General features: G+C 40.8%; 48 protein-coding genes, 1 other RNA gene and 1 other annotated feature (1 of these 50 running past the window's edge). Of the genes, 41 read left to right on the top strand and 8 right to left on the bottom strand.

The features are described 5' to 3' along the window. Positions 1-827: the 3' portion of a S8 family peptidase gene (locus DXA60_RS08935; RefSeq protein WP_117920923.1), read on the top strand. Its footprint begins 94 nt before the window's first position; the window shows 827 of its 921 coding nt (coding positions 95-921); the start codon falls outside the window, past its left edge; it ends in the stop codon at positions 825-827. A 91-nt stretch (positions 828-918) separates the two neighbouring features. Continuing rightward, positions 919-2,454 (top strand): cardiolipin synthase, encoded by a 1,536-nt coding sequence (gene cls / locus DXA60_RS08930; protein ID WP_117920922.1) that lies wholly within the window; start codon positions 919-921, stop codon positions 2,452-2,454. 52 nt (positions 2,455-2,506) lie between these two features. Here cls and DXA60_RS08925 read toward each other — a convergent pair whose 3' ends face one another. Beyond that, positions 2,507-3,724 (bottom strand): D-alanyl-D-alanine carboxypeptidase family protein, encoded by a 1,218-nt coding sequence (locus DXA60_RS08925; protein ID WP_117920921.1) that lies wholly within the window; start codon positions 3,722-3,724, stop codon positions 2,507-2,509. A gap of 132 nt (positions 3,725-3,856) precedes the next feature. Here DXA60_RS08925 and DXA60_RS08920 point away from each other — a divergent pair, with 132 nt between their 5' ends. From DXA60_RS08920 to DXA60_RS08850, 15 genes are all read left to right on the top strand, one after another. Continuing rightward, the gene (locus DXA60_RS08920; RefSeq protein ID WP_117920920.1) at positions 3,857-4,606 is read left to right on the top strand and encodes a segregation and condensation protein A; all 750 of its coding nucleotides are present in this window, start codon (positions 3,857-3,859) and stop codon (positions 4,604-4,606) included. 24 nt (positions 4,607-4,630) lie between these two features. Beyond that, positions 4,631-5,200, top strand: coding sequence for an SMC-Scp complex subunit ScpB (gene scpB, locus DXA60_RS08915; protein WP_117920961.1), 570 nt, complete (start codon positions 4,631-4,633; stop codon positions 5,198-5,200). A gap of 94 nt (positions 5,201-5,294) precedes the next feature. Beyond that, positions 5,295-6,539: a D-alanyl-D-alanine carboxypeptidase family protein gene (locus DXA60_RS08910; protein ID WP_117920919.1), complete on the top strand. Its 1,245-nt coding sequence runs from the start codon at positions 5,295-5,297 to the stop codon at positions 6,537-6,539. A gap of 177 nt (positions 6,540-6,716) precedes the next feature. Then, positions 6,717-8,150: an acyl-CoA carboxylase subunit beta gene (locus DXA60_RS08905; RefSeq protein WP_117920918.1), complete on the top strand. Its 1,434-nt coding sequence runs from the start codon at positions 6,717-6,719 to the stop codon at positions 8,148-8,150. A gap of 12 nt (positions 8,151-8,162) precedes the next feature. Beyond that, positions 8,163-8,903 (top strand): OadG family transporter subunit, encoded by a 741-nt coding sequence (locus DXA60_RS08900; RefSeq protein WP_117920917.1) that lies wholly within the window; start codon positions 8,163-8,165, stop codon positions 8,901-8,903. Between the two features lie 66 nt (positions 8,904-8,969). Continuing rightward, positions 8,970-9,341: a biotin/lipoyl-containing protein gene (locus DXA60_RS08895; RefSeq protein WP_055193116.1), complete on the top strand. Its 372-nt coding sequence runs from the start codon at positions 8,970-8,972 to the stop codon at positions 9,339-9,341. Between the two features lie 16 nt (positions 9,342-9,357). Then, the gene (locus DXA60_RS08890) at positions 9,358-10,506 is read left to right on the top strand and encodes a sodium ion-translocating decarboxylase subunit beta (protein WP_055193117.1); all 1,149 of its coding nucleotides are present in this window, start codon (positions 9,358-9,360) and stop codon (positions 10,504-10,506) included. 45 nt (positions 10,507-10,551) lie between these two features. Then, the gene (locus DXA60_RS08885) at positions 10,552-11,970 is read left to right on the top strand and encodes an oxaloacetate decarboxylase subunit alpha (RefSeq protein ID WP_117920916.1); all 1,419 of its coding nucleotides are present in this window, start codon (positions 10,552-10,554) and stop codon (positions 11,968-11,970) included. A 150-nt stretch (positions 11,971-12,120) separates the two neighbouring features. Continuing rightward, positions 12,121-13,926 carry an ABC transporter ATP-binding protein gene (locus DXA60_RS08880; RefSeq protein WP_117920915.1) on the top strand — a complete coding sequence of 602 codons (1,806 nt, stop codon included), beginning with the start codon at positions 12,121-12,123 and terminating at the stop codon, positions 13,924-13,926. A 96-nt stretch (positions 13,927-14,022) separates the two neighbouring features. Then, positions 14,023-14,955, top strand: a complete 933-nt coding sequence (locus DXA60_RS08875) for a MurR/RpiR family transcriptional regulator (RefSeq protein ID WP_117920914.1) — start codon at positions 14,023-14,025, stop codon at positions 14,953-14,955. Beyond that, a complete protein-coding gene (locus DXA60_RS08870; RefSeq protein WP_117920913.1) occupies positions 14,948-16,210 on the top strand; it encodes an NAD(P)/FAD-dependent oxidoreductase in 1,263 nt (420 codons plus the stop codon). The genes DXA60_RS08875 and DXA60_RS08870 overlap by 8 nt, the downstream gene beginning before the upstream one ends. A gap of 70 nt (positions 16,211-16,280) precedes the next feature. Beyond that, entirely contained in the window at positions 16,281-16,955 is a 675-nt protein-coding gene (cmk, locus tag DXA60_RS08865; RefSeq protein ID WP_117920912.1) for a (d)CMP kinase, read from the top strand. A gap of 17 nt (positions 16,956-16,972) precedes the next feature. Next, complete coding sequence (gene ispH / locus DXA60_RS08860; RefSeq protein WP_117920911.1) at positions 16,973-17,842, top strand: 4-hydroxy-3-methylbut-2-enyl diphosphate reductase; 870 nt, start codon at positions 16,973-16,975, stop codon at positions 17,840-17,842. Continuing rightward, on the top strand, positions 17,823-18,947 hold the full coding sequence (gene rpsA / locus DXA60_RS08855; protein ID WP_117920910.1) for a 30S ribosomal protein S1: 1,125 nt from the start codon (positions 17,823-17,825) through the stop codon (positions 18,945-18,947). Before ispH ends, rpsA begins: the two co-directional genes overlap by 20 nt. 131 nt (positions 18,948-19,078) lie before the next feature. Continuing rightward, positions 19,079-19,861: a CheR family methyltransferase gene (locus DXA60_RS08850; protein WP_117920909.1), complete on the top strand. Its 783-nt coding sequence runs from the start codon at positions 19,079-19,081 to the stop codon at positions 19,859-19,861. A gap of 109 nt (positions 19,862-19,970) precedes the next feature. Here the strand turns inward: DXA60_RS08850 and DXA60_RS08845 are convergent, their stop codons facing one another. Then, the gene (locus DXA60_RS08845; RefSeq protein ID WP_117920960.1) at positions 19,971-21,074 is read right to left on the bottom strand and encodes a ribonuclease H-like domain-containing protein; all 1,104 of its coding nucleotides are present in this window, start codon (positions 21,072-21,074) and stop codon (positions 19,971-19,973) included. Between the two features lie 294 nt (positions 21,075-21,368). Here DXA60_RS08845 and rsxC point away from each other — a divergent pair, with 294 nt between their 5' ends. The 7 genes from rsxC (at position 21,369) to DXA60_RS08810 (ending at position 28,591) form a co-directional block, all read left to right on the top strand. Next, positions 21,369-22,697: an electron transport complex subunit RsxC gene (gene rsxC / locus DXA60_RS08840; protein WP_117920908.1), complete on the top strand. Its 1,329-nt coding sequence runs from the start codon at positions 21,369-21,371 to the stop codon at positions 22,695-22,697. An 87-nt stretch (positions 22,698-22,784) separates the two neighbouring features. Beyond that, on the top strand, positions 22,785-23,735 hold the full coding sequence (locus tag DXA60_RS08835) for an RnfABCDGE type electron transport complex subunit D (protein ID WP_117920907.1): 951 nt from the start codon (positions 22,785-22,787) through the stop codon (positions 23,733-23,735). A 1-nt stretch (position 23,736) separates the two neighbouring features. After that, positions 23,737-24,348 carry an RnfABCDGE type electron transport complex subunit G gene (locus DXA60_RS08830; RefSeq protein ID WP_006858036.1) on the top strand — a complete coding sequence of 204 codons (612 nt, stop codon included), beginning with the start codon at positions 23,737-23,739 and terminating at the stop codon, positions 24,346-24,348. Then, positions 24,348-25,070 carry an electron transport complex subunit RsxE gene (gene rsxE / locus DXA60_RS08825; protein WP_117920906.1) on the top strand — a complete coding sequence of 241 codons (723 nt, stop codon included), beginning with the start codon at positions 24,348-24,350 and terminating at the stop codon, positions 25,068-25,070. The genes DXA60_RS08830 and rsxE overlap by 1 nt, the downstream gene beginning before the upstream one ends. 14 nt (positions 25,071-25,084) lie before the next feature. Then, entirely contained in the window at positions 25,085-25,681 is a 597-nt protein-coding gene (locus tag DXA60_RS08820) for an electron transport complex protein RnfA (protein ID WP_006858034.1), read from the top strand. A 13-nt stretch (positions 25,682-25,694) separates the two neighbouring features. Further along, complete coding sequence (locus tag DXA60_RS08815) at positions 25,695-26,486, top strand: RnfABCDGE type electron transport complex subunit B (RefSeq protein ID WP_117920905.1); 792 nt, start codon at positions 25,695-25,697, stop codon at positions 26,484-26,486. A gap of 179 nt (positions 26,487-26,665) precedes the next feature. After that, positions 26,666-28,591 (top strand): [Fe-Fe] hydrogenase large subunit C-terminal domain-containing protein, encoded by a 1,926-nt coding sequence (locus DXA60_RS08810; RefSeq protein ID WP_117920904.1) that lies wholly within the window; start codon positions 26,666-26,668, stop codon positions 28,589-28,591. A 102-nt stretch (positions 28,592-28,693) separates the two neighbouring features. Here DXA60_RS08810 and DXA60_RS08805 read toward each other — a convergent pair whose 3' ends face one another. Together DXA60_RS08805 and DXA60_RS08800 are read right to left on the bottom strand one after the other, a co-directional pair. Then, complete coding sequence (locus tag DXA60_RS08805; protein WP_117920903.1) at positions 28,694-30,163, bottom strand: methyl-accepting chemotaxis protein; 1,470 nt, start codon at positions 30,161-30,163, stop codon at positions 28,694-28,696. Positions 30,164-30,320: 157 nt separating this feature from the next. After that, a complete protein-coding gene (locus DXA60_RS08800) occupies positions 30,321-31,124 on the bottom strand; it encodes a hypothetical protein (RefSeq protein WP_117920902.1) in 804 nt (267 codons plus the stop codon). Between the two features lie 242 nt (positions 31,125-31,366). Between DXA60_RS08800 and thrC the strand changes: the two genes are divergently transcribed. After that, positions 31,367-32,857 (top strand): threonine synthase, encoded by a 1,491-nt coding sequence (thrC, locus tag DXA60_RS08795; protein WP_117920901.1) that lies wholly within the window; start codon positions 31,367-31,369, stop codon positions 32,855-32,857. 105 nt (positions 32,858-32,962) lie between these two features. Here the strand turns inward: thrC and DXA60_RS08790 are convergent, their stop codons facing one another. Both DXA60_RS08790 and DXA60_RS08785 read right to left on the bottom strand, forming a co-directional pair. Further along, positions 32,963-33,856: a chemotaxis protein CheX gene (locus DXA60_RS08790; protein ID WP_117920900.1), complete on the bottom strand. Its 894-nt coding sequence runs from the start codon at positions 33,854-33,856 to the stop codon at positions 32,963-32,965. 2 nt (positions 33,857-33,858) lie between these two features. Next, entirely contained in the window at positions 33,859-34,236 is a 378-nt protein-coding gene (locus DXA60_RS08785) for a response regulator (protein WP_006858027.1), read from the bottom strand. Between the two features lie 203 nt (positions 34,237-34,439). Between DXA60_RS08785 and DXA60_RS08780 the strand changes: the two genes are divergently transcribed. From DXA60_RS08780 to DXA60_RS08770, 3 genes are all read left to right on the top strand, one after another. After that, complete coding sequence (locus tag DXA60_RS08780; RefSeq protein WP_117920899.1) at positions 34,440-34,781, top strand: hypothetical protein; 342 nt, start codon at positions 34,440-34,442, stop codon at positions 34,779-34,781. Between the two features lie 117 nt (positions 34,782-34,898). Next, positions 34,899-35,573 (top strand): response regulator transcription factor, encoded by a 675-nt coding sequence (locus DXA60_RS08775; protein ID WP_117920898.1) that lies wholly within the window; start codon positions 34,899-34,901, stop codon positions 35,571-35,573. Continuing rightward, complete coding sequence (locus DXA60_RS08770; RefSeq protein WP_117920897.1) at positions 35,563-37,119, top strand: sensor histidine kinase; 1,557 nt, start codon at positions 35,563-35,565, stop codon at positions 37,117-37,119. The genes DXA60_RS08775 and DXA60_RS08770 overlap by 11 nt, the downstream gene beginning before the upstream one ends. Positions 37,120-37,148: 29 nt before the next feature. On the opposite strand, the gene DXA60_RS08765 is transcribed toward DXA60_RS08770, so the two are convergent. Further along, on the bottom strand, positions 37,149-38,513 hold the full coding sequence (locus DXA60_RS08765) for a citrate/2-methylcitrate synthase (RefSeq protein WP_117920896.1): 1,365 nt from the start codon (positions 38,511-38,513) through the stop codon (positions 37,149-37,151). Positions 38,514-38,686: 173 nt separating this feature from the next. Here DXA60_RS08765 and DXA60_RS08760 point away from each other — a divergent pair, with 173 nt between their 5' ends. The 12 genes from DXA60_RS08760 to DXA60_RS08700 all read left to right on the top strand — a co-directional run bounded on the left by DXA60_RS08760 (position 38,687) and on the right by DXA60_RS08700 (position 53,226). Further along, on the top strand, positions 38,687-39,106 hold the full coding sequence (locus DXA60_RS08760; RefSeq protein ID WP_117920895.1) for a cytidine deaminase: 420 nt from the start codon (positions 38,687-38,689) through the stop codon (positions 39,104-39,106). Between the two features lie 99 nt (positions 39,107-39,205). Further along, the gene (locus tag DXA60_RS08755) at positions 39,206-40,258 is read left to right on the top strand and encodes an FIST signal transduction protein (protein WP_117920894.1); all 1,053 of its coding nucleotides are present in this window, start codon (positions 39,206-39,208) and stop codon (positions 40,256-40,258) included. A gap of 12 nt (positions 40,259-40,270) precedes the next feature. Next, a complete protein-coding gene (locus DXA60_RS08750) occupies positions 40,271-41,233 on the top strand; it encodes a methyl-accepting chemotaxis protein (protein ID WP_117920893.1) in 963 nt (320 codons plus the stop codon). 122 nt (positions 41,234-41,355) lie between these two features. Further along, positions 41,356-42,960: a phosphoenolpyruvate carboxykinase (ATP) gene (gene pckA / locus DXA60_RS08745; RefSeq protein WP_117920892.1), complete on the top strand. Its 1,605-nt coding sequence runs from the start codon at positions 41,356-41,358 to the stop codon at positions 42,958-42,960. Positions 42,961-43,189: 229 nt separating this feature from the next. Beyond that, positions 43,190-44,263 (top strand): 5' nucleotidase, NT5C type, encoded by a 1,074-nt coding sequence (locus DXA60_RS08740; protein WP_117920891.1) that lies wholly within the window; start codon positions 43,190-43,192, stop codon positions 44,261-44,263. A 66-nt stretch (positions 44,264-44,329) separates the two neighbouring features. After that, positions 44,330-44,522: non-coding RNA, 6S RNA (gene ssrS, locus DXA60_RS08735), on the top strand. A gap of 251 nt (positions 44,523-44,773) precedes the next feature. Then, positions 44,774-47,029 carry a SpoIID/LytB domain-containing protein gene (locus DXA60_RS08725; RefSeq protein ID WP_117920889.1) on the top strand — a complete coding sequence of 752 codons (2,256 nt, stop codon included), beginning with the start codon at positions 44,774-44,776 and terminating at the stop codon, positions 47,027-47,029. Beyond that, on the top strand, positions 47,026-47,883 hold the full coding sequence (locus DXA60_RS08720; protein WP_117920888.1) for a YihY/virulence factor BrkB family protein: 858 nt from the start codon (positions 47,026-47,028) through the stop codon (positions 47,881-47,883). The genes DXA60_RS08725 and DXA60_RS08720 overlap by 4 nt, the downstream gene beginning before the upstream one ends. A gap of 43 nt (positions 47,884-47,926) precedes the next feature. After that, positions 47,927-48,156, top strand: a binding site (T-box leader). Between the two features lie 112 nt (positions 48,157-48,268). Further along, positions 48,269-49,288 (top strand): phenylalanine--tRNA ligase subunit alpha, encoded by a 1,020-nt coding sequence (gene pheS, locus DXA60_RS08715; RefSeq protein ID WP_117920887.1) that lies wholly within the window; start codon positions 48,269-48,271, stop codon positions 49,286-49,288. Positions 49,289-49,313: 25 nt separating this feature from the next. Then, positions 49,314-51,731, top strand: a complete 2,418-nt coding sequence (gene pheT, locus DXA60_RS08710; protein WP_117920886.1) for a phenylalanine--tRNA ligase subunit beta — start codon at positions 49,314-49,316, stop codon at positions 51,729-51,731. An 84-nt stretch (positions 51,732-51,815) separates the two neighbouring features. Further along, positions 51,816-52,853, top strand: a complete 1,038-nt coding sequence (queA, locus tag DXA60_RS08705; protein WP_117920885.1) for a tRNA preQ1(34) S-adenosylmethionine ribosyltransferase-isomerase QueA — start codon at positions 51,816-51,818, stop codon at positions 52,851-52,853. 31 nt (positions 52,854-52,884) lie between these two features. After that, positions 52,885-53,226 (top strand): PilZ domain-containing protein, encoded by a 342-nt coding sequence (locus DXA60_RS08700; protein WP_117920884.1) that lies wholly within the window; start codon positions 52,885-52,887, stop codon positions 53,224-53,226. A 189-nt stretch (positions 53,227-53,415) separates the two neighbouring features. Here the strand turns inward: DXA60_RS08700 and DXA60_RS08695 are convergent, their stop codons facing one another. Further along, positions 53,416-55,380 (bottom strand): right-handed parallel beta-helix repeat-containing protein, encoded by a 1,965-nt coding sequence (locus tag DXA60_RS08695; RefSeq protein WP_117920883.1) that lies wholly within the window; start codon positions 55,378-55,380, stop codon positions 53,416-53,418. A gap of 486 nt (positions 55,381-55,866) precedes the next feature. Between DXA60_RS08695 and DXA60_RS08690 the strand changes: the two genes are divergently transcribed. Beyond that, on the top strand, positions 55,867-57,555 hold the full coding sequence (locus tag DXA60_RS08690; RefSeq protein ID WP_117920882.1) for an AAA family ATPase: 1,689 nt from the start codon (positions 55,867-55,869) through the stop codon (positions 57,553-57,555). The last annotated feature ends 116 nt before the right edge of the window (positions 57,556-57,671 follow it).

The raw sequence follows: 57,671 nt of genomic DNA, 5'->3' as shown, positions 1-57,671 counted from the left end.
TTGTCCCACATCCGGATTTTGAAGACAGGATTATATATTTTAAGGATTTTTGTAATGGAAGAAATGAAATGTATGACGATAATGGGCATGGGACGCATGTTTCTGGGATCATTGCAGGAAATGGAAAAATGTCGGAACAGTATGTGAAAGGTACTGCACATAACGTCCGCAGATACAGTGGCGTTGCACCAAGATGTAAGATCATCATGTTAAAAGTATTAGACGAAAATGGAAATGGAAATACCAAAAAGGTTCTTGATGCTGTAAACTGGGTGAAAGCAAACAGAAAACTGCATCATATCAGAATATTAAATATATCCGTTGGAATGCTGCCTGGAGCAGGTGTGGAAGAGCAGAGAAAACTGTTACATGCGATCGATGAATTGTGGGATGAGGGAATCATGGTGGTTGCTGCTGCAGGAAACAACGGACCGAAAGAAAATACTGTGACGATACCGGGTATTTCAAGAAAAGTACTGACCGTCGGAAGCAGTGATGATGATACCAGTGACCATGGGAGAAAAGTTTTAAAAACAGGATATAGTGGCAGAGGACCGACTGCATGCTGCATTGTCAAACCGGAGATTCTTGCGCCGGGAACTGGGATTACGAGCTGCAGCAGGGATGCAATGGGATATCAGGTAAAAAGCGGGACTTCTATGGCAGCACCAGTTGTATCAGGGGCACTTGCGCTGGCATTTGAAAAATATCCATCGTTTACTCCGGCAGAAATGAAACTTCGCCTTTATGAGAGAGCATATCCGCGAAGCACGCAGCTTGGAAAAACCGGCTGGGGAATGATACATGTGGATTATCTCGTCCGTTGACTTTTGAACGGAAAATTATTACAATAAGCACATGCCTGCGATGAAATAAAACTTTATTTTATTAAAAAACAGCGCAGAAATGGAGTTTTGTATGAAGAAAATATTACATCTCATATTTGGAAGATTTTTTGTAGTAGCCATGGCGATCATTTTACAGGTGTTATGGTTATGTGTTGTATTGTGGCAGCTTAGCTACAAGTTCACATATGTCAATCTGCTCGTACGTGTGATCGCGATTATTGTCGTACTTGTCATCGTCAATAAATGGACAAATCCGGCGAATAAACTTTCGTGGACATTTTTGATACTGCTTTCACCGGTTTTCGGACTTATGGTATATCTGTTGTTTGGAAGATCAGGTCTGACAAAACATACCAGAGAGAGAATGGATGCAGTTAACCGACAGGTAGAAGCCTTGTTTCAGAGAGATACCGCAGCAGAAGAGAAATTGGAAAAAGAAAGCCGGTCGGCATATCTGCAGTCATCTTATATTGATAAATGGGCAGGCTTCCCTTTATACCAGAATACACAGACGAAATATTACAGATGCGGGGAAGAAATGTTCCCGGATATGTTAGAGGCATTGCGTGGTGCAGAACATTTTATTTTTCTCGAATATTTTATCATCGAGGAAGGGTATATGTTTAATACAATCCTGGATATTCTGGAAGAAAAGGCAAAAGCAGGAGTGGATGTGCGATTTATCTATGATGATGTCGGCAGTATCAATTCTATTTCCTTTGGATATTATAAGAAGCTGCAGGAGAGAGGAATCCCCTGCGTGACATTTAACCCATTTAAACCGTTGATCTCTGTGGTGATGAACAACCGTGATCACAGAAAGATTTTTGTGGTGGACGGTTATATCGGATTTACAGGTGGAATCAACCTTGCAGACGAATACATCAACAAAGTACAGAGATTTGGCTACTGGAAAGATACCGGAGTCAGGATTGAGGGAGAGGCTGTCTGGAGTCTTACGGCAATGTTCCTTGAAATGTGGAACTATATTAATCGTTCCACAGAAGATTACAGCAGGTTTCTGCCATCGGTATATCAGCAGAAAAAAACTGATTCGGATGGGTTTGTGCAGCCATATGGAGACAGTCCTCTGGATAATGAAAATGTCGGAGAAAATATTTATTTAAATATCATAAGCCGTGCAAAAAAATATGTATACATTTTCACACCGTATCTGATCATAGACCATGAGATGCTGATCTGCCTTTCTAATGCGGCAAAGAGCGGTGTGGATGTAAGAATTGTGACACCGGGAGTGCCGGATAAAAAAGCAGTTTATCTTCTGACACAGTCATATTATGAACCGCTTTTAAAAAATGGTGTAAGGATCTTTCAATATACACCAGGATTTATCCATGCAAAATGTTTTGTCTGTGATGATGAAATTGCAACAGTCGGCAGTGTGAACCTTGACTACCGGAGTCTGTTTTTACATTTTGAATGTGGTGTATTTATGTATCAGTCTAAGGCAGTCATGCAGGTAAAAGAAGACTGCCTTAAGACATTTGCTGAGTCAGAGGAGATGGACGTTGCATTCTGCAGGGAGAGAAAACTTCCGGTACGTATGGTGCAAAGTCTGATGCGTCTGTTTGCACCATTGCTGTAGCATATGATGATGGGACTGGAAAAAATATATAATGTACATCGTTTGAAATGTCTCATGGAACAAAGTACAGGAGGGTGCGGCAAAAATAATCTTTATATTCTGCAGCATTAACTGTATCTGTATATACGATACTGACACTGCCGATGGGTGTTCCGTTCAGGAAATACACCGCTTTTCCGGCAGTGCCGCCTTTTTTTACAGGCGCTGTCACACTTTCTGGCAGTTCTATGCTTTTGGTAATGCCGGAAAGATCACTTCCATCTGTTGTCATATACTGAAAAGGTCTTTGGTAGATGATGCCGACAGAATCAGCAAGGCCTTTTTCTACCGGAAGGGCGTCTAGTTTATCTTCATGATTGTCACAGTAGATCCTGCATTTCCCAAATCCGTAATTTAACAGTGATGTAGCATCAGCAGAGCGGGACTTGATATCGGGTGCACCCATGATGACAGCAATCAGTTCCATGCCGTCTTTTTTTGCAGTTGCAGAAATACAGTACATGGCAGTATTGGTAAATCCGGTTTTCAGACCGGTGGCGTACTGGTAATGCTTGATCAGTTTATTGGTGTTGGTCAGCCCAAACTCAGAGGAACCTTTTGCAGTAGTGTGGGTGATATTTTCCATCCAGATCGTACAGTAATCGTGGATTTTCGGATATTTTGTGATCAGTTCGCGTGACATTAAGGCAATATCGTTTGCACTGGTCATATGCCCATCGGCGTCTAAACCACAACAGTTGATAAATGTGGTATCATTCATGCCGAGCCCTTTGGCACGTTCATTCATCATGCGGACAAATTCTGACTCTGAGCCGGCAATATGTTCTGCCATGGCAACACAGGCATCGTTCGCACTTGCGACACTGATGCATTTGATCATCGTATCGACGGTCTGTGTTTCGCCTGGTTCTAAAAATACCTGTGAACCTCCCATGCTGGCTGCGTGCTCGGAGACAGTCACAGTATCATCGAAAGAAATCTGTTTTGAGGAAAGAGCATCAAAAATCAAAAGCAGAGTCATGATCTTGGTGACGCTTGCCGGATGTCTCGATTCGTGGGAGTTTTTTTCATAGACAATGGCTCCGGTAGATGCCTCCATTAAAATTGCACTTGGTGCGGAAATATTTAAATCAGCAGCCGGTACAGTTTCTGTATTAGAGCTAAATGAGATAGAGTCTGCTGTGCCCGGAGTGAAACAGGAAGATACAGGAAATAATGTGCTTTGCATAAAAAGATTAAGACTAAGCAGAAAGGAAACCACAAATTTCAAAAATATGCCCTCCGTAGGGTTCTGTTATAATTTATTTTAGGAGTACGGGATGTACATTATGCATAAAAATCTTGAATTTTACAGGAATCCACGGTAAAATCATTATTTGTGGAATGAGAGGGTGTTACATAGATGGAATTAACAGTAAAGCTTCAGGTGTTTGAGGGTCCACTGGATCTGCTTTTACATTTATTGGAAAAAAATAAAGTAAATATATATGATATTCCGATCGTGGAGATTACCAGCCAATACATGGAATATATTGCTGAGATGCGCAGACAGGACTTAAATGTGATGAGCGAATTCCTTGTGATGGCGGCGACATTACTTGATATTAAATCCAAAATGCTGCTTCCTGCAAAAGAAAGTGAAGATGAGCAGGAGGAAGACCCAAGAGCCGAACTTGTGCAGCAGTTATTGGAATATAAAATGTATAAATGTATGGCATATGAACTTAAGGATCGTCAGATCGATGCGGAAAAAGTCCTGTATAAAGTACCGACGATTCCGCCGGAAGTGCTTGCATATGAAGAACCGGTAGATGTGAATGAACTGATGTCCGGTATCACACTCGCAAGATTGAACGATATATTTCAGTCTATCATAAAAAAACAGGCGGACAAGATCGATCCGGTCCGCTCTAAATTTGGAAAAATTGAGAAAGAGGAAGTGTCACTTTCCGATAAGATGTCGTATGTGGAAGAGTACAGCATGCATCACGGACATTTCTCATTCCGGAGCCTTTTAGAAGCGCAGTCCGGGAAAATGGAAGTGGTTGTGACATTTCTTGCAATATTAGAACTGATGAAAATGGGAAAGATAGTTGTTTCGCAGGAATACACATTCGATGATATAAAAATTGAATCAAAAATTGCTGCGTAGCTGCAGAGCAAAATGGGGACTGGCATGGAAGAAAAGAAATATGAAGCAATCGTTGAGGCAATCCTGTTTACGATGGGAGAGTCAGTGGAATTGGAACGCATAGCAAAAACACTCGAACTTGATACAGAACAGACAAAAAAGATCGTGGAAAATCTGATGAAACGCTATGAAAATGACAGTATCGGGATCAAGATCATGGAACTTGACGGTTCTTACCAGATGTGTACAAAAGGAGAAATGTATGAATATCTGGTAAAAATTGCCAAACAGCCGAAAAAACATGTGTTGACCGATGTTTTACTTGAGACGCTGTCGATCATCGCCTACAAACAGCCGATCACAAAAGCAGAAATTGAAAAGATAAGAGGGGTTTCCTGCGACCATGCAGTAAATAAACTGGTAGAGTATAATCTGGTATGTGAATTGGGAAGACTTGACGCACCGGGCCGTCCGTTGCTTTTTGGAACGACAGAAGAGTTCTTAAGGAGCTTTGGTGTACATTCGATAGATGAACTCCCTGTGCCAAGTCCGGTCCAGGTTGAGGAATTTAAACAGGAAGCAGAAGCGGAAATGCATATGAAACTGGATATCTGATCCGGTTTTATATGTATTTTTTTTGATGTAAATGCACATGTTTTTGATGTTGTGTACATAAGGATTGATGAAATACTTTTTTGGAGTTTTGCATATGTGGAAAAAGCTGCTGGCGTGGATACTTATTACTGTAATTTTAATTGGAAACGGTATACAGGTGGTGGAAGCTTTTGAACAAAGTGGGAATGTGCAGATGGAGAAAATAATGGGAGAGCCGGATCAGAATTCTTTGTATGCAAGGTCGGCAGTGCTCATGGACGCGGATTCCGGACGTATCCTGTATGAAAAAAACGGACATCAGGCGATGGCAAATGCGAGTACAACAAAAATTCTTACCTGTATCATTGCACTTGAGAAATGTGAGTTAGACAGTGAAGTGACCGTGAGTGCACTTGCAGCTTCACAGCCGAAAGTACATCTTGGTATGAGGGAAGGACAGCGTTTTTATCTGAAGGATCTGCTGTACGGACTGATGTTAGAATCTTATAATGACTGTGCAGTGGCAATCGCTGAACATATCGCAGGCACAACGGCTGATTTTGCAGCAATGATGAACGATAAAGCAAAAGAGATCGGCTGTGAGGACAGCTATTTTATTACACCAAACGGACTGGATGCAAAAGATGAAGACGGTTTTCACCATACGACAGCGGCGGATCTTTCGCTGATTATGCGGTATTGTATCAAAGGTTCTAAGATGGCGGGACAGTTTCTTACGATCACACAGGAAGGGCAATATCAGTTTCATGATATGGATGGGAAAAACAGTTATACCTGTTACAATCATAATGCGTTTTTGCAGATGATGGATGGGGCATTGTCCGGTAAAACCGGGTTTACCGGTAATGCGGGATACTGTTATATAGGCGCATTACAGCGTGATGACAGGACTTTTATTGTAGCACTGCTTGCCTGCGGGTGGCCGAACAATAAAACATATAAGTGGGCAGATGCGAAGAAACTTATGCAGTATGGAATTACAATGTTTAAAAAAATAAAACTGGATGAGATTGAGCTGAACACAAAGGAATCTGCTGCTGTAGAGGTGAAAGGCGGGCAGAGCAAAAAGATCGGTGGAGAGGTTAGAACAGAACTGGAAATATCACCGATAGAAGGACTGACAGCACTGCTGATTGGAAATGAGCAGGAAATACAGGTAAAGTATGAAGTGACGCCAAAACTTTATGCGCCGGTAATGAATGGGGATTTTGCAGGAGAAATTACATATCTGCTTGGGGATGAGATTCTGGCAAAACGTACAGTTACGGTAAAGGAGACGGTAAAAAAAATAGATTTTTTCTGGTGCATAAAAAAAGCAGCCGAATTATTTCCGCTGTAAATGCCCAAAACACTATGTATGTGAAAAAAAACTGTCAAAAAATTAACAATTCACTTGAAAATTTGTCGCCGACCATCTATAATTTATCCTAGCGGAATTTGTTATATTTTTACATTATTCACTATGTACCATGTCGAAAGATGTGGTAACAAACTTTATAGATGGAGGGCAAAAAGGATGAATAGTAGTAATGATAGCTTGGCAATGCAGCGTATTACCAAGTTAGTCGATGAGAACAGTTTCATGGAAATCGGTTCTCTCGTAACCGCAAGAAATACAGACTTTAATCTTGCAGACACAGATACACCGTCCGATGGTGTAATTACCGGACACGGTCTGGTAGATGGTAATCTGGTATTTGTATACAGCCAGAATGCAGCCGTATTAAACGGTACTATCGGAGAGATGCATGCAAAGAAGATTGCAGCCGTATATGATATGGCAATGAAAATGGGAGCACCGGTGATCGGATTTATCGATTGCGCCGGAATGCGTTTACAGGAATCTGTTGATGCATTAAACGGATTTGGTGAGATCTACGCAAAGGAGGTCGCAGCATCCGGCGTTGTTCCACAGATTTCCGCTATTTTCGGAAGCTGTGGCGGTGGACTTGCAGTAGTACCTGCATTATCTGATTTTGCATTTATGGAGAGCAAAGGAAAAATGTTCATCAACTCCCCGAATGCGATCGATGGCAACCGTGTTGAAAAATGCGATACATCCTCAGCAGAGTTCCAGAGTGAGAAGAATGGCTGCATCGATGCAGTTGGAACAGAGGATGAGATCATTGCACAGATTCGTGAGTTAGTAAGCATTCTTCCTTTAAATAACGAGGGAGATGTATATACATCTGAATGTGAGGATGATTTAAACCGTGCATGTGAGAACATGGCAGCTATGAAAGGTGATCCGAGATATTTACTCAGCGAGATCTCTGACGGACATGTTTTCTTTGAGACAAAGAAAAACTACGCAAAAGACATGGTAACCGGATTTATCCAGTTAAACGGAATGACAATCGGCGCAGTTGCAAACTGTTCAGAAGTTTATGATGAAGAAGGCAAAAAAGCAGAAGAGTTCTCCGGAGCTTTAACAGCAAGAGGATGCAACAAGGTAGCAGAGTTCGTTAATTTCTGTGATGCATTTGAGATCCCTGTATTGTCTTTAACAAATGTAAAAGGATATGCAGCTACTGTATGTGCAGAAAAAGGACTTGCAAAAGCACTTGCACGTATGACTATGGCGTTTGCTGATGCAACCTGCCCGAAAGTTAACGTAATTACCGGAAATGCAATCGGAAGTGCTTATGTGACAATGAACTCCAAAGCAATCGGAGCAGATTTTACATATGCATGGACAGATGCAAAGATCGGTATGATGGATGGAGATCTTGCAGCTAAGATCATGTACGCAGATGCATCTGCAGACGAACTTGCAGCAAAAGCAAAAGAATATGATGCATTACAGTCTAGTGTCATGACTGCAGCAAGACGCGGTTATGTAGATCTTATTTTAGATCCGGCAGACACCAGAAAGTACCTTGTAGATGCATTTGAATTATTATATACAAAATGTGCAGGTGTACCGGACAAGAAACATGGAACAAAATAGAAAGGTGAAGTTATGAAGAAAAAATTATCTCTTATGCTTTGTCTTTGCTTTATGGTTCTGGCAATGACAGCATGTGGAACGGATCCTAAGAGCGTTGATTATTTTGGTATGAGCTATTCTGATATTCAGGATAACATGGAGCAGACAGTATCTGCGCTTGTTTCATTTTCAGATGAAGATATACAAAGCGGTGCAGAATATTATGATTCCAACGGAATGGATGCGTTTGCCCATTTACTGACATCCTGGGGTGAAACAGTTCCGGATTTAGGTTCATATCAGGGACTTGGAGAGCTTACTGTGACGAAAGCACAGAAAACTGTGACTGCAGATCAGGTTTTACATTTCTCAGACAGAGATGTAGTTGTTTCATATGTATATGAATATAATTACGAAACAGAATCACCGGAACTTACAGATGCCAGTGCAGATCTTGTGTATTCACTTGGTGAGAAAATGGAAAAAGCCGGCATGAATACATTGATGGGAATGGGAACCGTATTCGTAGTTCTTATCCTGATCAGTCTGATCATCAGCTGCTTTAAAGTAATTCCGTATTTACAGAACAAAAAAGCAAATGCTGGTGCAAAGAAAGAAGTGGCAGATCCTGTAGTAGACCAGATCGAACAGCGTGAGGAAGCAGCTTCTCTTACCGACGATTTAGAACTGGTTGCAGTTATTTCTGCAGCGATCGCAGCGGCAGAAGGAACGTCAGCAGATGGATTCGTAGTACGTTCTATTCATAGAAGATAGACGAAAAAAGACAAGTTATAAAATAGTATGTCGTTAAAAAAGTAATGATCACAGGAGGATGATTCAATGAAAAGCTATACAATTACCGTAAATGGAAATGTTTATGATGTTACTGTAGAAGAAAATGGTGCAGTAAGCGCACCGGCAGCAGCACCGAGACGTGCAGCAGCTCCGGCACCGGCAGCAGCTCCGAAGGCAGCAACTCCGGCAGGTGGCGCAGGCAATGTTAAGATCGAAGCAGGTGCAGCAGGAAAAGTATTTAAGATCGAGTCTTCTGTAGGCGCATCTGTAAAGAAAGGTGACACAATCTTAGTTCTTGAAATCATGAAAATGGAGACACCGGTTGTTGCTACCGAAGATGGTACTGTAGCAAGCATCAACGTAAGCGTTGGTGATATGGTAGAAGCAGGTGCATTACTGGCAACTTTAAACAACTAATTTTAGGAGGATAACAATGAGTTATTTTACTGAGACAATGGGCAACCTCCTTCATCAGACTGCCTTTTTCAACCTGACATGGGGAAATTTCGTAATGATCTTAGTTGCATGTATTTTCCTGTATCTGGCTATTGCAAAAGGGTTTGAACCGTTGTTACTCGTTCCGATCGCATTTGGTATGCTTCTGGTAAATATTTATCCGGATATCTTTGCAACTCCGGAACAGATGAGTAACGGTGTCGGTGGTTTATTCCATTATTTTTATACCTTAGATGAATGGTCAATCCTGCCATCCCTTATTTTCCTTGGCGTTGGTGCGATGACCGATTTTGGACCTCTGATCGCAAACCCGATCAGCTTCCTTTTAGGAGCAGCAGCACAGTTTGGTATTTTCGGCGCATATTTCCTTGCAATCCTGATGGGATTCAATGATAAAGCAGCAGCAGCCGTTTCTATCATCGGTGGTGCAGATGGTCCTACTTCCATTTTCCTTGCAGGAAAACTTGGACAGTCTGGTCTTATGGGTCCGATCGCTGTAGCAGCATACTCTTACATGGCATTGGTGCCGATCATTCAGCCACCAATCATGAAGTTATTTACAACGAAAAAGGAACGTGCCATTAAGATGCAGAATTTACGTCCGGTATCCAAACTTGAGAAAATCTTATTCCCAATCGTGGTAACCGTTGTCGTATGTCTGATCCTTCCGACCACAGCTCCGCTCGTTGGTATGTTAATGCTCGGTAACCTGTTCCGTGAGTGTGGTGTTGTCCGTCAGTTATCTGAGACAGCATCTAACGCATTAATGTATATCGTAGTTATCTTACTTGGTACATCCGTTGGTGCATCCACAAGTGCAGAGGCTTTCTTAAATGCAACAACCTTAAAGATCGTTGCACTTGGACTGATCGCATTTATGTTCGGTACAGCAGCCGGAGTATTATTCGGTAAATTACTCTGCTTCATTACAAAAGGCAAGATCAACCCGCTCATCGGTTCTGCCGGTGTATCTGCAGTTCCTATGGCTGCACGTGTATCACAGAAAGTTGGTGCAGAGGAAGATCCTACGAACTTTTTACTTATGCATGCAATGGGACCAAACGTTGCCGGTGTTATCGGTACAGCAGTAGCAGCCGGTGTATTCATGGCAATCTTTGGAATTTAATCAGACAGCGGAACAAAAACAGATTCGCTGTATAAGGAGGAAAAAATGGCTGAAGTTGTTAAAAAACCTTTAAAAATAACAGAGACAGTACTGCGTGATGCTCATCAGTCTCTGATCGCAACAAGAATGACAACAGAGCAGATGCTTCCAATCGTAGATAAAATGGACAAGGTTGGATTCTACGCTGTTGAGTGCTGGGGAGGCGCTACTTTCGACGCATCCCTTCGTTTCTTAAAAGAAGATCCATGGGATCGTCTTCGTAAATTAAGAGACGGATTCAAAAATACAAAATTACAGATGTTATTCCGTGGACAGAATATCTTAGGATACCGTCCGTATGCAGATGACGTGGTAGAGTATTTCGTACAGAAATCTATCGCAAACGGTATTGATATCATCCGTATTTTTGACTGTCTGAATGATCTTCGTAACCTTCAGACAGCAGTAAGCGCATGTAACAAAGAAAAAGGACATGCACAGGTTGCTTTATCTTACACACTTGGTGATGCTTATACCTTAGATTACTGGACTGATATGGCAAAAAGAGTAGAGGATATGGGAGCTGATTCTGTATGTATCAAAGATATGGCAGGACTTTTAGTTCCTCAGAAAGCAGACGAACTGGTTCGTGCGATCAAAGATGTGATCGATATCCCATTGGAGTTACATACACACTATACATCCGGTGTTGCTTCCATGACATACATGAAAGCAGTTGAGGCAGGATGCGATATCATTGATACAGCAATGTCTCCATTTGCACTTGGAACATCCCAGCCGGCTACTGAAGTTATGGTAGAGGCATTTAAGGGTACAGAGTTTGATACCGGTTTAGACCAGAACAAACTGGCTGAGATCGCAGATTACTTCCGTCCGATGAGAGAGGAAGCATTAGAGAGCGGTCTGATGAACCCGAAAGTATTAGGTGTAAACATCAAGACTTTATTATATCAGGTACCGGGTGGTATGTTATCCAACCTGATCTCCCAGTTAAAAGAGCAGGGCAAAGAAGACAAATACGAGGAAGTACTTGCAGAAGTACCACGTGTTCGTAAAGATCTCGGTGAGCCACCGCTTGTTACACCTTCTTCACAGATCGTTGGTACACAGGCTGTATTTAACGTATTAATGGGTGAGCGTTACAAAGTAGCTACCAAAGAGACAAAAGACGTTCTTCTCGGAAAATATGGTCAGACTGTAAAACCGTTCAATCCGGAAGTTGTCGATAAAGTATTAGGTGATGAGAAGAAGAATGCGATCACATGCCGACCGGCAGATCTGTTAGAGCCAGAACTTGACAAGATTGAAGCTGAGATGAAACAGTGGAAACAGCAGGATGAGGATGTATTATCCTACGCATTATTCCCACAGGTTGCAACTGAGTTCTTCAAATACCGTGAGGCACAGCAGAAAAAAGTAGATGCAACAATCGCAGATACAAAGAATGGTGCATATCCGGTATAATCAGAAATAATATTGACAAAAGATGTCATAACAGTATCTTAAGATACTGTTATGGCATTTTTTTGTTTTGCAGAATGAACAATGTGAAATATTGCTTTTTGTATAAAAAAGAATTAGAATCATCCTATAAATTTTAAAGGATATGAAAAAATGAATGATTTTGAACGAAAGACTTTGCCAAAAAGTGGCATAGATACGGAAAACTGGTTTATAGAGAGTTATCAGAGACATAAAGGACATCCGATACAGATCCTGATAGCACTTTATAAAGGAAATTATCATAAATTTGTTATGGCTGTGATCTGTTTTTTTATAAAACATGCCTGCGTGTGGGTTCTTCCGATCATAACTGCAAATATTATCAATGATGTCACGACTGCAAATCCGGATACAGTCAGAAATATCTGGTTTAGTGTAATTCTTGAAACTGGTCTGATCGCACTGAATATTCCGATGAATTATCTTTATACATCTTATAAAAGTCTTGCAACGCGTTATGTGGAAACAGGACTCCGGAAAGCATTGATCCGGAAATTGCAACAGTTGTCAATTGCTTATCATGTGGAGACGCAGTCCGGCAGACTGCAGTCGAAGATCATGCGTGATGTGGAGGCTGTTGAAACACTTTCTACACAGATGTTCTTAAGTATTTTAAATATTGCGTTAAATATCGGGGTCGCACTGGTCGTTACAGCGTCGAAAAGCAGGATTGTGTTTGTCTTTTTCCTGCTGACTACTCCGGTTGCTGCAATTACCATGGTTTCGTTTCGTTCTGTCATGAAAAAACGTAATACGGAATTTCGAAAAGAAATGGAAGAAACGTCCGCTCGTGTGATGGAAATGGTGGAACTTGTTCCGGTGACAAGAGCGCATGCCTTAGAGGATGAAGAAGTACACAAAATGAGTGGACAGCTTTTTGCAGTTGCCGAAAAAGGATATAAACTGGATCTTGTACAGGCATTGTTTGGCTCGGTTGGATGGGCTGTATTTCAGGTGTTTCAGGTCGTTTGTCTTGCATTTACCGGCTATCTTGCGCTGCGCGGACGTATCATGGCGGGAGATATTACTCTTTATCAGAGCTATTTTGCAACAGTTGTCAATCAGGTGTCTGCAATCGTGACGCTTCTCCCGACAATCGCAAAGGGAATTGAATCTGTTAATTCCATTGGTGAAGTGCTTCTTTCAGAGGATGTGGAACAGAATGAAGGCAAAAAACAGTTGGAGGATGTAACTGGAACTTTTGATTTCTGCGATGTTTCTTTTCATTATAAGAACAGTGATAAACCGGTGCTGAACCATTTTAATCTTCATATAAAACAGGGAGAGACAATCGCATTAGTCGGGGAGTCCGGTGCGGGAAAATCAACCATTTTGAATCTTGTGATCGGATTTCATCTTGCGGATGGGGGAAAAGTTCTTTTAGATGGTAATGATATGAAAGAAATAGATCTGCGTACATACAGAAAGCATCTGGCTGTTGTACCGCAGACATCCATTTTGTTTTCCGGAACTATCCGTGAAAATATTACATATGGGAACGAACATGTTACGGATGAAGAATTAGAACGTGTCATCCGGGCAGCAAATCTTACAGATCTGATGGAAAGTCTTCCACATGGGGTTGATACTGTAGTTGGAGAACATGGAGGAAAACTTTCAGGAGGACAAAGGCAGCGTATAGCAATTGCAAGAGCACTGATCCGTGACCCTGAAGTAATCGTTCTCGACGAAGCTACGTCTGCTTTGGACAGTATTTCTGAGAAACTGATACAGGAAGCACTTGGAAATCTTACAAAAGGACGGACAACATTTATAGTTGCACATCGTCTGTCGACGATCCGGGATGCGGATAAAATAGCGGTTCTTGCAGATGGACATTGTGTGGAATATGGTACATTTGAGGAGCTGATGGAACAAAAAGGTGAATTTTACAAAATGAAAATGATTCAAAGCTGACAAAAAGAAAAAGTTTTGGTATAATAGAAATGTTGGTGTGCAAAGACATATCACAAATTGCAGACAATGTCATAATCATGACAGGAACGAGGGGTTATGGGCAGTAAAAATGATTTGAGTAATCGGATCAACGAGTCATACAGTAAATTGAGCAAGGGACAGAAACTGCTTGCCACTTATATTACGGATAACTATGATAAAGCAGTATTTTTGACAGCAGCAAAATTAGGTGAGGTAGTCGGAGTCAGTGAATCCACGGTAGTACGCTTTGCCATGCACCTTGGTTATCGGGGATATCCTGAATTTCAGAATGCCTTAGAGGAACTGGTGCGTAATAAATTAAATTCTATCCAGCGTATGGAAGTTACCTATGGCAGGATCAGCCAGTCAAAAATATTAGAATCTGTTTTAAAGTCAGATGCGGAAAAGATTAACAGTACACTGGAAAAAATAGACCAGACAGCATTTGAAATGGCGGTGGATACCATTTTACATGCAAAACACATTTATATAATAGGAATCAGAAGCTGTGCACCGCTTGCGTCATTTATGGCATTTTATTTTACTCTGATGTTTGAAAACGTACATCTGATACAGACAAGCAGTTCTAGTGAAATCTTTGAACAGATGGTACGTATCGGAAAAGAAGATGTGATCATTGGTATCAGTTTTCCAAGATATTCCATGCGTACACTAAAAGCAATGGAGTTTGCGAACAACCGCAGTGCGAAAGTTATTACATTAACAGACAGTGTACATTCGCCAATGAATTTATATTCTTCCTGCAACCTGATCGCGGACAGTGACATGGCTTCTATTGTCGATTCACTGGTTGCACCGCTCAGTGTGATCAATGCCCTGATCGTTGCTCTTTGTATGAAAAAGCAGAGGGATGTGGCAAAGACGTTAGAAATGTTAGAAGGAATCTGGGATGAATATCAGGTTTATGAAAATGATGAGATCAATGCGATTGATGATTCGATAAAAATGCGATATGCTAAAATAGGAGACAGCGATTTTCATGAATAAAATCATTGTAATAGGTGGAGGACCGGCTGGAATGTTTGCTGCGATCGCTGCAGCAGAAGCGGGAAGTCAGGTTACACTGCTTGAGAAAAATGAAAAATTAGGAAAGAAACTATATATCACCGGGAAAGGACGCTGCAACATCACCAATGCAGGAGATATGGATAATCTCTTTGCTAATATCATGACCAATGCAAAGTTCTTGTACAGTGCGTTTTATTCTTATGATAATCAGAGAGTAATTGATTTTTTTGAAAGAAACGGACTTCGGACGAAGATAGAACGTGGAAACAGAGTGTTCCCTGTTTCAGATCATTCTTCAGATGTGATCGCCACATTACAAAAAGTGCTGAAAGAGAAAAAAGTAAAGATAATGCTGCATACACAGGTGCAGAGCCTGTTAGAGGAACCGTCTGTGGATGATATGTCCCAGAATGTTGTCACCGGGGTGAAGTTAGAAGACGGCACTACAATGCAGGCAGATGCGGTGATCGTTGCAACAGGCGGATTTTCCTATCAGACAACCGGATCTACCGGGGATGGTTACCGCTTTGCAAAGGAGATGGGGCATACGGTAACGGATATCCATCCGTCGCTTGTTCCCTTTCTTGCAAAAGAGGAATATGTGCAGCAGATGCAGGGACTGGCTTTAAAAAATGTAGAAGTGCGTATTTTAAATGGAAAGAAATTGTTATATCAGGAGTTCGGCGAGATGTTGTTTACGCATTTTGGCGTCAGCGGGCCATTGCTTTTGTCGGCAAGTGCGGCGATAAAACCGTCTCTTACGGCAGGAGAACTTTCCATGTTTATAGATCTAAAGCCGGCACTTAGCGAAGAACAGTTAGACCATCGCCTGCTGAGGGAGTTTGATGAGGCAAAAAATAAACAGTTTAAAAACTCGATTGGAGGACTTTTCCCTGCAAAAATGATCCCGGTAATGCTTGAACTTAGCGGAATCGATCCGGAGAAGAAAGTCAATGAGATCACAAAAGAAGAACGCAGATATTTTATCGGACTGATCAAGGCATTTCCTGTTACACTTTGCGGATTGCGCGATTTTAATGAGGCAATTATCACAAAGGGTGGCGTAAAGGTCAAGGAAGTGAATCCGTCCACGATGGAATCAAAACTGGTACCGCATTTATATTTCTGTGGAGAAGTGTTAGACCTTGATGCGATGACAGGTGGTTATAATTTACAGATTGCCTGGTCGACTGGATATCTTGCGGGGGTATCTGCTGCGCAGACAGAAAAATAAGGCATTTAAAAATTATGCTTTTACAAGATGCAAAAAGCATATCTGGTTAAGATAGAAGGAGAAATAAAAAATGAGTATGAATATTGCAATTGACGGACCGGCAGGGGCAGGAAAAAGCACGATCGCAAAGCGCCTGGCAAAAAAACTTGGTTTTATCTACGTGGATACGGGAGCAATGTACCGCGCAATGGCGTATTATTTTTTACAGCATGATATTGATGCAAAAGATGAGAGTGCAATTGCGGCTGCCTGTCCGGATGTAGATGTTACGATTACCTATGAAAACGGCGAACAGCAGGTACTTTTAAACGGAGAGAATGTAAATGGTGTGATCCGTAATGAGGAAGTTGGAAATATGGCATCATCCACAAGCGTTTATCCGGTAGTCCGCGAAAAGTTAGTTGAGCTGCAGCGTCAGCTTGCAAAATCAGCAGATGTGATTATGGATGGAAGGGACATCGGAACATGTGTGCTTCCGGATGCCCAGGTGAAAATTTATCTGACAGCAAGTTCGGCAACACGTGCGAAACGTCGTTTCGATGAATTGACGGAAAAAGGTGTAAGCTGTGATCTTGCGGAAATTGAGAAAGATATCATCGACCGCGATTACCGCGATATGCACCGCGAAACATCACCGCTCTGTCAGGCAGAGGATGCTGTTTTAGTTGACAGCTCGGAAATGAATATTGATGAAGTGGTAGATGCCATTTATCAGGTTTATCTGAAGGCAGAAAAGGAAGTATAAAAAGGAAATCTGAAAATATGAAAGTAACATTGGCAAAAAGTGCGGGTTTTTGTTTTGGAGTGAAGCGTGCAGTCGATACCGTATATGAGCAGTTAGAAAAGAGTATCAGCAAAAATCAGCCGATCTATACGTTTGGTCCGATCATTCACAACGAAGAAGTGGTGCATGACCTGGAAGAAAAAGGAGTGACTGTTTTAGAGAGTGTTGAAGAATTTGAAGAGAGGGCACCGCAGGGTGGAACAGTTATCATTCGTGCACATGGAGTGGAAAAGGGAATATCCGAAAAAATAAAAGAACTGGGTTATACACTTGTGGATGCAACCTGTCCGTTTGTGTTAAAGATACACCGCCTTGTGGAAAAATATAGTAGCGATGGAGCACAGATTGTAATTATTGGAAATGAAAAACATCCTGAGGTGAAAGGAATCAAAAGCTGGTCGCTTGATCCGCATACGGCTGTGATCTCAACCCCGGAAGAAGCAGAAAAATATCAGGCAGAATCTGGGAAAAAGGTATGTATTGTAGCACAAACGACATTTAATTACAATAAATTTCAAGAATTAGTTGAAATTATAAATAAAAAAGGTTATGATATAATTGTTTTAAATACAATCTGCAATGCCACCGAGGAAAGACAGACTGAGGCAGCAAAGATTGCCCGTGATGTGGACGCCATGATTGTCATAGGGGGCAGAAATAGTTCCAATACGCAGAAGTTGTTTGAAATATGTAAAAACGAATGCAACAATACTTACTATATACAAACTGTAAAAGATTTGGATGTCACATGTTTTGAGTCCATCGATAACGTAGGTATTACCGCAGGGGCTTCTACCCCAAACAAAATTATTGAGGAGGTTCAAAAGAATGTCAGAAATGAGCTTTGAACAAATGCTGGAGGAATCATTTAAAACAATAAGAAATGGAGAGGTAGTTGAAGGTACCGTTATCGATGTAAAACCTGATGAGATCGTATTAAATATCGGCTACAAATCAGACGGAATCATTACTCGTAATGAATATACGAATGAAGCTAACGTTGATTTAACAACACTGGTATCTGTCGGCGACACCATGGAAGCAAAGGTTCTTAAGGTAAACGACGGTGAGGGACAGGTATTACTCACATACAAACGTCTTGCAGCAGAAAAAGGCAGCAAGAGATTAGAAGAGGCATTTGAAAACAAAGAAGTATTAACAGCAAAAGTAGCACAGGTATTAGATGGTGGTCTTTGCGTTATCGTGGATGAGACAAGAGTATTTATCCCGGCAAGCCTTGTATCTGATACTTACGAGAAAGATTTATCCAAGTACAAAGATCAGGATATCGAATTTGTAATCAGTGAGTTTAATCCAAAACGCAGAAGAATCATCGGTGACAGAAAACAGCTTTTAGTTGCTAAGAAATTAGAGCAGCAGAAAGAACTTTTTGCAAAGATCAAAGTCGGTGATGTTATGGAAGGAACTGTTAAAAATGTAACAGACTTCGGTGCATTTATTGATCTTGGCGGAGCTGACGGTCTGCTTCACATCTCTGAGATGTCCTGGGGCAGAGTAGAAAGTCCTAAGAAAGTATTTAATGTTGGTGATCATGTACGTGTATTCATCAAAGACATTAATGAGACAAAGATTGCACTCAGCATGAAATTCCCGGCAGAGAATCCATGGAATGGTGCTGCAGAGAAATATGCGGTTGGAAACGTTGTAAAAGGAAAAGTGGCAAGAATGACAGACTTTGGTGCATTCGTAGAGCTTGCTCCGGGTGTTGACGCATTACTGCATGTTTCCCAGATTGCAAAAGAGCATATTGAGAAACCATCTGATGTATTAAAAGTAGGTCAGGAGATTGAAGCTAAGATCGTTGATTTCAACGAGGACGAGAAGAAGATCAGTCTTTCCATCAAAGCATTACTTGCTCCTGAGACAAATGAGTCAGAAGATGCTGATGTTGCAGATGTCGATATCGATGCAGTTGCAGCAGAAGAGAACTAAATTCCGTATACAGTAATATGGATGAAAAATAGGCTTTCACAGAATGTGTAAAGCCTATTTTTGATATGGCATGAAAGTAAATCTGTTTTTACAGAACTTTTGTGCAAAAGGAAACAGGAGGAAAGTAGATTATGCTTGAAACCGATAATTATGAAAAGTTTAAAAAAGATATTTTACAGCTTGCAGGAATCGATCTGAATTCTTACAAGGAAAAACAGATGCGTCGTCGTATTAATACGCTGATCACCAAGAACAATGTCAAGACATACAATGATTATGTAGCCCTGATTAAGAAAGATAAAGAGAAATTTGATCAGTTTATCAATTTCCTGACGATCAATGTTTCTGAGTTTTATCGTAATCCAGATCAGTGGAAGATATTAGAGGGAGAGGTATTTCCGGCACTGATTAAAAAATTTGGTAAAAACCTGAAAATTTGGAGTGCAGCCTGTTCGACAGGAGATGAGCCATATTCACTTGTCATGGCTCTTTCAAGACAGGTGCCGCTTACTAATATTAAGATCATTGCGACAGATATTGACAATCAGGTGCTCGATACAGCAAGAATGGGGCTGTACAATGAAAAGAGTATCGCTTCCGTACCGGATGACCTTAAGAAAAAATATTTCACAAAAGTTGGTTCTTCCTATCAGATTTCAGATGAGATCAAAAAAAGAGTGGAATTTAAGAAACATGATCTGCTAAAAGATCCTTATCCAAGTGGCTGCAATCTGATCGTTTGCCGTAATGTGGTTATTTATTTTACAGAAGAGGCAAAAGATGTGATCTATCAGAAATTCCATAAAGCTCTCCAGCCTGGTGGCGTGCTTTTTATTGGAAGCACAGAGCAGATCATGAATTACAGAGAACTTGGATTTGACAGACATACATCGTTTTTCTTTGAAAAACAGTAAAAGATATATAAGAAAGATAAGAGACATCAGAGTCTCTGAGATGAAAAACAGGAAGTCATATTTCAGACTTCCTGTTTTTTGATAAGATTTTTATTGGTTTTTGTAAAGACTACATTTTTTTATTGCAGATAAACTGCAGTACATGCAGACAATATTCTCTTTGCATTTCTTTGGAAACAGCAAAATCTTCTGTAAGTTCAAAGTAGCTTTTCTTATCTTTAAACATATGCCGGAATGCCGGTTTTACGATTTCCTGATACTGGGGAAGAAAAATGGCATTCCTTTTTTCATAACAGGTTCCTGCGGTAGCCTTTTTCCTGCGTTCTTTTGGAATCGATGCAGCAAGGCTTGAAGGGATAGCGAGATCCTCCTCGGGCAGATACCAGTAGTTTTTATAATCAGAAAGAAAATATTTAAGCTCTCCTGTATATAAGCGGACACAGAGTGTTGTCTGGTCTGTATCGACCACTAGATGGAAATCCTCATAATGACAGGAAACACGTTTAGGAACCGAAAAATCGTTTTGCAGAGAAAAGAGAAGCTCCCTGCATGGTCTGCCGTCATAAGAGACATATTCATTTGCATTGATGGATGTTACGGTAAATGCCCCGTCAAACAGTTTTACGTAGGACAGGACAGAGAGAAGTTTTGGCATATCGATAACATCCTCATAATTGTGCTGTTTTAAAAGAGAGATAAGTTTCTCATCGGGATTTTTCTGATATTCTTGATATACTTTGATCAGTTCGCCGCCGTTATACATATCTTGGCGGTTTAAACCGATGAATTGTTCCACTGTTTTCTGCTTGAGATCAGGCAGGGCAAAAAGAAAACGGAAGCCGGAGATCATTTTATAAATATCAACATATTCATAGGAAGAAAATGGTGCGGAAATTTTGTATTTCTGGCATTTGTTTGTCAGGTACGGAATATCAAAACCGATTCCGTTAAATGTGATGATCGTGTCAAAATTTTTCAGATAATCTAAAAATGCATGCAGCACATCCGATTCATCTGCTGGAGTTTCTGCAAAAAACTGATCGACAATCAACAGATTTTTCTTCCGCGCAGCACATCCGATCAGATAGAGTGATGTGCGGACAGCTGAAAATCCGGTTGTCTCTATATCAAAAAAAAGAGATTTTTCTGTAAATATCTGTTCTGTCAGCGAATCGTTTAATGTAAAAGGCATTTCTTCGTGCCAGTATTTCATAAAAGTCTCCATTCCTGCGCTTTTTCTGCGCATGTGTATTCCCTATATGTACTGCCATTTATGGCAGGTAAATTCATTGGATTACTGCAATTTTATCATATATATAAGGAAAATGGAATTACTCTTAATTGGTGGAATTATCTCAATAATTGTGAAAATTTTGTCAAAAGGTACTAAAAAAAATACAAGGAACAGATGTAATATGTATCATTTTGTGGTATAATCTATAGGATAAATGTTCTATGAGCTATATCATAGAATAGAATACAATTAAGAGAAAGTGGGGCACGAAAAATGGGTTTAAAGACATTTAAAGGCGGCGTCCATCCTTACGAAGGCAAGGAATTAGCAAAGGATGCGCCAATTGTGGAAGTTTTACCCAAGGGCGACCTGGTGTATCCGTTATCACAGCATATCGGAGCACCTGCAAGTCCGATAGTGGCGAAAGGCGACAGAGTATTAAAGGGACAGAAAATCGCAGAAGCGGGCGGTTTTGTATCGTCTCCAATTTATGCATCTGCTTCCGGTACTGTAAAAGCTATTGAACCGCGTCGTGTGGCAGTTGGCGATATGGTCAATTCCATCGTGATCGAAAACGACGGAGCGTTCGAAGAGGTTTCTTATACACCGTGTGAAGATGTAACTGCTTTATCAAAAGAAGAGATCATTGGTAAAGTAAAAGAAGCCGGTGTTGTCGGCATGGGTGGTGCAGGTTTCCCGACTCATGTAAAATTATCACCGAAAGAACCGGAGAAAATTGAGTACATTATTGCAAACTGTGCAGAGTGTGAACCGTATCTGACGGCAGATTACCGGAGAATGTTAGAAAATCCGGAAGAACTGATCGGTGGTATGAAGATCATCCTTCAGATTTTTGACAAAGCAAAAGGTGTATTCGGTATTGAGAATAACAAACCGGATTGTATCGAAAAACTGCAGGAACTTGTAAAAGATGAGCCGCGTATCGAGGTTTGTCCGTTAGAGACAAAGTATCCGCAGGGTGGTGAGCGTCAGCTGATTTACGCGGTAACAGGACGTTCTATCAATTCTAAAATGCTTCCGGCAGATGCTGGTTGTATCGTAGACAATGTTGAGACGATCATTGCAATTTACAATGCTGTCAAACTTGGCAAACCGGTAACAAACCGTATCTCTACGATCACTGGTGATGCGATCGAGCATCCTGGCAACTTTTTATATAACATCGGTACGAGTTATCAGGAACTCGTTGATGCGGCTGGTGGATTTAAAGTACAACCTGAAAAGATCATTTCCGGTGGTCCGATGATGGGATTTGCAATGTTTGGATTAGACGTTCCGACCACAAAGACATCATCTTCCCTGTTATGTATGTCACAGGATGAGGTTGCAGCAGCAGAGAAATTACAGACAGCATGTATCAACTGCGGACGTTGTGTGGAGGCATGCCCGGAGCAGTTGATCCCGTCAAGACTTGCAAAGTTCTCAGATAAGGGACTTTCCGAAGAATTTGAAAAATGGCATGGATTAGAGTGTGTGGAGTGCGGCAGCTGCAGTTTTGCATGCCCGGCGAAGAGACAGCTTGCACAGTCCATTAAGACCATGAAGAAACAGGTTCTTGCTGCAAAACGCAACAAGAAATAATGAAAGCATGATTCGCAGAGATTTTCGGAAAATGTGTTTTCACAATATTAAATAAAATTTTAAAACTGAAGAAAGAGGTGGATTCCTGTGAGTGATTTATATCATGTTTCATCATCACCACATGTGCGTTCCAAAGATACAACGGAAAGAATCATGCTTTATGTAATTATTGCATTGCTTCCGACAACTTTATTTGGTATCTATAACTTTGGATACAGAGCACTGATTTTAATTTTAGTAACAATCGCATCCTGTGTTGCATCAGAGTGGATCTTTAACAAGATCGTACATAAAAAACAGACGATCAATGATCTGAGTGCTGTTGTGACAGGATTACTTTTAGCATTGAACCTCCCGGCTACACTTCCATGGTGGGAAGCAGTTCTTGGCGGTGTATTTGCAATTATTGTTGTAAAATGTATGTTCGGCGGCCTCGGACAGAACTTCATGAACCCTGCACTGGGTGCAAGATGTTTCCTTCTGATCGCATTTGCAGCGAACATGACAAACTTTACGATTGATTCTTATACCGGAGCAACACCGCTTGCGGCAATGAGAAACGGGGATGCAGTAAATACCATGGATATGCTGATCGGACGTACTGCCGGAACAATCGGTGAGACTTCTGCAATCGCTATTCTGATCGGTGCGATCTTCCTGATTTTAATGGGAGTGATCGATCTTAGAATCCCGGCAAGCTATATTATAACATTTGTTGTTTTCATGCTTCTTTTCAGCGGACATGGTGCTGACTGGACTTATATTACAGCACAGCTCTGCGGTGGTGGTCTCATGCTTGGTGCATTCTTTATGGCTACTGATTATGTTACTTCACCGATCACACCAATGGGACAGATCATCTTTGGTATCTGCTGTGGTATCTTTACCGGACTGTTCCGTTGCTTTGGTGCAAATGCAGAAGGTGTTTCTTTTGCAATCATCTTAAGCAATATCTTAGTTCCGATGATCGAGAAATATACAGTTCCGAGAGCATTTGGCATGGTAAAAGAAGCCAAAAAGCAGGAAGGAGGCAAATAAGATGAATAAGAAGATCGTTCATGACGCATTAATTTTATTTGCTTTTACAATCGTACTTGGACTTTTACTTGGAGTTGTGTACGGTGTCACAAAACCTTCAATTGACAAGGTAAATGAAGAAAAAACACAGAATGCCTACAAACAGGTATTTACAGATGCAGATCATTTTACAGATTATGCAGATTTTGATGCAGACGCAGCACAGGCTCTGTTAGATGAAAACGGATATTCCGATGAGATCGAGACAGTAGTTGCAGCACAGGATGCATCCGAAAATACACTTGGTTATGTATTTACGGTAACCGCAAAGGACGGAAGTCAGGGATCTATCACATTCTCCGTAGGTATCCAGAATGATGGAACTGTAAATGGTTATTCCATCACATCTATTTCTGAGACACCTGGTCTTGGTATGAAGGCGCAGGAAGAAGATTTCTACGGTCAGTTTGAAAACAAAAAAGTAGATTCCTTTACCGTTGTTAAGTCAGCTCCGTCAGCCGACAACGAGATCGAAGCAATTTCAGGTTCTACCATTACATCAAAAGCTATGGCTAACGGTGTAAATGCCTGCCTGACATACTTCCAGAATGTTTTAGCGGGAGGTACAAATTAATGAACAAGAATGTAGAACGTTTATATAACGGTATTATCAAGGAGAATCCTACCTTCGTTCTGATGCTTGGTATGTGTCCGACATTGGCGGTTACTTCCTCAGCAGTCAACGGACTTGGTATGGGACTTTCCACAACAGTGGTACTTATTTTATCCAATATGCTGATTTCAGCATTCCGTAAAGTGATCCCGGATGGTGTCCGTATGCCGGCATTCATCGTAATCGTTGCATCACTTGTTACCATGGTTCAGTTTATCATGCAGGCATATACACCAAGCCTTTCCGAGTCTTTAGGTGTATATATTCCTCTTATCGTAGTAAACTGTATCATCCTTGGACGTGCAGAAAGCTATGCTTCTAAGAACCCGGTAATCCCGTCTATGTTTGATGGTATTGGTATGGGACTTGGATTTACATTTGGTCTTACCTGCATCGGTTTGATCCGTGAACTTTTAGGAGCAGGTCAGATCTTCGGATTCCAGATCTTATCCTTAAAATGGTTTACACCGATCACAATTTTCGTTATGGCTCCTGGTGCATTCTTAGTATTGTCCTGTCTGGTTGCTATTATGAACATTGTAAGAGCGAAGATGGAAGCAAAAGGAAAACCGTTAGCAGAGCCTGCAGGATGCTTGAGCGGCGACTGCTCCGGCTGCAGCCAGGCTGCACACTGCAGCGGTAAAGCAACTGTAAAAGCAGATGCTGCCGGAAAAGAAGAGTAGGAGGATAGGTACAGATGAAAGAATTACTTTTGATTGCAATCGGTTCTGCGATTGTAAATAACGTTGTATTAAGTCAGTTCCTTGGTATCTGTCCGTTCTTAGGAGTTTCCAAGAAAACAGAGACAGCAGCCGGAATGGGCGGTGCAGTTGTGTTCGTTATCACGATTTCCTCGTTTGTAACAGCACTGATCTATAAATTTATTCTTGCAAACAGCTATCTGATGAGCAAGGGGATCGATCTTACTTATTTACAGACGATCGTATTTATTCTTGTTATCGCAGCATTAGTACAGTTTGTTGAGATGTTCTTAAAGAAATCAATGCCGGCATTGTATCAGAGTTTAGGTGTATACCTTCCTCTTATCACTACAAACTGTGCCGTATTAGGTGTTGCATTAACAAACGTTACAAAAGAATATGGAATCTTAGAGAGTGTTGTAAATGGTTTTGCAACTGCATTCGGATTCCTGATCGCGATCGTTCTGATGGCAGGTCTGCGTGAAAAAATTGAATACAATGATATTCCAAAACCATTTCAGGGTACTGCGATCGTTCTGATCACAGCAGCTTTGATGTCTATCGCGTTTATGGGATTCTCAGGAATGATTTAGGAGGAAAAATAAGATGAACGTTACAGCAATATTAGTTGCAGCCCTTGTTGTGGGCGGCGTAGGTATCTTGATTGGATTTTTCCTTGGTATTTCCGGAGAAAAATTCAAAGTAGAAGTTGATGAGAAGGAAGTTGCCATCTTAGGCGAACTTCCAGGAAATAACTGTGGTGGTTGTGGTTATGCCGGATGTTCCGGACTTGCTGCAGCGATCGCAAAAGGTGAAGCACCGGTAAATCAGTGTCCGGTCGGTGGTGCACCGGTTGCGGCAAAGATCGGTGCGATCATGGGTGTAGATGCTGGCGAGGGTGAGAAAAAAGTTGCTTTCGTAAAATGTGCAGGTACCTGTGATAAGACACAGAAAGACTATGAGTACACCGGTAATGAGGACTGTGCATCTATGGCATTTGTTCCAAACGGTGGACCCAAAGCATGTAACTATGGCTGCTTGGGATATGGTTCCTGTGTGAAAGCATGTCCATTTGATGCGATCCATATCGTAGACGGCATTGCATTAGTTGACAAAGAGGCATGTAAGGCTTGTGGTAAATGTGTAGCTGCCTGCCCGAAACACTTAATCGAGCTTGTTCCTTACTCAGCAAAACATATTGTTCAGTGTAGTTCTAAGGATGTCGGCAAGAATGTAATGAAGGCATGTTCCGTTGGATGTATCGGATGTCATCTCTGTGAGAAGAACTGTCCGAAAGATGCCGTACATGTCATTGACAATGTAGCATATATTGATCAGGAAAAATGTGTCGGATGTGGTATCTGTGCACAGAAATGTCCGAAGAAGATTATTCTTTAATTTAAGTACAATTAGAAGAACAAAAGAACAGGCTGCTCAAAGCGGTCTGTTCTTTTGTATATTATTTTATAAACATTCAAAAAAATAAGTGATAAAAATTGTTATTAACACAAAAATATGATAAAATATCACTATAACAATATATTTTTTATGAAAATTATACAAAGTGGGTGGACAAAATGGAACTTATTTACGCAAATGATAATTGTACCGGATGCAACAAATGTGTAAGAGATTGTCCGGTGCTGATCGCCAATGTTGCAACAGATGCAGGAAAGGTAACAGTTGACTCTGAAAAATGTATTGCATGTGGGGCATGTTTTGATGCATGTGAGCATAATGCCAGAGAATATCAGGATGACACAAAATCATTTTTTACAGCATTAGAAGCAGGAAAAAAGATTTCTGTTATTTTAGCTCCTGCATTTTTGGCAAATTATCCGCATGAGTATAAAAAGGTACTTGGATATCTGAAGGAAAAAGGTGTAAATCATATTTACAGTGTTTCTTTCGGTGCAGATATCACGACATGGGGATATTTAAAATATATTACAGAACATCAGTTTCTGGGTGGCATTTCCCAGCCATGTCCGGCAGTTGTCAATTATGTGGAAAAATATATTCCGGAATTACTGCCGAAAATGATGCCGATTCATAGTCCGATGATGTGTATGGCAATTTACATAAAAAAATATTTAAAATGTGATGATGAACTTGCATTTATCAGTCCTTGTATCGCAAAGAAGACAGAGATTACAGATCCAAATTGCTATGGCTATGTAAAATATAATGTGACATTTAAAAAGCTTTTTGAAACGATTGGAAATAAATATCAGGGCTGTAAGGAATATGAGGACGAACTGGAATATGGGATGGGTGCGCTTTATCCGATGCCGGGTGGACTCAGAGAGAATGTAGAGCATTTTCTTGGAAAAGAACAGGTGGTAAGACAGGTAGAGGGCGAAGAGGAGGCTTATCGCTACCTGCATGAGTACTTAGAACGTATCAGAACAAACAGGAGACAGCCATTTATGGTCGATATTTTAAACTGTTCGAAAGGATGCATCTACGGAACAGCTACAGAACCGGAACGCAATACGGATGATGTTATGCTGACGTTAAGTGATATGCGAAACAGAGCTTCCGACAGGACAGAAACGAAAAAGGGACTGTTTTGGAAAAAAGGAAAGAATGGTTCTCCATGGGATGACTCCGTGCCGGAAAATGAACGCCTCGCAAATCTGATGAAAGCATTTGCAGATCTGGATATCAATGATTTCGTGCGTAAATATACAAATAAGAATGTTGTTATTAAAGAGCCTTCCGAGCATGAAATCCAGGAGATCTTTACATCCATGAATAAGATGGATGCAGCCAGCCAAAAAATTAACTGTGAGTCCTGTGGCTATTCATCCTGCCGCAATATGGCAAAGGCAATCTATAATCATGTGAATGTAAAAGAAAACTGTGTACATTATGTTAAGAGTGTTGCAGAAAATGAAAAAGAAAAGATCCAGAATCTTATGGAGGAGGAACAGCAAAAACAAGAGATTCATAATCAGAAACTTGCCGGCATTACAGAACAGTTTGTATCTTTGAGCGATAATATTGATCAGCTGGGTGCTGCCAATGAGACGTCAGCAAACGAGGCGACAACTCTTGCACAGCATATACAGGAAATTTCCAATTTCTGTCAGCAGTTAAACAGCTCTTTGGCAACGATATCTGATTTTATTAATATTTATAAGGCAAGTAATGAGGATATTTCCTCGATCGCAGGACAGACAAATCTTCTTTCACTGAATGCTTCCATAGAGGCGGCACGGGCAGGAGAAGCGGGACGCGGATTTGCAGTAGTTGCAAGCGAAATACGTGAATTGTCTGATTCGACAAAAAATCTGATCGTTGAAAATGATGCGAAAGCAGAAGAGATCATTCCTAAGATTAATGCAAGCATTGATTCGATCAAAGATCTGATTGAGAATATTAATGAAATGAACGAGAAAGTAGCAACGATTGCTGCAACATCGGAGGAGATTTCGTCACAGACATCCTGCGTGCAGAGTATGGCAGATGAACTTCGCGATGCAGTAGAAAATATATAGAAATGACAGTTTTGTAAAGCAGACAGATGGAAATAGCAATTTATCAAAAAAATACATCTGACAACAATACTCCGGTTGTCAGATGTATTTTTTTCAATAAATTTAAAACTGTTTTTGGGTAAATGTTACGAGTTCCTGCATTTTTGAAGCAATATTATCAAGTATATCTGTGTTTTTACTTTCGGCTTCTAACGTCTCGTGTGCATGTGCAGTCAGTTCTTCTGATATTGCAGAAAGTGTCTGGACGGAATCAGAAATAACCTGATTTGCATCTTTTAATTCTGAGGTGCTTGTGGTCAGGTTCTGTATACCATTTTGAATGGAAAGTGTATTTTCATGAATGGAAGAGAAGCTGTCTGCAGTATTTTGCGCACTTTCTTTTTCCTGATTGATACCGCCAATCATCTGCTGTATCACAGTAACAACTTCATTGATAGCAGAAGTAACATTATTGATCAACTCAGTTATCTTTATGGTCGCATCCTTTGTCTGTGAAGCCATTCCTGTGATTTCGGTGGCAACAACAGAGAACCCTTTTCCTGCTTCTCCGGCTCTTGCCGCTTCAATACTTGCGTTTAGTGCGAGAAGGCTGGTCTGGGATGTAATCCCGCCGATCAGTTCTACGATAGAATGCATTTCTTCCATATAATGATTTAATGTTTCTAACTTTGCGGCAGCTTCCACGCTGTTTTCAACAGAAGTATCTACCTGGCTGACAAGAAGGTGCATGGAATTACTTCCTTCTGTTACGATGTCTAACGTGTGCTGCATATTTTCACTGATCTGCTGTGTTACATCATTGACAAACACAATTTTATCCTGAATGGATTTTGTCTGCACACCCTGTTCCATAACTGCTTCTGTTGCATCTGCTGTACCGCTGGATACTTCCTGCATGGCATGCTGGGTTGTCTGGGCTGCGGTGCTTAATTTATCAAGTTCCTGATGGATACTGTTGATTTCCTGATTAACATGATCTGATAATTCAGACAGGTTTGTCAGTAATTTCTCTGACTGTGTCTGGGATTCCTCGGCACGTTTGATTTTCTGTGTCATATTGAGGTTTAAAGTCTGTGAAGTATAGTAAGAATAAATACCGACCATAATCATAATGACGACCTGGATCACAGCATTGTCCTGTCCGGAATAACCAAATTTTCCATTCTGAGAACCTACAATTACGACAATAAGACTTTCAATCGTGGTTCCGGCGTTGACCATAAGAGAATATTTTGCATCGTTATAAACGGAAATAATTAAAATCATTGGAATAACGAATAAAAAAACCAGACCGTTTGTGGCAGTAAAAAGTGCAAAACTGTAAAAAACAGCAAAACCGATCGCAACGAGATGTTTGATTGCGGCTGATTCATGTGATTTGTTCCAGAAATAAAATTCTGCAATGACAGGTGCAAAACCGAGAATCATAATGATAAGAATATAACCCCAGGTCTGAAGTCCGGAAAGCACCTGCAAAATACAAAACAGTGTCATGATACTCGAATCAATCAGATGAGCATACATACAGGTTTTATTATTTCGTTCAAGATCGCTGAAAGTGGTTTGGCTCATAAATATGTCTCCCTTTATGTATAGTTATTCAGTAGTAATGGTAATTCATCAAAACATTTGCGTTTATTGTACTACTTTTTAGATAAATATACAATAACGCGATTTTGAAAACAGGCGAGCACAACTTGACATTTTCAGTCAGGCTATGCATCAAAGATCATATTGTGCCAGAGTTTTTTAGATAAGAAAGATAACGTTCAGACAGCTTTATTTTTGTATAAATTTCCGCATATTCTTTTGGTGAAAGTGTATCAATATAATTTTCAGGAAAATCTTTTTGGATTCCGGCGGCTTTTGCGAGGTCTGCAGCCTTGTTATATGCAATAGCAGCTTTTTCCTCACTAGAATAGGTTCCGACGATATAGTTGCCATTAATATGTATCGTAGCACGATATTTGGTAATTCCTTTTACCATATAACGAGCGACACCGTGAAAACGGTTAATCACAAGGATGTTAGCATAACGATAGTCCGATGGGTCCCCGTTGACAAACTGATAATCCCTGCCGGCAACTGCATATGGACGTATCCCATAGCGTGACAGAATGGAATACTGCATCCCGTAATCACTGACAAAAAGGTGTCCCTGCCGTTTCTGGATCTTGTGACTGGAATAATAAAAAAGATCGTCAATGTCAAATTTTAATTCTTCATGTTCTGAAAGAAAATAACTGAAATATCCTTTACGGAGATAGATCGGATTTTTAAAATAGAGTCCATTATCACGAAAATTAAGCAAAATGATGATTTTTTCATATGGAAGAGTTGTTTTGTATGAGTAGACATTGTCAATGGTTATGACTGAGTCAGAAAGAGCCTGTGATGCTTCCTTATAAGCCAGATGAGCGGTATCTTCTGATGAAAAACTTCCAAGACTGATGTGTTTGCCGGAATAATTGATGCTGGAACGATAGTAGATGGTTCCATCTATTTTTGTAGCAGGAAAAACTCCTTTTAACATAAAAATCTCCATTCTGCGGTTAAAGTTGTTATGATGCATTGATGAGATGTAATCAGCATATCATGTTTCCGGAAAGGTTGCAAGATGATGCGATTTTTGTAAAATAATATTTTCATACGTTAAAGCATTGACATGAAGCAATCATTTCCTATATAATACTAAAAAGTATTGATATAATACTGGAAGGAATTGGAAATCCCAAACTTAATTACGATGAATAAAAAGATAAGAGGACGAAGAAAATGGAATTAATGTATGCAAGCACAAGAGACGCAAATGAAAAAGTGACAGCATCACAGGCAATTTTAAAAGGACTGGCAAATGATGGCGGTTTATATGTACCGACTGAGATCCCGTCTTTGGATGTAAGCATGGAAGAACTTTCTAAGATGACTTATCAGGAGACTGCCTATGAAGTACTCAGACTGTTTCTGACAGATTATACAGAAGAAGAGCTGAAAAACTGTATTAATGCTGCCTATGACAGTAAGTTTGATACAGAAGAGATCGCACCGTTAGTGGACGCAGATGGTGCGTATTATCTTGAATTGTTCCATGGTCCGACGATCGCTTTTAAAGATATGGCATTATCCATTCTGCCACATCTTCTGATCACTGCAGCAAGAAAGAATAATGTCAAAAATGATATCGTGATCCTGACCGCTACATCCGGTGATACCGGAAAGGCAGCATTGGCAGGCTTTGCAGATGTAAAGGGAACCAAGATCATTGTATTTTATCCAAAGAATGGTGTCAGCCCGGTACAGGAAAAGCAGATGGTAACACAGAAAGGTGATAATACTTTTGTTGTTGGTATCCATGGCAATTTTGACCAGGCACAGACCGGTGTTAAGAAAATGTTTTCTGATGCAGAACTTGCAGAGGAGATGGACGCTGCAGGATATCAGTTTTCATCTGCAAACTCTATCAATATCGGACGTCTGGTACCACAGATTGCATACTATGTATATGCATATGCAAAATTATATGCAAACGGTGTGATCGCAAAAGACGAGAAAATTAATATCGTAGTGCCTACCGGTAATTTTGGAAATATCCTGGCAGCGTTTTATGCAAAAAATATGGGCATTCCGGTAGCAAAACTGATCTGTGCTTCAAATGAGAATAAAGTCCTTTATGATTTCTTCTCTACCGGTACCTATGATAAGAACCGCGAATTTATGCTGACAAGTTCTCCATCTATGGATATTCTGATCTCAAGCAACCTTGAACGTCTGATCTATCGTATTGCAGGTGAGGATGCTGTGAAGAATGCTGCATTGATGAAAGAATTAAATACAACCGGTAAATACGAGATCACACCGGAAATGAAAGAGAAACTTGCTGATTTCTACGGAAATTATGCGAGCGAGAAAGAGACAGCAGATACCATCCGTGATCTGTATGAGAAAACAGGTTATGTGATTGATACACATACAGCAGTTGCTGCATCTGTATATCATAAATATAAAAAAGATACGAATGACACAGATACCAAGACCGTGATCGCATCAACAGCAAGTCCGTTTAAATTCAGCAGAAGCGTTATGGATGCGATTGATCCAAAATATGATTCTTTATCTGAGTTTGAGCTGGTGGATGAATTAAGCAGGATCGGCAATGTAAAAATTCCACAGGCAATCGAGGAAATCCGCAGTGCCGAGGTTCGCCATAAGACTGTATGTGAAGTGGAAGAGATGCCAGAGGTTGTAAAACAGTTCCTTGGAATATAATAAATAAGCAGATAACAGAAAATAGAATGTTCATTCCGCAAACATTCTATTTTCATCAAAAAAACGACTGTGTTTTGCACAGTCGTTTTTTTGTCATAATGAAATTTATAATTCGTTGTGAATCAGTTCAAAGATAAAATGAATCGTTCCGAAAGAATAAACAACCGGTAACAGATATGCTTCATGTTCAAATGTGATCAATTCATCTGTCACAACATTTGGAACATCAAGCTGTAATTCAAGTCCCTGTTCATTTGACATATTAACATTGAACAGACCATTGTGGAGATTTAAGAAATCTTCAAGAGAGGACTGTACATATTCATCAAAACTGTTGAAATCTTCATCAACATAACGGGATGCAAATGCAATGCAGGTGCTTTCCGGCATATCGATATAAGTACGGATGGAAAATTTACCATTGATCTGCTGGCTGATACAATAGTTTGTCGGATATTCTTTACAAAGTTCAGGGCGAACTGGTGAAAAATCATCTCCGATAAAACGAACGAGATCGTTAAACAAAAGATGCAGGAAAGAAAGTTCACCAGGTGAAAGCTGACGTTCTGCAACGACAAAGAAATTTTCTACAAGGTGGTTTACGATATCCTTTGTCTCTGCGGACATATCTGCATCATAAAGTTCATTATCTGACTGATAACCGATGATAAGAGACTGAAGCTGCTCATTATTAATAACACCATCATTTAATAATGCCTGACCAAGAAGTAAGAAGTTAGGATTCTGTGTCTGCAGTAACTCTGTAACCTGTGCTTCTGTCAGATAGCCCTCGCGGATGGCAAGTTCGCCGAAACGTTTATCTTCATGTGTCTGCATGATGATTACGCGGTCCACTTCACTGGCTGACATATATCCTGCATGCATGGCGAGAGTTCCTAATTTCGGATGCTCAGAATTTGCTTCCTGCATAGCATGCATTAACTGTTCTTTTGTGATTCCGTGTGATAATAAGTAGTTTCCGAAAAATTGAGCGTACATGTCTATCTCCCTTCAAATCTTGAAGTAATAATATGTTCGATCTGATCCGCATTGATCGGTTTCTGGATAAAATCACTGGCACCTGCCTCAATGGCTTCGCGGAGCTGGGACTGCGTACCGACAGAAGAGACAATAATGATAGTAGCATCTGGATCAAAATCAGTAATCTCATGTATGACAGCATTGCCATCTTTGATCGGCATAACGATGTCAAGAAATACAAGCGAAGGGGATTCTTTTTTGTAAATATCAATAGCATCCTGTCCGTTTGCAGCCTCTAAAAATGTTGGTGTGCCAAACTGGGAGAGGATATCCTTTAACTGTTTTCTTGCTAAAATAGAATCGTCACTGATGAGAATTTTTGTGTCATCAAATTTCATGGTTTTTTGCCCCCTTCTATAAGTATGTTGTTTTTATTTTACACTAATCGGCGCAAGAGTTCAATGTTTCTTGACCGAAAATATGGGATTTTATGTAAAAAAACAAATTAAAACGTCCGGTTGCGCCAATTTTGTATTGCGTTTATAATAAAAAACATGAGACAAAAAAGTCGAAATACAAAGATTTATGCTGGAGGTTTAAAATGAAAGTAATGGTTGTATTTGATGCGGTAATTCTGCTTTTTGGGATCTATATGGTAGTATCTTCACTTCAGATGAAAAAAAGTGGCAGGATCAATGCCATGGTAATTGCAGAAGAAGAGATGAAAAAATGTAAAGATACAGCAGGATTTATAGCATTTATTTACTGGAGAGAGGCGTTGTTCGGAGGAATCGTTGCCCTAGTCGGACTGGTTGGTATCATCAATGAACTTACGAATTTCTTAGGAAAGCTGACTTTGGCAGAACTTGTGATCTTTCTTGGGTCATTTTTATGGTTCCAGAACAGCTTAAAGACTGCACGGGAAAAGTTCCTGCACATTTAAGACGTTCATAGGAGAGCATATTTTCACAAGATACAGATGATAGTCACACAGCCGTCACATAAGCCGGTTATAGTAATGAACAGAAAAAAGTCAGTTTGTGGGAGGAAATGAGACGTTATGGAACGCATTTTAGTTGTAGACGATGAAGATAAGATCCGTGCGATCATCCGGAAATATGGAGAATTTGAAGGGTATGAGATCACAGAGGCACATGATGGGATGGAAGCAGTCGAAATTTGCCGGAAAGAAGATTTTGACCTGATCATACTAGATGTAATGATGCCGGAACTGGATGGGTTTTCAACCTGCCGGGAAATCCGCAAATTCAAAGAAATTCCTGTTATTATGCTATCGGCACGCGGTGAAGAATATGACAAGATTCACGGATTTGAACTTGGAATCGATGATTATGTGGTAAAACCGTTTTCTCCACGTGAACTGATGATGCGTGTGAAAGTTGTGATCAGCAGAAACAATAAAAAAGATGTAAGAAACGGACATGAAATTTTTCAGGCGGAAGGTCTGATTATTGATTTTACGGGACGGACTGTGACCGTAGACGGAAAACGTGTCGAAATGTCACCAAAAGAATATGAACTTTTGTTTTATCTGGTGAGAAACCGTAATATTGCACTTGATCGTGAGAAGCTGATCACAGAGGTATGGGGATATGATTATTATGGAGATGACAGAACATTAGATACCCATATCAAACTTTTGAGGAGCAGCCTTGGGGAATACCGCAAATTTTTAGTGACACTAAGAGGGGTGGGATACCGGTTTGAAGCATGAAAAAATCAGTATTAAGTGGAGGGTATTTACTTATCTGCTCATATTTACAGGAATACTTCTTGTTGTATTATGGCTGATCCAGATCTGTTATCTGGATTCATTTTATACCATGATCAAAAGCAGGGAAGCAGAACAGGTTACATCAGTGGCTGCAGGAATATTAACATCAGACGAAGAAGATAAAGATACCATGATCCATGATATTGCAGCCAAAAATAACATGGCGGTATATGTAACAGATATACAGGGGAATGAAATATACAGCGCAGAGTATATTGTAAATTCAAGACTCACAGATATGCCGTCAGAGCAGATACAATATTATTATGAACAGGCAAAAGAACATGGCGGTATATTTAAGGTAGAATACGAAGGTGGGATCAACCCGGAGTTCTGGGATGATAACATGAAAAAACCTGAAAATGTAGAAGAAGATTTACTGAGGGATGAAAAAGAACCGTTAGAACCTGCCACAGAAGATGGAACCGAAAACGGAAATGAACGTGTTTTTCATGGCTTTTTACAAAAACGGGGACAGGAGCGCATTAAGAGTGTGATCTATGTGAAAGCAGTGGAGTGTAAAGGTCAGGAATATATTCTGATGGTCAATACACAACTGACACCGGTGGATGCAACAGTCAATACACTGCGTATTGAGCTGGTATGGATCACGGTTATTATGATTTTGCTTTCACTTGGAATTGCTCTTTTGTTATCCAGGCAGATATCAAAGTCACTGATCCGGATCAATGAGTCAGCGAAAGCACTTGCAAAGGGAGATTTTGATGTACGTTTTGATGGAAAAGATTATCGTGAAGTAGCAGAACTTTCAGATACGCTCAATGCAACAGCGAAAGAACTTGGCAAAAATGAGTCTCTGCGGAGGGAATTGATTGCAAACGTATCACATGATTTAAGAACGCCTCTTACGATGATCATTGCCTATGCAGAGGTGATGCGGGACCTTCCGGGAGAAAACTCACCGGAAAACGTCCAGGTGGTGATCGATGAAGCCGGACGACTGACAAACCTTGTAAATGACATGCTTGATATATCAAAACTTCAGGCTGGTGTTATGGAAAAAAATGATACCGAATACAATCTGACGGAAAGTATCGAATCTGTTCTTGAACGCTATAATAAACTGAAAGAGCAGGATGGTTACTGCATACATTTTGAATATGACAGAAAAGTTCTGGTAAAGGCGGATGAATACAAGATATATCAGGTGATCTATAATCTGATCAACAATGCGGTCAATTATACCGGAAAAGATAAAACAGTGTGGGTGCGTCAGAAAATTTTACAGGATTATGTTCGGATAGAAGTGACAGACAGCGGAGAAGGTATTGCAGAAGATGCACTTCCTTATGTGTGGGATCGCTATTATAAAGTGGATAAAACACACAGGCGCGCTGTAATGGGAACGGGTCTGGGCCTTTCCATCGTAAAAAATATTCTGGAACTTCATCATGCCAGATATGGTGTGGAGAGCACCCCCGGATGTGGATCAACATTCTGGTTTGAGCTTCCAATAGAAAAATAGCAGAATTGAGAAAAACGCTGACTTTCCGGTCAGCGTTTTTCCATTGGAATATATTCTTTATGTTCACCAATATTTTTATAAGCAGGACGCATGATCTTACCGTTGATGGCAACTTCTTCAAGACGGTGGGCACTCCATCCGGCAATCCTGGCAATCGCAAAGATCGGAGTATAAAGTTCCACTGGAAGTCCTAACATACTGTAAGCAAAGCCGCTATAAAAATCGACATTTGGACTGACACCTTTATAGATCTGACGTTCATCTGCGATGATCTTTGGTGCTAATCGTGATACAGCATCATAGAGAGCGAATTCTTTTTCATAGCCTTTTTCGGCAGACAGTTTTTCTACAAATGAACGGAAAATGCGTGCACGAGGATCAGAAAGAGAATATACCGCATGCCCCATACCATAGATCAGACCGGCATGGTCAAAAGCCTCTTTATGTAATAAAGCTCTCAGATAGCGGCTGATTTCCTCTTCGTCATTCCAGTCGGAGAGGTTTGCTTTCATGTCTTCAAACATGCGGACAACTTTGATGTTGGCACCACCGTGCTTTGGACCTTTTAAGGAACCTAAGGAAGCGGCGATCACAGAATAAGTATCTGTTCCGGATGAAGATACCAGATGTGTGGTAAAAGTGGAGTTATTTCCACCTCCGTGCTCCATATGAAGAATCAGCGCTGTATCTAAAAGTTTTGCCTCTAAAGGTGTAAACTGGCTGTCCGGACGCAGAATATGCAGAATGTTTTCTGCAGTGGAATATTCGGCTTTTGGTGGATGAATAAAAAGGCTTGCACCATCATGATAATGTTTATAAGCCTGATAACCATATACGGAAAGAAGCGGAAACAGGCTGATAAGCTGTAAACATTGCCGCAGTACATTTGGAAGCGATATATCATCAGCAAGATCGTCATAGGAATAGAGCGTAAGAACACTCCTTGCAAGCGTATTCATCATATCTTTGCTTGGAGCTTTCATGATAATATCGCGGACAAAACTGGTAGGAAGCGTACGGTATTCACTGAGCATTTTTGTAAATTCCATCAGTTCTGTTTTGGTGGGAAGTTTTCCAAAAAGAAGCAGATAAGTACATTCTTCGAAACCAAAGTGGCTGTTTTCCGATGTGCCGTCAATAATATCTTTGACATTGTAACCACGGTAATAAAGTTCACCATCTGCCGGGCGCATTTCACCGTCGATCATTTTTGTGGAACAGACATCAGATATTTCTGTAAGACCGACTAAAACACCTTTACCATTAATATCGCGCAGACCACGTTTAACATCGTATTTTGTATAGAGAGCAGGATCAATTCTGGCACACTGTTCGCTGAGCTTTGACAGATGCTGTAATTCCGGGGTAATTTCGCAGAAACGATTGGCAGTCATAATAATCCTCCGTATTTTTTGATTTATTACTTTATAACATTAAAGTATTTTTACTTATCATATCATAAGTATTTCTTATGACACAAGAGTTTTCTAAAAAAACTTTTCATGAAAGAGTTTTTCAGGTAAAATATAAACAGATGACTTAACACATTTAAAGAGAGGAAACAAAAATGGATATAAAGAAACTGGCACAGGAATCAATAGCGGCAAAAGAATTTGCTTATACACCGTATTCACATTTCAGGGTAGGAGCTGCCCTGCTTACAAAAGATGGAAAAATATACCGGGGATGTAATATAGAAAATGCTGCCTATACACCGACAAACTGTGCAGAGCGGACAGCTTTTTTTAAAGCTGTATCAGAAGGGCAAAAAGAATTTACTGCGATTGCGATCAACGGGGACGCAGATGACTATCTTTATCCATGTGGGGTATGCCGGCAGGTCATGGCAGAGTTTTGTGATCCGGAAACATTTCAGGTGATTCTTGTGAACACACCGGATGATTATAAGATATTTACATTGGAAGAGTTGCTGCCTGGAGCATTTACAAAGAAGGATATCACAAAAGCAACCGGAAAAGAGTTGTAAAATATAGCTGATAAACTTGACAGACAGCACAGGAAATAGGATAATTTTTACAGATATGTTTGGAATCTGAAACAGAAAAGATAAAGGAGAGACAAACAGATGAAAGAGAGTTATGGAACAAGTTCCAGTGGAAATTTAAAAGAAGCTGTACGGGGGTTGGGGAATCCGGCATTTTTGATCCTGATGTCAAATGCAGAGCAGCTTGAAGCTCATGCAGCTGAACTGGAAGAATTATATCCGGGTGTACCGAGCATTGGATGCATCGGAATGAGTTACCAGACAGGTGTGACGGAAAAAGGTGTCAGTGTAACAGCGTTTGAAGGTGTAGAGGCTGTGACAGACGTATTAGAGCAGGCATCCATCATGCCGGTCAAATATATCAGCAGGGTCGAAAAGGCTTTACAGAAGATAAATGCGTCATCTGAAAATACTGTCTGTATTGATTTTTGTACAGGAAATGATGCGGCGGTTCTTACGACCATGTACAGTATTCTGGAAAAAAAGAAAATTTCACTGACAGGTGGAACAGGGGATGGTGGAAAAGTTTCCGTAAATGGAAAGGTATATGAAGATGCAGATGCTTTTGCATTTGTGAAAAATACCGGAGGTAAAGTCAGGGTTTACAAGGAAAATATTTATTATCCGCTTCCACAATACCGCTTTATTGCATCAAAAACAGATCGCAGTAAATACACAGTCGGGGAACTAAACGGAAAGCCGGCAAAACAGGTCTATGAAGATACACTTGGTATCCGGGAACAGGATATTGTAAACCAGACTTTTAAAAACCCGATCGGTAAAAAGAACGGGCAGGATATCTGTATTATCTCAATCAAAGAAGTAGCGGGAAATGCATTGGGCTGCTATCGTCAGGTCAATGATTCCGATGTGCTTTATCTGCTTGAGACGAATGATTATCCTTCCATCGTGGAAGAGACGGTGCGGCAGATCAAAGGTGATTTTGCAAGGATTTCTGGTGTTTTTTCCGTAAATTGCATTTTCCGTTATCTATTCTTCTCCCAGGAGCATTATATGGATCAGTATTTAAAGACAATGGGGACACTTGGTATGCATGCAGGTTTAGTTGGTTTTGGGGAACATTATAACAGCCAGTTTGTAAATCAGACCATGTCGTGTGTTGTATTTGAGTAAGGGGGAGAGAGAATGTTTCAATTCAAAAAAGAGATAAAAGAACAGGTGAGTCAGACAGAAGAAAAATTAAATCTGCATCCGGTAATACATGTGTCTGAAAGTCTGCTTGACTACCAGAAAAAACTTTCACAGACAGAGGTAAGATCTCTGGATGAATTACAGGAAATCCAGAATGCATTTCAGGCGGTTTTAGAGGAAAATGAACAGCTCAAAGAGAAGCTTGGCTCTTTTCATGAAACGTTTGAAACAGTTGGCGAAACGTCAGGACAGTTTGCCGGTGTGCGAGAAGATATTACAAAATCGGTGGAAGAGGCACAGCAGAAAGTCGGTGGCTTAAAGGAGAGTTCAGGGGAAGTACAGGAACATTTTGATGAGATCCAGCGCACATTCGAAGATTTCCAGGCATCCGTGCAGAAAATCAAAGAATGTATGGGACAGATCATCTCAATTGCCAACCAGACCAATATGCTTGCATTGAACGCATCCATTGAGGCGGCGCGTGCCGGGGAGCAGGGAAAAGGATTTGCCGTTGTTGCAGAGGAAGTAAAGAATCTCGCCAGTGAGATCAAAAGCCTTGTCAGCACCGTAGATGGAAGCATTGTGGAAGTGGAACAGGATACGGAAAATTTAAACCAGAGCATTGCTACATCGAAAGAGTCACTCGGGAAAAGCTTAGAGAGTGCAGATGAGACATATGAGGTGTTTGACCGTATTACGGCGGCTGCAAGCGGAGCAGACCAGGTACAGCAGGAGATTGCAGGCGTGCTTGATGATTCAAGGGAAAAACTTGCCGATGTAAACCGTTCGCTTGAGCGGGAAAAGGCAGAGTATGATACAGTTCGCATGCATATAGAGCGGGCAAATGATCTTGGAACACAAAAGAGTACCATGTTCGAAAATATGGAGAATTTACTGGTGCAGATCACACCGATTGCAAAAGAGTTAGAACAGAAGAATTTTACAGCCGGAGAATAAAAAAAAGGGTGACATTATTTTACAAAAACTGATTGACAAAAAAATAACATTGTGTATATTTATATTAGCGGAATTTTTTAAAAAATACCCTGATTATTTTAAAGGAAAGAGGTTAAAGAGCAATGGCAAATATCGATTTAAGCAAGTATGGCATTACCGGAGTAACAGAGATCGTTCACAATCCTTCTTACGAGATGTTATTCGAGGAAGAGACCAAAGCAGGTCTTGAGGGTTATGAGGTTGGTAAGGAAACAGAACTTGGTACAGTTAACGTTATGACTGGTATCTATACAGGACGTTCCCCGAAAGATAAATATATCGTTATGGACGAGAATTCAAAAGACACTGTATGGTGGAATTCAAAAGAATATCCAAACGATAACCATCCTATGTCAGAGGAAACATGGGCAGCAGTGAAAGATCTTGCAAAGAAAGAACTTTCAAACAAGAGACTGTTCGTAGTAGATGCTTTCTGTGGAGCAAACAAAGATACACGTATGGCAGTTCGTTTCATCGTTGAGGTTGCATGGCAGGCTCATTTCGTAACAAACATGTTCATCAAGCCAACAGCAGAAGAATTTGAGAACTTTGAGCCGGACTTTATCGTATACAATGCTTCAAAAGCAAAAGTTGAGAACTACAAAGAGTTAGGTCTTAACTCAGAGACATGTGTTGCATTCAACATTACATCCAAAGAGCAGGTTATCGTCAATACATGGTACGGTGGAGAGATGAAGAAAGGTATGTTCTCTATGATGAACTACTATCTCCCACTTAAAGGCATCGCTTCCATGCACTGTTCAGCAAACGCTGATATGAACGGCGAGAATACAGCAATCTTCTTCGGACTTTCCGGAACAGGAAAGACAACACTTTCTACAGATCCGAAACGTCTCTTAATCGGTGATGATGAGCACGGCTGGGATGACAACGGTGTATTCAACTTCGAGGGTGGATGCTATGCAAAGGTTATCGGTCTTGACAAAGAGTCTGAGCCGGATATCTACAATGCAATCAAACGTAACGCACTGTTAGAGAACGTTACTGTTGATGCAAACGGAAAGATTGATTTTGATGACAAGAGCGTTACAGAGAACACTCGTGTATCTTACCCGATCAACCACATTACCAATATTGTTAAACCTGTATCATCTGCACCGGCTGCAAAGAATGTAATCTTCTTATCAGCAGATGCATTCGGAGTACTTCCTCCAGTATCTATCCTGACACCAGAGCAGACACAGTACTACTTCCTGTCTGGATTTACAGCAAAACTTGCTGGTACAGAGCGTGGAATCACAGAGCCGACACCTACTTTCTCAGCTTGCTTCGGACAGGCATTCTTAGAGCTGCATCCTACAAAATATGCAGAAGAGCTTGTTAAGAAGATGGAGAAGAGTGGAGCAAAAGCATATCTTGTTAACACAGGATGGAATGGAACAGGAAAGAGAATCACAATCAAGGATACAAGAGGAATCATCGACGCTATCCTTTCTGGTGATATTCTTAAAGCTCCGACAAAGAAAATCCCAATGTTCAATTTTGAGGTTCCGACAGAGCTTCCTGGTGTAGATTCTGGTATTCTTGATCCACGTGACACATATGCAGATGCATCTGAGTGGGAGACAAAAGCAAAAGATCTTGCTGACAGATTCATCAAGAACTTTGCTAAATACGAAGGAAACGATGCTGGTAAAGCATTAGTTTCTGCAGGTCCTCAGAAATAATAAAGTGCACGCTTTGCGAGCAGACTTATTGTTATGAATGACGATCGGGTGTGACTTGGTTCACACCCGATTTTTTAATTCATAGGAAATTACGTCCTATGAATTAAAAAGCCCTCCGGGCAGGATTGCACTGCGTCGGAGTGGAATTATGTCGCTGGAGCAACCCGCCGCAGGCGGAGAATCCTGTAAAGCAGGATTCTTTCTTGCAGTAAAAAATAGGAGGATATTTATGCTGACTTATGGAATTGACTGGGATGATGTGATTTCTGATCTGAATACACATGCAATTACGCTTGCAAATAAGGAACATGCCTTGAATCTGAAATTAGAAGATATCAATTCATGGGAAAATGTCGGTAAGGCATCGATCATCAAGCAGTACTATCAGGACGAACGGATTTATCGTATGCAGACAGTGACGGATGAAGCCAAAAATTTCATACATGAACTGCAGAAAAAAGGGAAAGTATATATTATTACAGCAATTGCACCGCAGTTTATGAGCCTGCGCGCAGAACAGATTCTGACAGCATTTCCTGATTTTCCGGAACAGAATATTATTATGGGATTCCAGAAATCGCTGGTTCGTTTTGATGTTACGTTAGATGATGGACCGCATAATATTCTTAAAAGTTGTGCTAAATATCCGGTTTTAATGCGCCGCCCATGGAATGATTCACTTAGCGGCATTCTATCTGTAAATCATTATGGGGAATTTTTGCAGTTAATAGATCAGATCAAAGAGTCAATGCTGTTAGATAAAAAGCCGGTTTCATTTCCGTCTGTGATAGCATTGGTCGGACCGTCCGGTTCCGGCAAAAATGAACTTGCCAAAAGGTTAGAAAAAGCGGGAGCAGGAAAGATTGTTCATTCGTATACGACAGGAACAGCAGATGGGTTCCATCAGAGACTTTCGGCTGAAGAGTTTAAAAATAAAAAAAATGATTTTGTAACAGTAACCGTGTATGCCGGAAATAAATATGGTATCCTGGCGTCTGATATTGCAAAAATGATCGAAGATGGGATTAATCCGATCGTGCCGCTTGATATCGGTGGTGCAATAGCTATGAAACGATTGTTTTCAACAGCCATATTGTTTTGCAGGAGCAGTCGTGAAAAAATGATTTCCAATATTTTAGAAAAAACTATCAGTAATCAGGAAAAAATGTACCGTCTATTATCATTGGAAAATGAAATTGACAATGAAGAACTCTGTGACTTCTCTATACGGACAGATAATATGGAAGAAGCTATTGAACAGGTAAGGATGCTTTTGTCAATAGAGAAAATAGATAGAAAGTAAAACAAAATTTGGCACTAATTAATAGTTGCGAAATGGGGCATATTAAAGTATAATAAGACTATCAAAAACGGCCTGGGATGTGCGACACCCTACATTTTTGAACCTACATTTACTTTTATGGGATTCTTATATTCGAAGGCAGATGTCAAGCCATCAGTACTTCGGTACGTGAGCAGTGGAAGACAGAAACCAGCGTGCGGTTACCCACCTAGCGGTCGCTAGGAGTCAAAAACGTAGGAAACGGCATTTTGGGTTTTTGACAAAAGATCATAAGGTACAGAAGATTTTTTAGTACAGAAGAGATGAAGAGTACAAAAGAAAATTTGATGTACAGAAGAATATTTGGCATACAGATGAAAAAGATCTGCTATACAAAAGAATATTTAAAATACAAAAGAACTTTTGTTTTCGGACAAAAGATCAGGGAAGCTGCTTTGAAATATAAGCAGCTTCTTTTGTGCAATAAAATGACAGAAATTATATGTATTTGGTGCAGAAACGGGGCTCAACGTGAAAAAAAGAAATATACCTAAAATTTCAGCAGTCATACTGGGAGTTTTAATTTGTGTTTTTATAGGTGTACTTATAAACAAACTGAAAGAGAATTATGATCCGGAAGTTTTTTCGGAAGATTATATCAGTATTGATGAAGTAAAACAGGAACTGGCTTTTACCGTGTATTCAAAGGATGAATGGGATGACTGGTTTTCAGGCAGGAAACAGGAGTATCTGACACAGTCAGTGCTGGATGAACTGTTAAAAAAACTGGGTGTTTCAGAACAGATTGATTTTGTGGTAAAAAGAAAAAACTCAGCCATCCCGCGTACAGAATGGAATCAGATATATGAGCAGATACTTGGATTTCTTGATATGGAACAGAGCGTGACAAAAGAGTCTATGCTTGTGTTAAATAGTCTGGAGCTGGATGATCAGACGGTTCTTGTAACGAATCAGGGTGACTATTATACCAGATTACAAAATACATATTTTACAAACTGGATGGCATATGAGATTTATATAAGAGAGAATCAGTGCATTGGCATTGCACAGGTATCCAGACAGGGACAAACGGTCGAGAATGTATATTTAAAATCCTGCCAGAGGGAACAAATCTGTTTTTTATTTGCCGGTGCAGTTTATGAAATAGAATTGAACGATGATCAGATATCCTGCGAACCGGGAGTCTGTGACCTCGTATTTACGGATGGTACGCTTACTGCAATCAAGACAAAACAGGATTTTATACAGGGGCAGATGTTGTCTTATGATGATTCTGAGATTGAGATAGAAGATTATGGAAGAATCCACCATAATGGAAAACTTCCGGTTTATCAGACTTATGGCGATGTGTCTGAAAAATCGATATCGGATGTTGTTTTAGGTAACATGGATGTTGCTTATGTGACAGCAGGGAAGGAAGTCTGTGCGATCCTTATTCTACAGCCTGCTGATATAAAAAATATCCGGGTTCTTCTTTTAGCGGATGATGGTACAAATGTCCGGAAAGATATATATTTAAAATGTTCTGCGAAAGCTGTAGTGACCTGTGGCGATGAAACAAAAAATACAGAACCGGATGAACTTCTTCACCCTGCGGATGCATTGGCAGATACCTCTGGAAAAACTTATGTTTTGAAGCCGGAAATGGAAGATGGACGGATCTATCTGTGTGACCAGAATGGGACAGCTACGTCAAATGGCTATTTTGGAACGATCGAGGTGAGAAATACAGAGAATGGGTATACGGTCGTGAATGAGCTGCCATTAGAAGAATATTTATCTGCGGTTGTGCCAAGTGAAATGCCGTCAAATTTTTCGGCAGAGGCATTAAAGGCACAGGCGGTATGTGCGCGCAGTTACGCTTATATACAGCTTATGCGGGCAGATCTTGCGGCATACGGAGCGCATATCAATGACAGTACGTCTTATCAGGTTTACAATAAAGTGGAGCAGACCAAGGAGTCCGTTGCGGCTGTCGATGCAACATGTGATCAGGTGATGACCTGGATGGGAAAGGTTGTGGAGGCATATTATTTCTCTACATCAATGGGGTATACAGATACGGCAGAAATCTGGAATGTGGATGATCCTGCTGATTATGGATATCTGAAAAAAACATGTTTAAATCAGACGGATGCCGGGATGGACTTATCGGATGAAACAACATTTACCCGGTATATTAAGGGCAACGCGGATGGATATGATTGTGATATCCGTTATTACAGGTGGTCTGCAACAGCAGATTTATCGGATAAAACGGAACAGGTAAATGAGATCTTATCAGCAAGACATTCCATTTCACCCCAAAATGTGTTATATTATGAATCTGACGGCACAACAGAGATGGATGTTTCTGATGCCGGAAAGAAAATGGGAGACATTACCGGAATGTCAGTGGAAGCAAGAAGTGGTTCCGGTTCGATCCTTACATTGAATCTTACTTATGAACATGGTGTTGTAAAAGTAAAGACAGAATACAATATTCGTAAGATTCTTGGCTGTATGATCGAAAAAATAGTCTATGCAGATGCAACGGAATCAGAAAATATGACGATGCTGCCAAGTGCATTTTCAACGATCGAAAAGCAGGAAGACGGAACCTATCTGTTATCCGGCGGGGGTTATGGTCATGGACTTGGCATGAGCCAGAATGGCGCAAATGGAATGGCAAAAGCCGGTATGAATTATCTGGATATCTTAAATTATTTTTATCGGGATATTAAAATAGAGACAATCGGAGAGATGGAAGGAAAAAAGACATTATGATCTGGAAGATTATAGGAAATGTCATGTCATTTATGGGAAAATGTAAACGGGATAAGATCAACGCATATTCTGCGCAGTCAGCTTTTTTTATTATATTATCGCTGATTCCGTTTCTCATGGTTTTTTCGTCCCTGTTACAGTATACATCTGTGACGGAGGGGACACTTTTAAAAATTATAGAAAGAGTTATGCCGGAATACATAGCACCGTTTCTTATTTCCCTGATTGATGAGGTGTATAACAGATCTGTGGGCATTATTTCCATTACAGCGATTGCGGCTATCTGGTCTGCAGCAAAGGGAGTACAATATATGACCGATGGACTTAATTCTGTCAATGACCTTGAAGAGACAAGAAACTGGTTTGTGCTGCGCCTCTGGGCAGTCGTTTATACAGTAGTGTTTGTGATCGCGATTATATTTACGCTGCTTGTAATTATTTTTGGAAATTCGCTTCAGAAACTGGCATCGCAGTATATTCCGTTACTGCGGCATGCTGTGGATCTGCTGTCACATTTTCGAGGTCTGGTCATGTTAGCAATGCTGATCCTTTTCTTTGATATAATCTTCACTGCACTGCCGAATAAAAAGCTGACCTTTAAAAGCCAGCTTCCGGGAGCTGCGATCTGCGGAGTGGCATGGTATGTTTTTTCTATTGGTGTATCTATATATGTGGATTATTTTAATGGTTTTTCCATGTATGGAAGCCTGACAACGATCGCACTTATCATGTTGTGGCTTTATTTCTGCATGTATATCATGATGATGTCGGCGGAAGTAAACGTTATTTTCAATGACAGTATCCGGAAGTGGCTGCTCAAAGATAAAGAGAAGAAAAAAAGAAAAAACTCTTGAACTAATAAATTGCCTGTGCTACAATGCAATACAGAGTGAAAAAGAAAAGGCATTGAACGTGATTAGTAGTGCACTATAATTCTTTCAGAGAGAATGGGTCACCGGCTGAAAACCCATTTAAGACAAGGTAGGAATCGAAGTTCGCACGGGAGCCGCATTTGTGAAATGACAGTAGCAGATGACGTTTATGCACGTTACGCATGTTAAGAGCTTCCTGCCAGCTACTATGGCAGAAAGAATCAGGGTGGTACCGCGGAATCATTCGTCCCTGGACGAATGACTCCGCGTTTTTTGTTGCTGAAACAAATCCATCACAGGAAATTGTGTCACAAAAATAATTTGTAAGACAAATATCTGAAAGAAATAATGCAGAATGGAGATTATCATGAAAGAAAAATTGCAGAAAATCAGAGAAGATGCGATCCGTCAGATCGAGGCATCCGGCGATCTGTCAAAATTGAATGATGTGCGTGTTGCAGTTCTTGGAAAAAAAGGAGAACTGACCGCCGTATTGAAGAGTATGAAAGATGTCAGTCCGGAAGAACGTCCATTAGTCGGACAGCTTGTCAATGAGACAAGAGAGAGCATTGAAAAGATCTTAGATGAAACAAAGAAAAAATTAGAGGCAGCAGAGTTAGATGCAAAACTCCGCAGAGAAGTTATTGATGTGACACTTCCTGCAAAGAAAAATAATGTCGGACACCGTCATCCAAATACGATCGCATTAGAAGAAGTAGAGCGCATCTTTACCGGAATGGGATACGAAGTAGTAGAAGGACCGGAAGTAGAGTACGATTATTATAACTTTGAGGCACTTAATATCCCGGCAAACCATCCGGCAAAAGACGAGCAGGATACATTCTATATCAATGACAAGATCGTGCTTCGTACACAGACATCTCCGGTACAGGTCCGTGAAATGGAGAAAGGAAAACTCCCGATCCGTATGATCGCACCGGGCCGTGTATTCCGTGCAGATGAGGTAGATGCGACACATTCTCCGTCTTTCCATCAGATCGAAGGACTTGTTGTTGACAAAAACATTACGTTTTCTGATTTAAAGGGAACACTTGCAGAGTTTGCAAAACAGTTATTCGGACAGGACACAAAGGTAAAATTCCGTCCGCATCACTTCCCATTTACAGAACCGTCCGCAGAGATGGATGTAACCTGTTTTAAATGTGGCGGTAAAGGATGCCGTTTCTGTAAAGGCGAAGGCTGGATCGAGATCTTAGGCTGTGGTATGGTACATCCGCGTGTACTGCGCATGAGCGGTATTGATCCGGAAGAATACTCAGGATTTGCATTCGGTATCGGATTAGAGCGTATTGCACTGCTCAAATATGAGATCGACGATATGCGTCTGCTCTATGAAAATGATCAGAGATTTTTAAATCAGTTCTAGGAAAAAGATAGGAGAATATAGCATTATGAATACTTCATTAAAGTGGATCAAAGACTTAGTTCCTGGTCTTGACTGTACACCACAGGAATATATGGATGCCATGACTTTATCCGGCTCTAAAGTAGAAGGATATGAGAACATGGATGAGGATCTTGATAAAATTGTGATCGGACAGGTAAAGAGTATTGAAAAACATCCGGATGCAGATAAACTTGTCATCTGTCAGGTAGATATCGGAACAGAGACGATCCAGATCGTAACAGGAGCTCCAAATGTAACTGAAGGCTGCAAAGTGCCGGTCGTATTAGATGGCGGAAAAGTTGCAGGCGGTCATGACGGCAGCAAAACAGAGGGTGGCATCAAGATCAAAAAAGGAAAGCTGCGCGGTGTGGAATCAAATGGTATGATGTGCTCGATCGAGGAACTCGGTTCCAACAGAGATATGTTCCCGCTTGCACCGGAAAATGGTTTATATATTCTGCCGGAAGATGCTCCGGTCGGAGAAAATGCAGTAAGCTATCTGGGATTGAATGATACGGTTGTTGAGTATGAGATCACTTCAAACCGTGTAGACTGTTTTTCCATTCTTGGTATTGCGAGAGAAGCAGCAGCTACATTCGGAAAAGAATTTGTTCCTCCGGTTGTGACAGAAACAGGTAACAATGAAGATGTCAACGATTACATCAAAGTATCTGTAAAGGATGACAAACTCTGCTCCCGTTACACCGCAAGAGTTGTAAAAAATATTAAGATCGCACCGTCACCGGAATGGATGCAGCGCAGACTGCGTGCACAGGGAATCCGTCCGATCAATAACATTGTCGATATCACAAACTATGTGATGGAAGAGTATGGTCAGCCAATGCATGCCTATGATCTTGATACGATCGAGGACAGAGAGATCGTTGTGAGACGTGCCGCAAAGGGTGAGCAGTTTGTAACATTAGACGGTCAGGAACGTACTTTAGATGATTCTGTACTGATGATCTGTGATGGAAAGAAAGCCATCGGCATTGCAGGTATCATGGGTGGAGAAAATTCCATGATTACAGACAATGTAAAAACAATGTTGTTTGAAGCTGCATGTTTCGATGGAACAAACATTCGTCTGTCCGGAAGAAAGATCGGACTGCGTACCGATGCTTCCGCAAAATTTGAAAAAGGATTAGATCCGAATACAGCGATCGAAGCAATAAACCGTGCATGCCAGCTCATCGAGGAGCTTGGAGCCGGAGAAGTTGTCGGCGGCGTTGTGGATATTTACCCGAATGTCAAAGGGGATAAGCGTATTCCATTTGAACCGGAAAAATATAACAAACTTCTTGGAACAGATATTGCCAAAGAGACAATGCTCGCATATTTCTCAAAGATTGATTTAGGCTATGATCCGGCCTCTAATGAAGTGATCGTTCCATCCTGGAGACAGGACTTAGAGTGTGACGCCGACCTTGCAGAGGAAGTGGCAAGATTCTTCGGTTATGACAAGATTCCGACCACATTACCAAGCGGTGAGGCTACCACAGGAAAACTTACCTTCAAACTCCGTATTGAGGCAGTGGCAAGGGAAATCGCAGAGTTCTGCGGATTTTCACAGGGTATGACTTATTCCTTCGAGAGTCCGAAAGTATACGATAAATTATTATTGCCGCAGGATTCCCCACTCCGTAAGGCAGTTGTGATCAGCAATCCGCTTGGAGAGGATTTCTCCATTATGAGGACAGTTTCCTTAAATGGTATGCTGACTTCACTTTCCACAAACTTTAACCGCAGAAATAAAAATGTACGTCTGTATGAACTTGGAAATATTTATCTTCCGAAACAGGTACCGGTAACAGAGCTGCCGGAAGAGCGCATGCAGTTTACACTTGGTATGTACGGAGAGGGTGACTTCTTTACCATGAAGGGTGTGATCGAGGAGTTCCTTTACAAAGCAGGAATGAAGCTGAAACCGGAATATGATCCAGAATCCGGAAAACCGTTCTTACATCCGGGACGTCAGGCAAATGTTGTCTATGATGGTACTGTGATCGGTTATCTCGGTGAGGTTCATCCGACGGTTGCTGCAAATTATGCAATCAAAGAGCGCGTTTATGTTGCAGTACTTGATATGCCGGAGATCGTATCCCGCGCATCTTTCGACCACAAGTATGAAGGAATCGCTAAATTCCCGGCTGCAACCAGAGACATTTCCATGGTTGTTCCGAAGAAAGTGCTTGCAGGCGATATCGAGAAGATCTTCGATGAAAAAGGCGGCCAGTTCTTAGAGAAATATGATCTGTTTGATATCTATGAGGGAGCACAGATCAAACCGGGATATAAATCAATCGCATATTCCTTATCTTTCCGTGCAAAGGACAGAAACTTAGAGGATGCTGATATTACCGGTGCAATGGATAGGATTGTAAATGCACTTGAGCGTGTCGGTGCTGAATTAAGAAAATAAAACAAAAAGCATATGCATGTAAGTAGTGCCTGATCCGGTTTTCTGCCGGATCAGGTATTTGTAGTATATTGAATGAGGATTATCATGGATGTAAAAGATTTTTATTATGACCTGCCACAGGAACTGATCGCACAGGACCCGTTAGAGGACCGTTCCAGTTCGCGGCTGATGGTATTGGATAAAAATACCGGTGAAGTGACACATCGTGTTTTTAAGGATATTACAGATTATTTAAGACCGGGAGATTGTCTGGTTATTAATAATACGAAGGTAATACCTGCAAGACTTTATGGAGTAAAAGAGGGCACACAGGCAAAGATCGAGATTCTTTTATTAAAACGTAAAGAGAATGATATCTGGGAAACCCTTGTAAAACCAGGAAAAAAATGTAGGGTTGGAACAAAGATCATTTTTGGCGAAGGACTGCTGACCGGTGAGGTTATTGATATTGTTGAAGAGGGAAACCGGCTGATCCAGTTTCATTATGAAGGGATTTTTGAGGAAATCCTAGACCAGCTTGGACAGATGCCGCTGCCGCCTTATATCACACATCAGCTTCAGGATAAAAACCGTTATCAGACGGTATATGCAAAATATGATGGTTCCGCCGCCGCACCGACGGCAGGACTCCATTTTACACCGGAGCTTTTAAATAAAGTACGGGAAATGGGTGTGGAGATTGCAGAAGTAACACTTCATGTGGGACTCGGTACTTTTCGTCCGGTCAAAGAAACAGATGTTCTGAAACACCATATGCATTCTGAATTTTACCGGATCGAGCAGTCACAGGCAGATAAGATCAATCATGCAAAGGAAACCGGGCATCGTGTCATTGCAGTAGGAACTACCAGTACACGTACTTTGGAGGCAGCTTCGGATGAGAATGGTTTCCTGCGTGAGACAAGTGGATGGACAGAGATTTTTATTTATCCGGGGTATCAGTTTAAAGTCATTGATTCGCTGATCACGAATTTCCATCTGCCGGAGTCTACACTTGTGATGTTAGTTTCTGCGTTAGCAGGCAGAGAGCATGTGTTAAGCGCATATGAGATTGCGGTAAAAGAAAAATACCGTTTCTTTAGTTTTGGGGATGCTATGCTGATCACAGATACCACAGTTTAGGTGATTTACAAAAGAGAAGGAGTATTATGGAATGGAAGAAAAAAGACATCATAAACGTTTAAAGATCGACGTTTCCATCCAGTTAGAACGTCTGACAGAAGATGGAACAACGACATATGATTATACGCAGGTCGAAGTTACGGATGTTTCGCGTGGTGGAATCGGCTTTTTGTCCAACGAACCTTTGGAAGTTGGGGGATATTATAATACTAAGATCCAGATATGGACGAAAGAAGTGTTCGATGCGGTCATCGAAATCGTGCGTAAACAGAAACTGGAGGATGGAACAGACAAATATGGAGCAACTTTTATAGGCATGTCCGACACGGATGCGATAAAAATTGATATTTATCAGGTGTTTCGTGAAGCATAAAAGTATAAGAGATGAAGTATGCTTTTGATGACAGGATAAATGCAAAAAATCGAAGAGAGCCAGATAGGTCACATCCTAAAATAAAGATGATCTGTCTGGCTCTTTTTATGTCTGTCATTCTTCGTCCATAAGCTATCATTTATGAAAGCATAGGTATACGAATAATTTATTTGTAAGTCATAAAATTAATTATGCTTCATAAGAACTTATGGTAATTGTATAATCGCTTGTACCTTCCACATAAGTGGTTCCATCAGAGCCTTTGACGGTAACGGTGTTGCCATCCTCATCTGTAATGGTTCCCTTGCAGGTTAAAGAGGAGAGAGTGCTGTCACCATCAACGATCCAGGTGGAACTGCTGTCGACCGTCAGATCTGCATAACCGTCGCCTCCATTTCCGGCATTGCTTTCATCCTGAACAAAACTTCCTGTCCAGGTACTTTTATTTTTAAGAGAAACATCCAGTTGGCTGATACTGTCCCAGATGATCTTTCCTGCCATGGTCTGGGAATCTGCAGTAAATTCGCAGTCAGCACCGTTGGCACCGGAAGAACCCCAGCCTCTGGCATTGCTGTTGCCGGTACATTTTAACAGGAAATCATTGGAATCAGAATAGTTTAAATCCACACCGGATAAATAAAAGGTACTTTCTGTATTTGTTGTATAAAACATACCGCCGTTTTCAGAAGTCAGACTGCCGCCTGTCATGGAAAAATTACTGTTTCCGACTTCGGAATCACCGGACATGCTCTGATAGAGGATGACGGTCCAGTTACAGTCATTCTGCTCGTTTTCTGGAATGTTGCCGGTCAGATCACAGTCTGTTAATTTTAAGGAGTTTAAGCCCTCGATACAGACTGCTTCGGATCCGTTGGCAGTTAAAGCTGCATTTGAGATAGAAATATCTGCAGTACAGTAAACAGCCGGAGAACCGGTTCCGTTTGAGGTATAGCTGCCACCGTCTACCGTCATGGTTCCGCCTCCACGGTCACTCCGGATTGCCGCAGAAGATTCGCCGTTCGTTGTCACGGTCAGATTTTTGGCAGTGAGTGTACCACCGCCTGCAACATGAATACCGCCGGAGGTATCCTGTGTGGTTGTGATCGTGCTGTCAGAAACCGTAACGTTTCCGTTACCATAAGAAAAGATGCCTGCACCACCGGCAGAATCTGTCGTGATCGTTGCATTGTCTATGGTTACTGTTCCGTCAGTTACCAAAAGACCCGCACCTACTCCGTAAAAACTGGACGAATCGCCACCGGTACTGTCGGAGGAAGTGCGGTCTAATGTGATATCTTTTAAAGTAACGTTTGAGCCATTTGAAACAAGAACCGCATTTTCATCGGATCCAGTGGAAGAGAAAGTCTCATCGGAAACTTCGGTATCTTCCGTATATTCGGTTACGGCATTGTAAGATTCCGGCTGGGCGGAAGCGCTGCCTCCCGGAGCGCCTCCGCCTGGAGTGTTACCTCCCGGCTGACCGCCGGTGTTGTCAGAGATCGTTACAGTTGCAGCGTTACCATCATCATCTAAGGTGATCGTTACCATAGTACCTTCTGATAAAGTGGAAAGTGTGGTTTCATTTCCATCTTTGTCATAATAGATGGTAGAGTCGGTCAGATTGATCGTCTCGGTTGACATATTGCCCATATCTGGTGCGCCGCCGTTGTCGGAAGGGGCAGAATTGTTGTCGCCACTTGGCTGATTGTCAGGGGTTTCGGTGGATTCTGTGCCATCAGAGTCAGGTTTGTCAGCCGGAGCAGAGTTATTGTCACTGCCATTGTTGTCACTCGGCGGATTGCCCGGTGCTTTGCCCTGATCGTTGTTATCGGAATCAGGCTTGTCAGCCGGAGCGGAACCATTGTCACCGCCGTTATTATCATCCGGTGGATTACCCTGTGCTTCGCCCTGACCACCGCCCGGCATGGTAGCAACCGTGATCGTGCTGTCGGTAATTTCGGAAATCATTCCCATGATCGCATTTTCATCTGATTTTGTATCGGTATCTTCAGTAGACGCTTCTACGGTACTTTCCACCGAAGAAGAGGTGCCTATGGTATTGTCGGTGTCTGTACTATTGTTTGTACTGCCGCATCCAGAGAAAATCAGTGTTCCTGCCAGTGCGATGCATAGTAATGCTTTTTGATATTTCATAGTGTTTTTCACTCCTTTTTTTGTTGATAGCTGTATTCTACCGATGCAATGTGACGGTTAGATGAAGTGGGATTGGAAGTTATGTGAATTTAAAGAGAAGGTTGTGTGGAAGAGAAGCTGGAATACCTTTTTGAAAGTAAAAAAGTTATTTGAAAATTTTTTTGAATTTTATGAAATTTACTATTGTAGATTTTATAAAAGTGTGCTAAACTATATTTGTATCCATGAACTAGTTTATAATGTAAACAGTTCAACTCAAGAGGCTGTATTCCTGATTAACGTCAGGGATACAGCTTTTTGACTGTTATGGAATCGTTTAAAAGACTGAAGATGTGAAAATTTCAGATAAAATTCAAGTAGTCATTACAACGAAGAAAAGTTGATATTACTACCCGAAATTGATACTATGATTACAGAACAAGCGGTTGTAATAAAAAGTCCTTTGCCATAAGGCGGGGGACTTTTTAAAAAAGAAGGGAAGCAGACATGAGACCATTACCGGTTGGAATTGACAGTTTCGAAAAATTAATTCAGGAAAATTATTACTATATTGATAAAACTCTGCTGATCAAAGAGCTATTAGAGCTGAAAGGCGAGGTAAATCTGTTTACCCGCCCCAGACGTTTTGGCAAGACGCTGAATCTGAGCATGTTACAGTATTTTTTTGAAGATACAGGAGATGCGGAGCAGAATGTGAGAAACCGTGCATTATTTACTGGCTTAAATATTATGAATGCAGGGGAAGAATATATTTCACAGATGGGGTGTTATCCTGTTATTTTTCTTACATTAAAGTCTGCAAAACAAAGGAATTTTAAAGCAGCTTATTTTAAACTGAAAGAAGAAATTTCTGAAGAATTTAAAAGACACGAGAAACAGATAATGAGCGGTAATATCTCAGAAGATGACAGAACTCTGTTTTATGAAATTGCGTCAGGAAAAGCGGACAGGGAGGTATATTCCGGTTCTTTAAAGACATTAAGCAGGCTGCTTTATCAGGTGACCGGGCGAAAAGTGATCATTCTGGTTGATGAATATGATGTACCGTTAGAAAATGCATATTTTTCCGGATTTTATAATGAAATGATTGACTTCACCCGGTCGTTGTTTGAATCTGTGTTAAAAACAAATGCGTATCTTCAGTTTGCAGTCATTACAGGCTGTCTTAGAATATCGAAAGAAAGTATTTTTACCGGTTTGAATCATTTGAACGGTATTTCGATTCTGGATAAACAGTACAGCGAACATTTTGGATTTACAGAGCAGGAAGTAAAGCAGGCAATGATTTCCTATGGTGTGGAAGATCGTTTTGCAGATATGAGAGAGTGGTATGATGGATATACTTTCGGAAACTGGGAAGTATATAACCCGTGGAGTGTCATCAAGTTTTTATATGATCTTGTGGCGGATCAAAATGCATTCACACGTCCGTACTGGGTAAATACCAGTTCAAACGATATTGTAAAAAATCTTGTACTGCGTGCCGACAGGGAAACAAAAGGGCAGATTGAGACGCTTCTGGCAGGAAATACATTGGATATTCCGGTTCATGAGGAAATTACTTACACGGATATTTATGAGAATGATGTGAATTTATGGAATTTTCTGTTTTTTACCGGGTATCTGACTAAAACAGATGAATACATGGATGATGGTATCATTTTTCTGAAAGTCCGGATACCGAATCAGGAAGTGAAAATGATTTATAAGACCACAATACAAAACTGGTTTCGGGAAAAAGTAAAGAAAACAGATTTCCATGATCTGTATCAGGCGATGGAAACGGGAAACGCGGCGCGTATGCAGGAGATTCTGAATGAACAGTTGTTAGTAACAATCAGTTATTATGACAGTGCGGAAAGTTTTTATCATGGTTTTCTTGCCGGGATTCTAAGCCAGAGCAGCAATTATCTTGTTGAGTCGAACCGTGAATCAGGGAAAAGACGATATGATCTGATGGTAAAAAGTCCGTCGCTCAGAGGCAGGGCATTTATTATAGAAGTAAAAGTGTCTTCTGGAATTGATGAATTGGAAAATGATGCAGAGAAAGCGGTGCGTCAGATTTATCAGAAAGGATATAAAGAGGCACTTTTAAAGGAAGGTTATAAGACAATTGACTGTTATGGGATTGCTTTTTACCGGAAGGACTGTGAAGTTTGGTATGATGGAAAATAATATAGAATGTATGCTGCCAGGATGAGATATTTCATTATCATGCGCAGAAAAAATGCCGTACGATCAACCGTAAGTACGTAATCATCCGTATCTGTCAGCAACTATATTTTTCTGAT

The sequence above is a fragment of the Roseburia sp. OF03-24 genome (assembly GCF_003463035.1).
Lineage (GTDB): Bacteria > Bacillota > Clostridia > Lachnospirales > Lachnospiraceae > Roseburia > Roseburia rectibacter.
Note: the sequence above shows the minus strand (reverse complement) of the source record. Positions and strands in the feature narration are given on the sequence as shown.

Coding starts and splice junctions, on each gene's coding strand:
- DXA60_RS08700 (WP_117920884.1), top strand. CDS start 52,885: ATGGAAGAAAAAAGACATCATAAACGTTTAAAGATCGACGTTTCCATC.
- DXA60_RS08890 (WP_055193117.1), top strand. CDS start 9,358: ATGAGTTATTTTACTGAGACAATGGGCAACCTCCTTCATCAGACTGCC.
- DXA60_RS08760 (WP_117920895.1), top strand. CDS start 38,687: ATGGATATAAAGAAACTGGCACAGGAATCAATAGCGGCAAAAGAATTT.
- rsxC (WP_117920908.1), top strand. CDS start 21,369: ATGGGTTTAAAGACATTTAAAGGCGGCGTCCATCCTTACGAAGGCAAG.
- DXA60_RS08720 (WP_117920888.1), top strand. CDS start 47,026: ATGATCTGGAAGATTATAGGAAATGTCATGTCATTTATGGGAAAATGT.
- thrC (WP_117920901.1), top strand. CDS start 31,367: ATGGAATTAATGTATGCAAGCACAAGAGACGCAAATGAAAAAGTGACA.
- DXA60_RS08800 (WP_117920902.1), bottom strand. CDS start 31,124: ATGTTAAAAGGAGTTTTTCCTGCTACAAAAATAGATGGAACCATCTAC.
- DXA60_RS08785 (WP_006858027.1), bottom strand. CDS start 34,236: ATGAAATTTGATGACACAAAAATTCTCATCAGTGACGATTCTATTTTA.
- ispH (WP_117920911.1), top strand. CDS start 16,973: ATGAAAGTAACATTGGCAAAAAGTGCGGGTTTTTGTTTTGGAGTGAAG.
- DXA60_RS08775 (WP_117920898.1), top strand. CDS start 34,899: ATGGAACGCATTTTAGTTGTAGACGATGAAGATAAGATCCGTGCGATC.
- pheS (WP_117920887.1), top strand. CDS start 48,269: ATGAAAGAAAAATTGCAGAAAATCAGAGAAGATGCGATCCGTCAGATC.
- DXA60_RS08810 (WP_117920904.1), top strand. CDS start 26,666: ATGGAACTTATTTACGCAAATGATAATTGTACCGGATGCAACAAATGT.
- DXA60_RS08875 (WP_117920914.1), top strand. CDS start 14,023: ATGGGCAGTAAAAATGATTTGAGTAATCGGATCAACGAGTCATACAGT.
- DXA60_RS08805 (WP_117920903.1), bottom strand. CDS start 30,163: ATGAGCCAAACCACTTTCAGCGATCTTGAACGAAATAATAAAACCTGT.
- DXA60_RS08780 (WP_117920899.1), top strand. CDS start 34,440: ATGAAAGTAATGGTTGTATTTGATGCGGTAATTCTGCTTTTTGGGATC.
- DXA60_RS08870 (WP_117920913.1), top strand. CDS start 14,948: ATGAATAAAATCATTGTAATAGGTGGAGGACCGGCTGGAATGTTTGCT.
- pheT (WP_117920886.1), top strand. CDS start 49,314: ATGAATACTTCATTAAAGTGGATCAAAGACTTAGTTCCTGGTCTTGAC.
- DXA60_RS08880 (WP_117920915.1), top strand. CDS start 12,121: ATGAATGATTTTGAACGAAAGACTTTGCCAAAAAGTGGCATAGATACG.
- DXA60_RS08750 (WP_117920893.1), top strand. CDS start 40,271: ATGTTTCAATTCAAAAAAGAGATAAAAGAACAGGTGAGTCAGACAGAA.
- cmk (WP_117920912.1), top strand. CDS start 16,281: ATGAGTATGAATATTGCAATTGACGGACCGGCAGGGGCAGGAAAAAGC.
- DXA60_RS08740 (WP_117920891.1), top strand. CDS start 43,190: ATGCTGACTTATGGAATTGACTGGGATGATGTGATTTCTGATCTGAAT.
- DXA60_RS08920 (WP_117920920.1), top strand. CDS start 3,857: ATGGAATTAACAGTAAAGCTTCAGGTGTTTGAGGGTCCACTGGATCTG.
- DXA60_RS08830 (WP_006858036.1), top strand. CDS start 23,737: ATGAATAAGAAGATCGTTCATGACGCATTAATTTTATTTGCTTTTACA.
- rpsA (WP_117920910.1), top strand. CDS start 17,823: ATGTCAGAAATGAGCTTTGAACAAATGCTGGAGGAATCATTTAAAACA.
- DXA60_RS08845 (WP_117920960.1), bottom strand. CDS start 21,074: ATGAAATACTGGCACGAAGAAATGCCTTTTACATTAAACGATTCGCTG.
- DXA60_RS08820 (WP_006858034.1), top strand. CDS start 25,085: ATGAAAGAATTACTTTTGATTGCAATCGGTTCTGCGATTGTAAATAAC.
- DXA60_RS08815 (WP_117920905.1), top strand. CDS start 25,695: ATGAACGTTACAGCAATATTAGTTGCAGCCCTTGTTGTGGGCGGCGTA.
- DXA60_RS08695 (WP_117920883.1), bottom strand. CDS start 55,380: ATGAAATATCAAAAAGCATTACTATGCATCGCACTGGCAGGAACACTG.
- DXA60_RS08895 (WP_055193116.1), top strand. CDS start 8,970: ATGAAAAGCTATACAATTACCGTAAATGGAAATGTTTATGATGTTACT.
- DXA60_RS08905 (WP_117920918.1), top strand. CDS start 6,717: ATGAATAGTAGTAATGATAGCTTGGCAATGCAGCGTATTACCAAGTTA.
- DXA60_RS08690 (WP_117920882.1), top strand. CDS start 55,867: ATGAGACCATTACCGGTTGGAATTGACAGTTTCGAAAAATTAATTCAG.
- DXA60_RS08850 (WP_117920909.1), top strand. CDS start 19,079: ATGCTTGAAACCGATAATTATGAAAAGTTTAAAAAAGATATTTTACAG.
- rsxE (WP_117920906.1), top strand. CDS start 24,348: ATGAACAAGAATGTAGAACGTTTATATAACGGTATTATCAAGGAGAAT.
- DXA60_RS08900 (WP_117920917.1), top strand. CDS start 8,163: ATGAAGAAAAAATTATCTCTTATGCTTTGTCTTTGCTTTATGGTTCTG.
- DXA60_RS08790 (WP_117920900.1), bottom strand. CDS start 33,856: ATGTACGCTCAATTTTTCGGAAACTACTTATTATCACACGGAATCACA.
- DXA60_RS08755 (WP_117920894.1), top strand. CDS start 39,206: ATGAAAGAGAGTTATGGAACAAGTTCCAGTGGAAATTTAAAAGAAGCT.
- DXA60_RS08910 (WP_117920919.1), top strand. CDS start 5,295: ATGTGGAAAAAGCTGCTGGCGTGGATACTTATTACTGTAATTTTAATT.
- DXA60_RS08885 (WP_117920916.1), top strand. CDS start 10,552: ATGGCTGAAGTTGTTAAAAAACCTTTAAAAATAACAGAGACAGTACTG.
- scpB (WP_117920961.1), top strand. CDS start 4,631: ATGGAAGAAAAGAAATATGAAGCAATCGTTGAGGCAATCCTGTTTACG.
- pckA (WP_117920892.1), top strand. CDS start 41,356: ATGGCAAATATCGATTTAAGCAAGTATGGCATTACCGGAGTAACAGAG.
- cls (WP_117920922.1), top strand. CDS start 919: ATGAAGAAAATATTACATCTCATATTTGGAAGATTTTTTGTAGTAGCC.
- queA (WP_117920885.1), top strand. CDS start 51,816: ATGGATGTAAAAGATTTTTATTATGACCTGCCACAGGAACTGATCGCA.
- DXA60_RS08765 (WP_117920896.1), bottom strand. CDS start 38,513: ATGACTGCCAATCGTTTCTGCGAAATTACCCCGGAATTACAGCATCTG.